Origin of the sequence: Serratia sp. JKS000199 (genome assembly GCF_900215455.1) — a bacterium.
Classification (GTDB): Bacteria; Pseudomonadota; Gammaproteobacteria; order Enterobacterales; family Enterobacteriaceae; genus Serratia; species Serratia ureilytica.
Genome location: NZ_LT907843.1, coordinates 454,490 through 509,431 on the forward strand (window position 1 = coordinate 454,490; position 54,942 = coordinate 509,431).

At 60.6% G+C, this 54,942-nt stretch carries 53 protein-coding genes, 1 tRNA gene, 3 pseudogenes and 1 riboswitch (2 of these 58 only partly in view); of the genes and pseudogenes, 25 read left to right on the forward strand and 32 right to left on the reverse strand.

The window, feature by feature from the left end; all coding sequences use genetic code 11:
• Positions 1-610, reverse strand: the 5' end (the start) of a protein-coding gene (gene allC / locus CPH57_RS02205) for an allantoate deiminase (RefSeq protein ID WP_096241986.1). Its footprint begins 638 nt before the window's first position; only the first 610 of its 1,248 coding nucleotides appear in the window; its start codon is at positions 608-610; its stop codon lies off the left edge, out of view.
• Positions 611-781: 171 nt separating this feature from the next.
• Entirely contained in the window at positions 782-1,831 is a 1,050-nt protein-coding gene (gene allD, locus CPH57_RS02210) for an ureidoglycolate dehydrogenase (RefSeq protein WP_060420327.1), read from the reverse strand.
• Between the two features lie 358 nt (positions 1,832-2,189).
• Between allD and fdrA the strand changes: the two genes are divergently transcribed.
• From fdrA to cfa, 5 genes are all read left to right on the forward strand, one after another.
• The gene (gene fdrA / locus CPH57_RS02215; protein WP_096241987.1) at positions 2,190-3,857 is read left to right on the forward strand and encodes an acyl-CoA synthetase FdrA; all 1,668 of its coding nucleotides are present in this window, start codon (positions 2,190-2,192) and stop codon (positions 3,855-3,857) included.
• A gap of 9 nt (positions 3,858-3,866) precedes the next feature.
• Complete coding sequence (locus CPH57_RS02220; protein WP_096241988.1) at positions 3,867-5,132, forward strand: DUF1116 domain-containing protein; 1,266 nt, start codon at positions 3,867-3,869, stop codon at positions 5,130-5,132.
• 16 nt (positions 5,133-5,148) lie between these two features.
• Positions 5,149-6,018, forward strand: a complete 870-nt coding sequence (locus tag CPH57_RS02225; RefSeq protein WP_052764897.1) for a DUF2877 domain-containing protein — start codon at positions 5,149-5,151, stop codon at positions 6,016-6,018.
• A gap of 21 nt (positions 6,019-6,039) precedes the next feature.
• Positions 6,040-6,942 carry a carbamate kinase gene (locus tag CPH57_RS02230; protein ID WP_047025725.1) on the forward strand — a complete coding sequence of 301 codons (903 nt, stop codon included), beginning with the start codon at positions 6,040-6,042 and terminating at the stop codon, positions 6,940-6,942.
• Positions 6,943-7,136: 194 nt separating this feature from the next.
• A complete protein-coding gene (gene cfa, locus CPH57_RS02235; RefSeq protein WP_033642134.1) occupies positions 7,137-8,288 on the forward strand; it encodes a cyclopropane fatty acyl phospholipid synthase in 1,152 nt (383 codons plus the stop codon).
• Positions 8,289-8,413: 125 nt separating this feature from the next.
• Here the strand turns inward: cfa and CPH57_RS02240 are convergent, their stop codons facing one another.
• The 3 genes from CPH57_RS02240 to tesA all read right to left on the reverse strand — a co-directional run bounded on the left by CPH57_RS02240 (position 8,414) and on the right by tesA (position 10,787).
• Positions 8,414-9,268, reverse strand: a complete 855-nt coding sequence (locus CPH57_RS02240) for a co-chaperone YbbN (RefSeq protein WP_025160052.1) — start codon at positions 9,266-9,268, stop codon at positions 8,414-8,416.
• Positions 9,269-9,345: 77 nt separating this feature from the next.
• The gene (locus tag CPH57_RS02245; protein ID WP_096241989.1) at positions 9,346-10,122 is read right to left on the reverse strand and encodes an SDR family oxidoreductase; all 777 of its coding nucleotides are present in this window, start codon (positions 10,120-10,122) and stop codon (positions 9,346-9,348) included.
• Between the two features lie 26 nt (positions 10,123-10,148).
• Positions 10,149-10,787, reverse strand: coding sequence for a multifunctional acyl-CoA thioesterase I/protease I/lysophospholipase L1 (gene tesA / locus CPH57_RS02250; RefSeq protein WP_162997219.1), 639 nt, complete (start codon positions 10,785-10,787; stop codon positions 10,149-10,151).
• On the opposite strand from tesA, the gene ybbA reads away from it, so the two are divergent.
• From ybbA to CPH57_RS02265, 3 genes are all read left to right on the forward strand, one after another.
• A complete protein-coding gene (gene ybbA, locus CPH57_RS02255) occupies positions 10,758-11,444 on the forward strand; it encodes a putative ABC transporter ATP-binding protein YbbA (protein ID WP_004940192.1) in 687 nt (228 codons plus the stop codon). The genes tesA and ybbA overlap by 30 nt on opposite strands.
• Complete coding sequence (gene ybbP / locus CPH57_RS02260; protein ID WP_060659844.1) at positions 11,441-13,873, forward strand: putative ABC transporter permease subunit YbbP; 2,433 nt, start codon at positions 11,441-11,443, stop codon at positions 13,871-13,873. The genes ybbA and ybbP overlap by 4 nt, the downstream gene beginning before the upstream one ends.
• 357 nt (positions 13,874-14,230) lie before the next feature.
• Positions 14,231-15,637, forward strand: a complete 1,407-nt coding sequence (locus tag CPH57_RS02265) for a sugar porter family MFS transporter (protein ID WP_033642138.1) — start codon at positions 14,231-14,233, stop codon at positions 15,635-15,637.
• 64 nt (positions 15,638-15,701) lie between these two features.
• Here the strand turns inward: CPH57_RS02265 and purK are convergent, their stop codons facing one another.
• The 4 genes from purK to ppiB form a co-directional block, all read right to left on the reverse strand.
• Positions 15,702-16,769 (reverse strand): 5-(carboxyamino)imidazole ribonucleotide synthase, encoded by a 1,068-nt coding sequence (purK, locus tag CPH57_RS02270; protein ID WP_069100256.1) that lies wholly within the window; start codon positions 16,767-16,769, stop codon positions 15,702-15,704.
• Entirely contained in the window at positions 16,766-17,290 is a 525-nt protein-coding gene (gene purE / locus CPH57_RS02275; protein ID WP_004940188.1) for a 5-(carboxyamino)imidazole ribonucleotide mutase, read from the reverse strand. The genes purK and purE overlap by 4 nt, the downstream gene beginning before the upstream one ends.
• A gap of 149 nt (positions 17,291-17,439) precedes the next feature.
• A complete protein-coding gene (locus CPH57_RS02280; protein WP_033642139.1) occupies positions 17,440-18,162 on the reverse strand; it encodes a UDP-2,3-diacylglucosamine diphosphatase in 723 nt (240 codons plus the stop codon).
• A 10-nt stretch (positions 18,163-18,172) separates the two neighbouring features.
• On the reverse strand, positions 18,173-18,667 hold the full coding sequence (gene ppiB / locus CPH57_RS02285) for a peptidylprolyl isomerase B (protein ID WP_016928800.1): 495 nt from the start codon (positions 18,665-18,667) through the stop codon (positions 18,173-18,175).
• Between the two features lie 309 nt (positions 18,668-18,976).
• Between ppiB and cysS the strand changes: the two genes are divergently transcribed.
• On the forward strand, positions 18,977-20,362 hold the full coding sequence (gene cysS, locus CPH57_RS02290) for a cysteine--tRNA ligase (RefSeq protein ID WP_072628243.1): 1,386 nt from the start codon (positions 18,977-18,979) through the stop codon (positions 20,360-20,362).
• A gap of 58 nt (positions 20,363-20,420) precedes the next feature.
• On the opposite strand, the gene ybcJ is transcribed toward cysS, so the two are convergent.
• Both ybcJ and folD read right to left on the reverse strand, forming a co-directional pair.
• On the reverse strand, positions 20,421-20,633 hold the full coding sequence (gene ybcJ / locus CPH57_RS02295; protein ID WP_033642141.1) for a ribosome-associated protein YbcJ: 213 nt from the start codon (positions 20,631-20,633) through the stop codon (positions 20,421-20,423).
• 10 nt (positions 20,634-20,643) lie between these two features.
• The gene (gene folD / locus CPH57_RS02300; RefSeq protein WP_004940177.1) at positions 20,644-21,510 is read right to left on the reverse strand and encodes a bifunctional methylenetetrahydrofolate dehydrogenase/methenyltetrahydrofolate cyclohydrolase FolD; all 867 of its coding nucleotides are present in this window, start codon (positions 21,508-21,510) and stop codon (positions 20,644-20,646) included.
• Between the two features lie 205 nt (positions 21,511-21,715).
• On the opposite strand from folD, the gene CPH57_RS02305 reads away from it, so the two are divergent.
• The 3 genes from CPH57_RS02305 to CPH57_RS02315 all read left to right on the forward strand — a co-directional run bounded on the left by CPH57_RS02305 (position 21,716) and on the right by CPH57_RS02315 (position 22,403).
• A complete protein-coding gene (locus tag CPH57_RS02305; protein WP_172427998.1) occupies positions 21,716-21,925 on the forward strand; it encodes a hypothetical protein in 210 nt (69 codons plus the stop codon).
• Positions 21,922-22,230 (forward strand): hypothetical protein, encoded by a 309-nt coding sequence (locus CPH57_RS02310; protein ID WP_096241992.1) that lies wholly within the window; start codon positions 21,922-21,924, stop codon positions 22,228-22,230. The genes CPH57_RS02305 and CPH57_RS02310 overlap by 4 nt, the downstream gene beginning before the upstream one ends.
• Before the next feature lie 96 nt (positions 22,231-22,326).
• A tRNA-Arg gene (locus CPH57_RS02315) sits at positions 22,327-22,403 on the forward strand.
• 24 nt (positions 22,404-22,427) lie between these two features.
• Here the strand turns inward: CPH57_RS02315 and CPH57_RS02320 are convergent.
• Positions 22,428-22,568: pseudogene (locus CPH57_RS02320) on the reverse strand (integrase); the annotation flags it as partial.
• 639 nt (positions 22,569-23,207) lie between these two features.
• On the opposite strand from CPH57_RS02320, the gene rfaQ reads away from it, so the two are divergent.
• Both rfaQ and CPH57_RS02330 read left to right on the forward strand, forming a co-directional pair.
• Entirely contained in the window at positions 23,208-24,368 is a 1,161-nt protein-coding gene (gene rfaQ / locus CPH57_RS02325) for a putative lipopolysaccharide heptosyltransferase III (RefSeq protein WP_096241993.1), read from the forward strand.
• 51 nt (positions 24,369-24,419) lie between these two features.
• Positions 24,420-25,667 (forward strand): O-antigen ligase, encoded by a 1,248-nt coding sequence (locus CPH57_RS02330; protein WP_096241994.1) that lies wholly within the window; start codon positions 24,420-24,422, stop codon positions 25,665-25,667.
• 177 nt (positions 25,668-25,844) lie between these two features.
• Here the strand turns inward: CPH57_RS02330 and CPH57_RS02335 are convergent, their stop codons facing one another.
• Entirely contained in the window at positions 25,845-27,341 is a 1,497-nt protein-coding gene (locus tag CPH57_RS02335; RefSeq protein ID WP_042783826.1) for an NCS1 family nucleobase:cation symporter-1, read from the reverse strand.
• Positions 27,342-27,474: 133 nt separating this feature from the next.
• On the opposite strand from CPH57_RS02335, the gene CPH57_RS02340 reads away from it, so the two are divergent.
• The 7 genes and pseudogenes from CPH57_RS02340 (at position 27,475) to CPH57_RS02365 (ending at position 34,805) form a co-directional block, all read left to right on the forward strand.
• The gene (locus CPH57_RS02340; protein WP_096241995.1) at positions 27,475-28,191 is read left to right on the forward strand and encodes a GntR family transcriptional regulator; all 717 of its coding nucleotides are present in this window, start codon (positions 27,475-27,477) and stop codon (positions 28,189-28,191) included.
• Positions 28,191-29,058, forward strand: a pseudogene (locus CPH57_RS02345) (aspartate/glutamate racemase family protein); the annotation flags it as partial. The gene CPH57_RS02340 and the pseudogene CPH57_RS02345, both read left to right, overlap by 1 nt.
• Positions 29,027-29,881: pseudogene (gene puuE, locus CPH57_RS02350) on the forward strand (allantoinase PuuE); the annotation flags it as partial. The pseudogenes CPH57_RS02345 and puuE, both read left to right, overlap by 32 nt.
• A gap of 193 nt (positions 29,882-30,074) precedes the next feature.
• On the forward strand, positions 30,075-30,218 hold the full coding sequence (locus CPH57_RS24520) for a hypothetical protein (protein WP_162837200.1): 144 nt from the start codon (positions 30,075-30,077) through the stop codon (positions 30,216-30,218).
• Positions 30,219-30,343: 125 nt separating this feature from the next.
• Positions 30,344-31,876, forward strand: coding sequence for a glycosyltransferase family 39 protein (locus CPH57_RS02355; protein ID WP_047025717.1), 1,533 nt, complete (start codon positions 30,344-30,346; stop codon positions 31,874-31,876).
• A 326-nt stretch (positions 31,877-32,202) separates the two neighbouring features.
• Positions 32,203-32,754, forward strand: a complete 552-nt coding sequence (locus tag CPH57_RS02360) for a flavodoxin family protein (protein WP_033642149.1) — start codon at positions 32,203-32,205, stop codon at positions 32,752-32,754.
• 602 nt (positions 32,755-33,356) lie between these two features.
• Complete coding sequence (locus CPH57_RS02365) at positions 33,357-34,805, forward strand: GGDEF domain-containing protein (RefSeq protein ID WP_033644213.1); 1,449 nt, start codon at positions 33,357-33,359, stop codon at positions 34,803-34,805.
• A gap of 6 nt (positions 34,806-34,811) precedes the next feature.
• On the opposite strand, the gene CPH57_RS24645 is transcribed toward CPH57_RS02365, so the two are convergent.
• Both CPH57_RS24645 and CPH57_RS02370 read right to left on the reverse strand, forming a co-directional pair.
• On the reverse strand, positions 34,812-34,973 hold the full coding sequence (locus tag CPH57_RS24645; protein ID WP_015376921.1) for a YnfU family zinc-binding protein: 162 nt from the start codon (positions 34,971-34,973) through the stop codon (positions 34,812-34,814).
• 81 nt (positions 34,974-35,054) lie between these two features.
• Complete coding sequence (locus CPH57_RS02370; RefSeq protein WP_004940042.1) at positions 35,055-35,534, reverse strand: cold-shock protein; 480 nt, start codon at positions 35,532-35,534, stop codon at positions 35,055-35,057.
• A 167-nt stretch (positions 35,535-35,701) separates the two neighbouring features.
• Here CPH57_RS02370 and CPH57_RS02375 point away from each other — a divergent pair, with 167 nt between their 5' ends.
• Positions 35,702-36,211: a VOC family protein gene (locus tag CPH57_RS02375; protein WP_096241997.1), complete on the forward strand. Its 510-nt coding sequence runs from the start codon at positions 35,702-35,704 to the stop codon at positions 36,209-36,211.
• A gap of 36 nt (positions 36,212-36,247) precedes the next feature.
• Here the strand turns inward: CPH57_RS02375 and CPH57_RS02380 are convergent, their stop codons facing one another.
• The 6 genes from CPH57_RS02380 to CPH57_RS02405 form a co-directional block, all read right to left on the reverse strand.
• Positions 36,248-37,075 (reverse strand): amino acid ABC transporter ATP-binding protein, encoded by an 828-nt coding sequence (locus CPH57_RS02380; protein ID WP_015376924.1) that lies wholly within the window; start codon positions 37,073-37,075, stop codon positions 36,248-36,250.
• A gap of 9 nt (positions 37,076-37,084) precedes the next feature.
• A complete protein-coding gene (locus CPH57_RS02385) occupies positions 37,085-37,972 on the reverse strand; it encodes an amino acid ABC transporter permease (protein WP_004940038.1) in 888 nt (295 codons plus the stop codon).
• A 30-nt stretch (positions 37,973-38,002) separates the two neighbouring features.
• Entirely contained in the window at positions 38,003-38,530 is a 528-nt protein-coding gene (locus CPH57_RS02390; protein ID WP_096241998.1) for a GNAT family N-acetyltransferase, read from the reverse strand.
• 9 nt (positions 38,531-38,539) lie between these two features.
• Positions 38,540-39,460 (reverse strand): ABC transporter substrate-binding protein, encoded by a 921-nt coding sequence (locus CPH57_RS02395; protein ID WP_033642151.1) that lies wholly within the window; start codon positions 39,458-39,460, stop codon positions 38,540-38,542.
• Between the two features lie 26 nt (positions 39,461-39,486).
• Complete coding sequence (locus CPH57_RS02400; protein WP_042783837.1) at positions 39,487-40,812, reverse strand: LLM class flavin-dependent oxidoreductase; 1,326 nt, start codon at positions 40,810-40,812, stop codon at positions 39,487-39,489.
• A gap of 188 nt (positions 40,813-41,000) precedes the next feature.
• Complete coding sequence (locus CPH57_RS02405; protein WP_033642153.1) at positions 41,001-42,164, reverse strand: M20 peptidase aminoacylase family protein; 1,164 nt, start codon at positions 42,162-42,164, stop codon at positions 41,001-41,003.
• A gap of 345 nt (positions 42,165-42,509) precedes the next feature.
• On the opposite strand from CPH57_RS02405, the gene cspE reads away from it, so the two are divergent.
• Entirely contained in the window at positions 42,510-42,719 is a 210-nt protein-coding gene (gene cspE / locus CPH57_RS02410; protein ID WP_004940030.1) for a transcription antiterminator/RNA stability regulator CspE, read from the forward strand.
• A gap of 57 nt (positions 42,720-42,776) precedes the next feature.
• Here the strand turns inward: cspE and CPH57_RS02415 are convergent, their stop codons facing one another.
• The 3 genes from CPH57_RS02415 to crcB all read right to left on the reverse strand — a co-directional run bounded on the left by CPH57_RS02415 (position 42,777) and on the right by crcB (position 45,243).
• Positions 42,777-43,967, reverse strand: a complete 1,191-nt coding sequence (locus tag CPH57_RS02415; protein WP_033642154.1) for a multidrug effflux MFS transporter — start codon at positions 43,965-43,967, stop codon at positions 42,777-42,779.
• 6 nt (positions 43,968-43,973) lie between these two features.
• A complete protein-coding gene (locus CPH57_RS02420; protein ID WP_033642155.1) occupies positions 43,974-44,570 on the reverse strand; it encodes a TetR/AcrR family transcriptional regulator in 597 nt (198 codons plus the stop codon).
• A gap of 289 nt (positions 44,571-44,859) precedes the next feature.
• Positions 44,860-45,243, reverse strand: a complete 384-nt coding sequence (crcB, locus tag CPH57_RS02425; RefSeq protein ID WP_004940022.1) for a fluoride efflux transporter CrcB — start codon at positions 45,241-45,243, stop codon at positions 44,860-44,862.
• Positions 45,244-45,321: 78 nt separating this feature from the next.
• Positions 45,322-45,384, reverse strand: a riboswitch (Fluoride riboswitch).
• A gap of 83 nt (positions 45,385-45,467) precedes the next feature.
• On the opposite strand from crcB, the gene CPH57_RS02430 reads away from it, so the two are divergent.
• The gene (locus CPH57_RS02430; RefSeq protein ID WP_033642156.1) at positions 45,468-45,896 is read left to right on the forward strand and encodes a GNAT family N-acetyltransferase; all 429 of its coding nucleotides are present in this window, start codon (positions 45,468-45,470) and stop codon (positions 45,894-45,896) included.
• Position 45,897: 1 nt separating this feature from the next.
• Here CPH57_RS02430 and CPH57_RS02435 read toward each other — a convergent pair whose 3' ends face one another.
• A complete protein-coding gene (locus tag CPH57_RS02435; protein ID WP_046686563.1) occupies positions 45,898-46,965 on the reverse strand; it encodes a diguanylate cyclase in 1,068 nt (355 codons plus the stop codon).
• Between the two features lie 218 nt (positions 46,966-47,183).
• Here CPH57_RS02435 and tatA point away from each other — a divergent pair, with 218 nt between their 5' ends.
• Positions 47,184-47,399 carry a Sec-independent protein translocase subunit TatA gene (gene tatA, locus CPH57_RS02440; protein WP_004940019.1) on the forward strand — a complete coding sequence of 72 codons (216 nt, stop codon included), beginning with the start codon at positions 47,184-47,186 and terminating at the stop codon, positions 47,397-47,399.
• Between the two features lie 93 nt (positions 47,400-47,492).
• On the opposite strand, the gene lipA is transcribed toward tatA, so the two are convergent.
• The 7 genes from lipA to mrdA form a co-directional block, all read right to left on the reverse strand.
• The gene (lipA, locus tag CPH57_RS02445; RefSeq protein WP_004940018.1) at positions 47,493-48,458 is read right to left on the reverse strand and encodes a lipoyl synthase; all 966 of its coding nucleotides are present in this window, start codon (positions 48,456-48,458) and stop codon (positions 47,493-47,495) included.
• Positions 48,451-49,119 carry a lipoyl(octanoyl) transferase LipB gene (gene lipB, locus CPH57_RS02450; protein WP_015376934.1) on the reverse strand — a complete coding sequence of 223 codons (669 nt, stop codon included), beginning with the start codon at positions 49,117-49,119 and terminating at the stop codon, positions 48,451-48,453. The genes lipA and lipB overlap by 8 nt, the downstream gene beginning before the upstream one ends.
• 134 nt (positions 49,120-49,253) lie before the next feature.
• On the reverse strand, positions 49,254-49,520 hold the full coding sequence (gene ybeD / locus CPH57_RS02455) for a DUF493 family protein YbeD (protein ID WP_004940012.1): 267 nt from the start codon (positions 49,518-49,520) through the stop codon (positions 49,254-49,256).
• 104 nt (positions 49,521-49,624) lie between these two features.
• Positions 49,625-50,836, reverse strand: coding sequence for a D-alanyl-D-alanine carboxypeptidase DacA (gene dacA, locus CPH57_RS02460; RefSeq protein ID WP_004940010.1), 1,212 nt, complete (start codon positions 50,834-50,836; stop codon positions 49,625-49,627).
• A gap of 180 nt (positions 50,837-51,016) precedes the next feature.
• Positions 51,017-52,102: an endolytic peptidoglycan transglycosylase RlpA gene (gene rlpA, locus CPH57_RS02465; protein ID WP_096241999.1), complete on the reverse strand. Its 1,086-nt coding sequence runs from the start codon at positions 52,100-52,102 to the stop codon at positions 51,017-51,019.
• Between the two features lie 10 nt (positions 52,103-52,112).
• A complete protein-coding gene (gene mrdB / locus CPH57_RS02470) occupies positions 52,113-53,225 on the reverse strand; it encodes a peptidoglycan glycosyltransferase MrdB (protein WP_004940006.1) in 1,113 nt (370 codons plus the stop codon).
• Positions 53,226-53,233: 8 nt separating this feature from the next.
• Positions 53,234-54,942 carry the 3' portion of a peptidoglycan DD-transpeptidase MrdA gene (mrdA, locus tag CPH57_RS02475; protein WP_033642160.1) on the reverse strand. It continues 187 nt past the right edge of the window, so 1,709 of the gene's 1,896 nt are visible here — the last part of the coding sequence; its start codon lies off the right edge, out of view; the stop codon is at positions 53,234-53,236.

Here is a 54,942-nt window from a genome sequence, read left to right on the forward strand (position 1 = left end):
CGATGGTTTTGCCTTCGGTTTCCAGCACCTTGCCCTGCTCGATGTGGATCTCGACGAAGGCCGCGATGTCGCTGCGCAGCGGCTGATGCGGCGGAGGGAAATCGAAGCCGGCGTCGCGCATGGCGTTGACGAAGCCGACGCCCTTGGCGTCCGTAATGTGCTGCACGTCTTCCCGCCGGGCCAGGCCGACGATGTTCTTGCTGCCCCAAAACACATAGGGGAAGCGGCTGCCTTCTTCTTCCGCCAGCGCGATGACTTCCAGGCTGCGCAGCGGCGGGCCGTAGGTATCCTTGAGGTGTTTGATCGCCATGAAGGCGGCTTCGATGCCGAACTGGCCGTCGAGGTTGCCGCCGTTGACCACCGTGTCGATGTGCGAACCGGAGAGAATCACCTGGTCGGGGTATTTGCTGCCCTCCAGCCGGCCGAACAGGTTGCCGACCGCATCAAAATGGGTGTTCAGCCCGGCGGTCTCGAAGGCGTTTTTCAACGCGTGCTGCGCTTCGATCCATTCCGGGGTATAAAGCAAACGCGTCATGCCGCCGCTGGGGTCGGCGCCGATTTTCGATAACCAGCCGGAAATATCACGGATTTCTTGTTGGAAGTCTTTCATGTTTACCTGCCCGCATGTTGTGTCTCAGCGGCGATGCGGCCAGGGCGGATGATATTCGCCGCCGGCCGACCTATTGCGCTGAGCGCGCTGATGAAGGTTTTCTTTTTCTCCCCGGCTCTGTCATATCAACCGCGAGCCGCGGCGCAAAAAGCCCACGATAATAAGAGTGCGTTAACTGGCGAAGGGATCTTTATGGTCGTAAGAACGCTGGTAAATAGCATTTGAAATTAAGTATTGATAAATATCGTCGACGATTTCGATACCGTTTTTCTCGCTTTCCATTTCACGCGCATGGCTATTCTGCCCCGGGTAAAGCACTTTGCTGACGCCCGGCGCCGGTTTAACGGAATTTAATTCTTTCATGACCTGACTGATATTTTTACGGAATGCGGATTCGTTGGTGAAATAACCCGGGTTCAGCACGATATGCAATTGGCCCAATTCCCGGCCGGCGCTGAGATCGTGATACATCGAGCTGACGTGTTTGCCGAACGGCAGGCCGAGCAAAATGCCCGACAGCACGTCGACCATCATCATCAGGCCGTAGCCTTTCGGCCCGGCGATCGGCAGCAGCCCGCTGACGGCGAACGGATCGGTGGTGTGCTTGCCCTCGGCGTCCACCGCCCAGGTGTCGGGAATGGCGGCGTTGCGCGAACGGGCGTCCAGCACTTTGCCCCAGGCCTGCACGGTGGTGGCCATATCGAAGGTGATCAGCTCGTCGCCTTCGCCCGGCGCGGAGAAGGCGATGGGGTTGGTGCCGTAGTAGACTTCGGCGCCGCCGTACGGCACCACCATCGGATCGGACTGGCACAGCGAAATGCCGACCATGCCGGCGCGCGCCGCCTGCTGCACGAAGTACGACAGCGCCCCGCTGTGGCCGATACGGCGCACGCCCACCACCGCCACGCCGTTCTCTTTCGCCATCTCGATGGCGCGATCCATGCTCAGCTTGGCCGCCACGTGCCCGGCGCCATTGTCGCCGTCGAAAATGGCGCTGCAGGGGCCGGTTTTTTCAAAGGTGAAATGCGGGTGATTGTTGGTGCCGCCTTTACTGATGCGTTCGGAATAGTATTCGACCCTGACCGCGCCGTGGGAGTGGATGCCGCGCGCATCGGCATGAACCAGCACATCGGCGACGATGCCGGCGTGTTCCTGGCTCAGGCCGGCAGCGTGAATTTTTTGCTGGATAAGCTGATGTAATTGTTGTTTAGAGACCTTCATATACAGTCCTTTTATCACTACGGTTTATTTAATTCGCCTCTGCGTTGTAATGTATAAATACCGGGGGGGAATAATGTGATCCAGATGCGTTTTATCCGATTGGATTAAAAATTCGTTGAATTAAATTGCCATTGTTAGAAGTTTTTTTATAAATGATTTTTCCCGTCTGGATTAATTAATATTCAGGTGATTAAGTTATTTTTTCTAACAATAGATAAAGTGTGACCGTACTCACCTCAGGGCGTGATTTTAATTTGTAGCTTGATAATTAACCTTTTCGCTGGATTCAATGCATCGCCGTGCCGCCGGTGCGGGAAATATTGCCGATATTATTAAATGCTGTCTTAAGGATATCACCATGATCCATGCTTTTATTAAAAAGGGGAGCTTTCAGGATTCCGTCAGCCTGATGTTGATCTCCCGCAAACTCAGTGAATCTCCCAAGGTCGAGGAAATATCCGTCATGATGGGGACGCCGGCCAATAAATCCTTATTGGAGGTGACCTGTTTCTGGCACCCGCAGTTTAGCGAAGCGACGCCGAACGATATTTGCGTGGCGATCAAGGCGGAGTCCGCCGACGAGACGATCGCCGAGGAGATCGGTGCGGCGCTGGAGACGGCGCTCAAGGCGATTGCGCAGGGGAGCCAGGGCGGCAAAAAACTGCTGCGGGCGCGCAGCTGGCGCACCGCCCGCCAGAAGCTGCCCGCCGCCAATCTGGCGCTGATCTCGATCGCCGGCGAATACGCGGCGGAGTTGGCGGATAGCGCGCTGGAAGACGGCTGCAACGTGATGATGTTCTCCGACAACGTCAGCCCGGCGCAGGAAGTGGCGCTGAAAACCAAGGCGCGTGAGCGTGGGCTGATCGTGATGGGGCCGGACTGCGGCACCGCCTGCATCGCCGGTGCGCCGCTGGCGTTCGCCAACGTGGCGCCCGCCGGATCCATCGGCGTGATCGGCGCTTCCGGCACCGGCATTCAGGAGCTTATTTCGCAAATTACGCTGGCAGGCCAGGGCATCTCGCACGCCATTGGCCTCGGCGGGCGGGATTTGACGGCGGAGATCGGCGGCATCAGCGCCATCAGCGCGCTGCGTATGCTGGCGGCGGATCCGCAGAGTCTTGTGCTGGCGTTCGTGTCCAAACCGCCGGCGCCCGAAGTGCGCCAGCGGGTGATCGACGAAATGAAAGCGCTCGGCAAGCCGGTGGTGGCGCTGTTCCTCGGCGCGCAGTACGCCGTGCGCCAGGATGGCAACATCACGTTCGCCGCCACGCTGGATGAAGCGGCGCGCCTGGCGGCGATGCTGGGCTGCGTGCAGCAACAGGCGGCGCAACAGCCCGCGGTGCCCGGCGGAAAAATCGCCGGACTGTACGCCGGCGGCACGCTGGCGGCCGAATGCGCGATGTTGCTGGCGGAAAAACTGCGCTTGCCGGTGGATAGCGAGCACCCGCGCGGCGCCATGCTGGTGGCCGACGGTCATCGCATCATCGACATGGGCGATGACTTTTATACCCAGGGGCGCCCCCACCCGATGATTGACCCGACCGCGCGCAATCAAGAGATCGCCCGCCTGGCGCAGCAGCCGCAGACCGCCGTGTTGCTGCTGGACGTGGTGATCGGCTTCGGCGCCCAGGACGATCCGGCGGCGTCGCTGGCGGCCGAGGTGGCCAACGTGCGCATGGCGCGCGGCGCGGCTCACCCGCTGGCGGCGATCGCCACCGTCACCGGCACCGAACAGGATCCGCAGCAGCGCTCGCGGCAAATCGCCACCCTGCAGGAGGCCGGCATCGCGGTGATGCCGTCGCTGCCGGCGGCGGTCGCGCTGGCGCATCAGCTGATTACCCCCGTCTTACCCGCACCTGAACGCGAACGGCCGGCCTTGCTGGACGGCGTCGCGGTGATCAACGCCGGGCTGCGCAGCTTCGCCGATGACCTGCAAACCAGCGATATCCCGGTGGTGCATTACCCGTGGGCGCCGGTGGCCGGTGGCGATCAACGATTAGCCAACATCTTGAAAAAATTAAAGTGAGGAACCGCTATGTACGCAACGATTGAGCAAGCAAACGCCGCCGTTATCGCCCGTATCCGCGAGGCGCGCCCGCACTGGCAGGATGTGGATCTGGCGCATCGGTTGATCCCGCAGCTGGCCGAAGGGCGCAAGCTGCTGCACGCCGGCCCGCCGGTCACCTGGCAAGAAATGAGCGGCCCGGTGCGCGGCGCCTGCATCGGTGCCTGCCTGTTTGAAGGCTGGGCGCAGGATGAGCAGCAGGCGCTGACGCTGCTGGAGCAGGGGGAAATCGAGTTTATCCCGTGCCACAGCGTGAGTGCGGTGGGGCCGATGGGCGGTATCACCTCGGCCCACATGCCGATGGTGGTGGTTAGGAACACCGTTCACGGCAATTACGCCTACTGCAACATGAACGAAGGCATCGGCAAAGTGATGCGCTTCGGCGCCTACGGTGAGGACGTGCAGCAGCGCCTGCGCTGGATGCGCGACTCGCTGGCCCCGGTGCTGAAAGCGGTGCTGGCGACGCTGGACGAAGGGATCGATCTGACCGCCTTGATGGCGCAGGCGATCAGCATGGGGGACGAATTCCACCAGCGCAATATCGCGGCCTCGGCGCTGTTGATGCGCAGGCTGGCACCGGAGATCAGCCTGCTGCCTCGCGATAAGGCGGAGCTGGCGCAGGTGATGCAATTCCTCAGCATCACCGATCAGTTCTTCCTCAATCTGGCGATGGCTTACTGCAAGGCGGCGATGGATGCGGGAGCGGAAATTGAGCAGGGCACCATCGTCACGGTAATGACCCGCAACGGCAAGAACTTCGGCATCAAGATCAGCGGCATGGGCGATCGGTGGTTCACCGCCCCCGTCAATACGCCGGAAGGGCTGTTCTTCTCCGGCTTCAGCCAGGCGGACGCCAACCCGGACATCGGCGACAGCGCGATCACCGAAACCTTCGGCATTGGCGGCGCGGCGATGGTCGCGGCCCCGGGCGTGACGCGCTTCGTCGGGGCTTCCGGCGGCATGAGCGCCGCCACCGACATCTCTGAGGAAATGGCGGAGATCTACCTCGAGCGCAACATGATGCTGCAGATCCCGACCTGGGACTTCCAGGGCGCCTGCCTGGGGCTGGATGCCCGGCGGGTGGTGGAAACCGGCATCACGCCGCTGATTAACACCGGCATCGCCCACCGCGAAGCCGGCGTCGGGCAAATTGGTGCCGGCACGGTGCGTGCACCGCTCGACTGCTTCGAGAAAGCGATCGAAGCGCTGGCCGATAAGCTCGGCATCACGGCGTAAGCGAACGGAGGCGCGTATGGACATTATCGCGTTGGCCGGCAGCCGACATGCGACGCAGGATTACGGCGCGCTGCGCTGCGTCGGCAGCTTCAACAACGCGATCAATTTCCTGACGGAAAACGCGCAGTTGCTGACGCTGCACCGCGCCGGCAGTGGCCTGAGCCCGATGGGCTGGCAGCTCGGTACGCGGGATTTCGACCGCGTGCGTGATGCGGCGCCGTCCGCGCGTCGCTGCGCTTTTTCCGCCGCAGGCATCACGTTGGATGCGCTCCTTGTCCGGCCCGACGCGGCGGCGCGGGATCTGGCACTGGCGCCGCCGGCGGTCATCGCCGATCGGCCGCTGACGACAGTATTGCAGCGCTGCACGGCGCAGTGCGGGTTGCACGGCGAGCTGGGCCGATTGGTGAAGCAGCCGTTAACGCCGGAACCGGCCGGGCTGGTGCGGGAGTTCTCCCGTTGGCTGCGGGGCGGCGTGGTCGACTGGCGCCAGGTGTTGGGCAAGGGGCCGGGGCTGACGCCGAGCAACGACGACACCTTGCTCGGCCTGCTGCTGAGCGCGCACCTCGACAGCCGAATCCGGATCGCCGGACTGGCGCCGTTTTTCGCCCAGACGCCACCGCTGGACGCGCTGACCACTCTGGTGAGCGCGCACTACCTGCGCTACGCCGAGCAGGGCGTGTTCGCCACGCCGCTGCATGCGTTGGCGCAGGGGCTGCGGGCGCCTGAAGACGTATCGGCGGCGGTGGAGGCGGTGCTGAGCCTGGGGCACTTTTCGGGAGCGGACACGCTGCTGGGCGTGTGGCTGGGGGTGACGACGATTAACGCACTGTGCGGCGCGCGGTGTGAACACGAGGGCCGGATCGCGGATCCGGCCGGGACGGTATGATTTCAACTACGGGTGCAAACCATGAAAACCTTGGTCATTGCGTTGGGCGGCAACGCCCTGTTGCAGCGCGGAGCCGTGCTCTCTGCGGAAAATCAGTATAAGAGCATCGCCCTCATCGCCGATGCCATCGGCAAGCTGGCGCAGAAATACCGCATCGCCATCGTGCACGGCAACGGCCCGCAGGTGGGGCTGCTGGCATTGCAGAACCTGGCGTACCGCGATGTGCCGCCCTATCCGCTGGATATTCTGGTGGCCGAAAGCCAGGGCATGATTGGCTATATGCTGGCGCAGCAGCTGAGCGCCAGCCATCCGCAGCAGCCGGTGTCCACGCTGCTGACGCGGGTGCTGGTGGACGCGCAGGATGCGGATTATCAGGCGCCGAGCAAGTTCATCGGGCCGGTGTATGCGCCGGAACAGCGGCAGGCGCTGGAGGCCAAATACGGCTGGACGCTGAAGGCGGACGGTAACTACATTCGCCGGGTGGTGCCTTCGCCGGCGCCGCAAAAAATCCTCGACATCGAGGCGATCACGCTGCTGCTGTCGCAGCGGCACATCGTGATCTGCAACGGCGGCGGCGGTATCCCGATGATCGCCGGCGAGCATGGGCTGACGGGCAGCGAAGCGGTGATCGACAAAGATCTGGCGGCGGCGCTGTTGGCGGAGCAGGTGGGGGCCGATCATCTGGTGATCCTCACCGATGCCGACGCGGTGTACCAGGAGTGGGGCACGCCGCGCCAGCGTGCCATTCGGCGCGCCACCACGCAGGAGCTGGCGCCGATGGCGGTGGCGGACGGCGCCATGGGGCCGAAGATCATGGCGGTCAGCCGCTTCGTCGATCGCACCGGGCGAACGGCGCATATCGGTGGCCTGCAGGATATCGACGCGGTGCTGGCGGGCCAGGCCGGCACCTCTATTTTACCTTAGCCGCCTTCGGTTTATCCGCGCCCGCGTTGGCGCGGATAAGTATGCCTAAATGGCATGATTTCAATAATTTTTATTCATTTCATGATGTTGCTCGCCTTGGCTAGAGTAAAAACACCCCCGTGTTTACCGTCAAAAATTTGTCATTTTCATTTGCGACTATGCTTTTTGAAATGACATTTCGGCCAAGGATTGTTATGGATTCGCTCAGTGTTGATGAACTCGCCCAGAAGAACGATCGCTGGTATCGCATTGTGGAGGAGATGTTGGCGGAAGCCGGCGTCGCCATCAACGGCCCGCGCGCCTGGGATATCCGGGTGCATAACCCGGCGCTGTTCAAACGCATTTTGCAGGAAGGCTCGCTCGGCTTCGGCGAAAGCTATATGGACGGCTGGTGGGAGTGCGAACGGCTGGACATGCTGTTCACCCGCATTCTGCAGGCCGGCGTCGATGAACGGCTGCCGAAAAGCCTGAGCGACATCGCGCGCATCGCCTATGCCCGGCTGTTCAATCGCCAATCGCGCAAGCGCGCCTGGCAGGTGGGCAAAGAGCACTACGACATCGGCAACGACCTGTTTCGGGCGATGCTCGATCCTTATATGCAATACTCCTGCGGCTACTGGAAAGAGGCGCAGACGCTGGAGCAGGCGCAGCAGGCCAAGCTCAGGATGATCTGCGAAAAACTGCAGTTGAAACCGGGCATGACGCTGCTGGATATCGGCTGCGGCTGGGGCGGATTGGCGCAGTTTGCGGCGCAAAACTACGGCGTCTCGGTGCACGGTGTGACCATTTCCGCCGAGCAGCAGAAGCTGGCGCAGGAACGCTGCGCTGGGCTGGACGTCGAGATCTTGCTGCAGGATTACCGCGATCTGGATCGCCAGTTCGATCGCATCGTGTCGGTCGGCATGTTCGAGCACGTCGGGCCGAAAAACTATGAGACCTATTTTAGCGTCGCGGCGCGCAACCTGAAGCCCGACGGTCTGTTCCTGCTGCACACCATCGGTTCCAATCAGACCGATCTCAACGTTGACGCCTGGATAGACAAATACATCTTCCCCAACGGCTGCCTGCCTTCGGTGCGGCATATCGCCGAGGCCAGCGAAGGGCGTTTCGTGATGGAGGATTGGCACAACTTTGGCGCTGATTACGATCGCACGCTGATGGCCTGGCTGGAGAATTTCAAACGGGCGTGGCCGGATCTGATGGGCGGTTATTCCGAGCGCTTCGAACGCATGTTCACCTATTACCTGAACGCCTGCGCCGGCGCGTTCCGTTCGCGCAACATTCAGCTGTGGCAGGTGTTGTTCAGCCCGGCGGGCGTGGAGGGCGGGGTGCGGGTCTATCGTTGATATCCCTTCGTCTTTCCCGCCGCATCGTTGTTGGCTGCACGTTCGAACCCCTGGTCACTTAGTTATCTAAGCTCCCAGGGCTTCTCACGTTTGCCGCCTGGATGCAGCTTCAGGTATGACGGATATCAGTACAGCAGGGAGTATAGCTGGCGGCGATATTTAGCGGCCAGTGCGTCGCCGGTGCCGAGTGCGGCCAGAATGTCCATCAGGGTCTTGCGCGCGTTGCCGTTGGCGGCGGCCAGATCTTTCTTCAGATGCCCCATCAGCAGTTCCAGCGCTTCTTCGTTACGCCCGACCTGATGCAGCTGCAGCGCCAGCTGCACCGCCAGTTCGACGTTGTCCGGCTGCTGTTGCACCTGTTGTTGCAGCTGCTGGATTTCCGGCGTGTCCGCCGCCTGCTTCAACAGTTCAATCTGCGCCACCAGGCCCTGATAGCGGGTATCGCGATCCTGCAGCGGGATGGTTGCCAGCACCGCTTCAGCGTCTTCGCTGCGGCTGAGCGCGATCTGGGTTTCGGCCAACGTCAGACCGATGTCGCTGCGCTGTTGGCTGCTCTGCCAGGCGTCTTTCAGCAGCGGCAGCGCTTCGGCGGCGTTGCCGGCGGCCAGCAGTTCCTGCGCCTGCGCCAGTTTCAGATCTTCTTCCTTCGGCAGGAAACGCTGCAGCAAGTCGCGGATCGCTTCTTCCGGCTGCGGGCCCTGGAAGCCGTCGACCGGCTGGCCGTCTTTGAACAGGTAGACCGTCGGAATCGAACGCAGCCCGAATTGGGAGGCGATCATCTGTTCGGCGTCGCAGTCCACCTTGGCCAGAATGAACTGACCGGCGTATTCCGCCGCCAGCTTGTCCAGCACCGGCGTGAGCTGCAGGCAGTGTTGGCTGCGCTCGGACCAGAAGTAGAACAGCACCGGAATGGACATCGATTGTTCCAGCGTCTGGTGCAGGTTAGTTTCGTTAATATCAACAACAGCTTGAGCTAGCATCTTTTTTCTCTCTGATCGTGCGGAGCCATGGGGTGTAGATGGGGGCGCGCCGCCATTCTTCAACCCCGGCGGGCGAATTAAGCGTTGCCGCGCAGCAGCCAATCCAGACAGCGGCCCGGCAAAATGCGGCGCAGCACGCTCATGGCGTGCGCCAGCAGGGTCACCGGATAGCGCAATTTGGCGCGCGGGCTTTCCAGCGCGTGGCGCAATTTGGGCAGAATGGCCTCCGGCGGCAGCGTCAGGCGCTTGGCGATGCCGGGATTGTGCACCGGCTTGTCGCTTTGCGCCTGGTTGACGTTCTGGCTAAAGTGAGTGGAAATCGGCCCCGGTTCGATCAGGCTGACCTGAATGCCGCTGCCGTGCAGTTCCATGCGCAGCGCGTCCGACCAGGCCTCCAGCGCGAACTTGCTGGCTGCGTAGGCGCCGCGCCCGGCGCTGGAGACCAGGCCCATCACCGAGCTGGTCTGAATAATGCGCCCTTCGCCGTGCGGCAACATCGCGGGCAACAACAGTTGGGTCAGTTGGTGGGTGCCGAACAGGTTGGTGGCGAACTGCCGCTCCAGCTGGCTGCGCGAAATGCGGCTGAGCGGGCCGTAAACGCCGAAACCGCCGTTGTTGAACAGGCCGTACAGGCGGCCGTCGGTCAGCGCGATCACCTCGGCGGCGGCGCGCTCGACGCTGGCGCTGTCGTCCAGATCCAGCTCGATGCCTTCCAGCCCGAGCTGGCGCATGTTTTCCACGTCCTGCGGTTTGCGGCAGGCAGCCAGCACCCGGTAGCCGCGGTTGCGCAGATCCTGCGCCGCAATCAGTCCAATCCCGCTGGAACAGCCGGTTATCAATACCGCTTTTTGCATAACTTTACCTAGTGTACGACCCTAATTTAGTGAGACTCATGTTTTACTAGGGGTTCCAGGCGCTCCGCCATCCAGGTGGCGATAAACGGCTGGGCGTCCCCATTGGGGTGCAATCCGTCATCCTGCATCCATTCCGGCTTCACCACCACCTGTTCCATATAGAACGGCAGCAGCGGAATGTTGAACTGTTTGGCCAGCGCCGGATAGACGGCGCTGAACGCCTCGGTATAGCGGCGGCCGTAGTTCGGCGGGATGCGAATTTGCATCAGCAGCGGCTGTGCGCCGGCCTGCTGCACCTGCGTGATGATCTGGCCGAGATCGCGCTGTACGTCCTGCGCCGGGAAGCCGCGCAGGCCGTCGTTGGCGCCCAGCTCAATCAGCACCCAGCGCGGCTGATGCTGTTTCAGCAGCGCGGGCAGACGCGCCAGCCCCTGCGCGGCGGTGTCGCCGCTGATGCTGGCGTTGACCAGCTGCGGCGCGCCCGGTTTTTTCTGCCACTGTTCGGCCAACAGCGTCGGCCAGGCCCGCTCGATCGGCAGGCGGTAACCGGCGCTTAAACTGTCGCCTAAAATCAACAAGGTATCGGCGGCGGCAGCGCGTAAACTGAATAATCCCAACAGCAAAAGGAAGGGAAGATGCCAGCGGAAAACGTTCTTGAAGTTCATCATCTTAGTAAACACGTTGGTCAGGGTGAGCATCAGCTCACCATCCTTACCGGAGTCGAGCTGCTTGTCAAACCCGCGCAGACGATCGCCCTGATCGGCGAATCCGGATCGGGGAAATCGACCTTGCTGGGCATTTTGGCCGGGCTGGATGACGGCAGCGAAGGCGAGGTGCGCTTGCTCGGCGAGTCGCTGACCGCGCTGGACGAAGAGGGGCGCGCCGCGCTGCGCGCCAGGAATGTCGGCTTCGTGTTTCAGTCGTTCATGCTGGTGCCGACGCTGAACGCGCTGGAGAACGTGCAACTGCCGGCGCTGTTGCGCGGCGAGAGCGACAGACAGAGCCGCGAGCAGGCGGTGCAGCTGCTCGAGCAGTTGGGGCTGGGGAAACGGCTCGATCACCTGCCGGCGCAGCTGTCCGGCGGCGAGCAGCAGCGCGTGGCGCTGGCGCGCGCCTTCAGCGGCCGACCGCGGGTGCTGTTCGCCGATGAACCGACCGGCAACCTCGATCGTCAGACCGGCGATCGCATCGCCGACCTGCTGTTTTCCCTCAACCGCGATTTTGACACCACCCTGATCCTGGTGACCCATGACGAAACCCTGGCGGCGCGCTGCCAGCGGCGGCTGCGGCTGCGCGAAGGCAAGCTGTGGGAGGAAGCATGATCTGGCGCTGGTTCTGGCGCGAATGGCGCTCGCCGTCGCTGCTGATCGTGTGGCTGGCGCTGACGCTCTCCGTCGCCTGCGTGCTGGCGCTGGGCAGCATCAGCGATCGCATGGACAAAGGGCTCAGCCAGCAGAGCCGCGATTTTATCGCCGGCGATCGGGTGCTGCGCAGCGCGCATCCAGTGCCGGAAGGCTGGCTGCTGGACGCGCAGCAACAAGGGCTGAAGGTGAGCCGTCAGCTGTCGTTCACCACCATGACCTATGCCGGCGATCGGCCGCAGCTGGCGGACGTGAAAGCCACCGATTTGGCCTATCCGCTGTACGGCAAGCTGGAAACGCGCCCGGCCAACATCCAGCCCGAACCGGGCAGCGTGCTGGTGGCGCCGCGTTTGCTGGCGCTGCTGAACGTGAAAGTGGGGGATTCGCTGGAGGTGGGCGACACCACGCTGCGCATCGCCGGTGAAATCATTCAGGAGCCGGACGCCGGTTTCAATCCATTCCAGACCGCGCCGCGCATCATGATCAACCTGGCGGACGTCGATAAGACCGGCGCAGTGCAGCCGGGCAGCCGCCTGACCTATCGTTACATGTTCGCCGGCGCCGAGCCGGATATTCAGCGTTACGAAGAACGGCTGACGCCGCAGTTGACGCCGGATCAGCGCTGGTTCGGGCTGCAGGAATCCGGCAGCGCGCTGGGCAAGTCGCTGCAGCGCTCCCAACAGTTCCTGCTGTTGTCGGCCCTGCTGACGCTGCTGTTGTCGATCGCCGCCGTGGCGGTGGCGATGAGCCACTATTGCCGCAGCCGCTACGATCTGATCGCGGTGTTGAAAACCCTTGGCGCCGGGCGCGGCGCGCTGCGCAAATTGATCGTCGGCCAGTGGCTGGCGGTGATGGCGCTGGCGGCGGTGTGCGGCGGGGCGATCGGGCTGGCGTTCGAGGCGCTGTTGATTCGCCTGCTGAAGCCGGTGTTGCCGGCCGCGTTGCCCGCCGCCGGCGTCTGGCCGTGGCTGTGGGCGCTCGGTGCGCTGGTGCTGATTTCGCTGCTGGTCGGGTTGCGGCCGTATCGCCAGTTGCTGGCCACCCAGCCGCTGCGGGTGCTGCGTCGCGATGTGGCGGCCAACGTCTGGCCGCTGCGCTACTTCCTGCCGGTGACGGCCGCGATCGTGGTCGCGTTGTTGGTATTGCTGATGGGAGCCAGCACGTTGCTGTGGGCGATCCTGGCGGGCATGGCGGTGCTGGCGCTGCTGCTGGGCGGTATAGGGTGGGGCAGCCTGCTGCTGTTGCGCCGCATCACGCTCAAGAGTCTGGCGCTGCGGCTGGCGGTCAACCGCCTGCTGCATCAGCCGTGGGTGACCATCAGCCAGTTGGCGGCGTTCTCGCTGTCGTTCATGCTGTTGGCGCTGCTGTTGGTGCTGCGCGGCGATCTGCTCGAACGCTGGCAGCAACAGCTGCCGCCGGACAGCCCGAACTATTTCCTGCTCAACATGACCGAGGCGCAGGTGCCGCAGGTGAAAACCTTCCTGCAGCAGCACCAGATCAAACCGGAAACCTATTACCCGATCGTCCGGGTGCGTCTGACCGAGATAAACCAGCAGGTGGCGACCGAACGGGTGCATGAGGACGATCCGGGCGGCGAGGCGGTGAACCGTGAGCTGAACCTGACCTGGCTGGCCGAGCTGCCGGATCACAATCCGTTGGTGGCGGGCAATTGGCCGCCGAAAAGCGGCGAAGTCTCGATAGATGAAGGCATCGCCGGGCGGCTGAAGATCAAGCTGGGCGACACGCTGACCTTCAGCGGCGATACCCAGGCGTTCAGCGCCAAAGTCACCAGCCTGCGCCAGGTGGATTGGGAAAGCCTGAAGCCGAACTTTTACTTTATCTTCCCGCCGGGCGCGCTGGACGGCCAGCCGCAGACCTGGCTCACCAGCTTCCGCTACGACGGCGATGGCCGGATGTTGACCCAGCTCAACCGCCAGTTCCCAACGCTCAGCCTGCTGGACATCGGCGCGATCCTGAAACAGGTCGGCGGCGTGCTGCAACAGGTCAGCCGCGCGCTGGAGGTGATGGTGGTGCTGGTGGTGCTGTGCGGCGGCCTGCTGCTGCTGGCGCAGGTGCAGGTCGGCATGCGTCAGCGGCGGCAGGAGCTGGTGGTCTATCGCACGCTGGGCGCCGGTAAACGGCTGCTGCGCCGCACGCTGTGGTGCGAGTTTGCCCTGCTGGGGCTGGTGGCGGGCATCGCGGCGGCGGTGGGGGCCGAGGCGGCGCTGTGGCTGCTACAAAGCCGGGTGTTCGACTTCCCGTGGACGCCGACGCCGGTGCTGTGGTGGGCGCTGCCGCTGGCCAGCGCGCTGTTGCTGTCGCTGTGCGGCGGCTGGCTGGGCGTGCGTTTGCTGCGCGGCCGGGCGCTGTTCCGCAGTTATGATGGCTGATCTGGCGATCGCAGGCCCGTTGCCGCCAAGCGTGGCCGGGCCTGCCGATTTTCTTTCGCGCGTCACTGGCGCAATTCCTCTTCATGCCCATTCATTGTGAAATCGATTACATTTATGTCATATCGATACGTTTGCCATTGGTCATCGGTGTAGCGGATAGTTGGCTGACTTCGCCTGTTTTACGCATTGATTTAGAGGGTTACGCATGTATTAAGTGAATTCATCCGCCATAAAAAACGGCCTAAAAAGATTTAATGGAATGTAACCGTTTTCACTAATGTGATCGCACTCACTTATCTCCGACGCATTGCCTCCTATCATGTCGCACACTGATGACCGTTTTCTCCTGGAGGCTGTATGAGCGATACCGTCAAAGTGACACCGGCGGAGAAAAGCCCGACTCATGTCGGCATGACTTTTTTCGTCTGTTTTTTAGCCGCCTTGGCCGGCCTGCTGTTCGGTCTTGATATCGGCGTGATCGCCGGCGCCCTGCCGTTTATTACCGATACTTTTCAGATCACCAGCTCTCAGCAGGAGTGGGTGGTCAGCTCAATGATGTTTGGCGCCGCCGTCGGCGCCATCGGCAGCGGCTGGATGAACTTCCGGCTGGGGCGCAAATACAGTTTGATGATCGGCGCAATCCTCTTCGTGGCGGGATCGCTGTGTTCTGCGTTCGCTCCCAACGTGGAGGTGTTGATCGTTTCACGTATTCTGCTGGGATTGGCGGTGGGGATCGCTTCTTATACCGCGCCGATTTATCTTTCTGAAATCGCGCCGGAGAAAATCCGCGGCAGCATGATCTCGATGTATCAATTGATGATCACCATCGGCATTCTGGCCGCTTACCTGTCTGATACGGCATTCAGCTATACCGGCGCCTGGCGCTGGATGTTGGGCGTCATCACCATCCCGGCCGGGCTGTTGTTGGTCGGCGTGTTCTTTTTGCCTGACAGCCCGCGGTGGTTGGCCTCGCGTAATCGCCATGAGCAAGCGCGTCAGGTGTTGGAGAAGCTGCGCGACAGCAGTGCCCAGGCGCAGTATGAGCTGAATGAAATTCGTGAAAGCCTCAAACTGAAGCAAAGCGGTTGGGCGTTGTTCAAAGGCAATAAAAATTTCCGCCGCGCGGTTTTCCTTGGCATTCTTCTTCAGGTGATGCAGCAGTTTACCGGGATGAACGTCACCATGTATTACGCGCCGAAGATTTTCGGTCTGGCGGGCTTCGCCAGTACGGAACAGCAGATGTGGGGCACGGTGATCGTCGGTCTGGTCAACGTGCTGGCCACCTTTATCGCTATTGGGCTGGTTGACCGCTGGGGCCGCAAGCCCACTTTGATCCTTGGGTTTATCGTGATGGCCGTCGGCATGGGGGCGCTGGGCACCATGATGAACATCGGCATGAACTCGGCGGCGGAGCAATATTTCGCCATCGTCATGCTGCTGATGTTTATCGTCGGCTTTGCCATGAGCGCCGGCCCGCTGATTTGGGTGCTGTGCTCAGAGATCCAGCCATTGAAAGGCCGCGATTTCGGCATCACCTGTTCCACCGCCACTAACTGGATAGCCAATATGATCGTGGGGGCGACGTTCCTGACCATGCTGAATTCGTTGGGCAGCGCTCACACCTTTTGGGTTTACGCGGGGCTTAACGTGCTGTTTGTTTTCATCACGCTGGCGCTGATCCCGGAAACCAAAAATATTTCACTGGAACACATTGAGCGCAATCTGATGGCCGGCAAACCGTTGCGTAATATCGGCTCGCGTTGATCTTTGCGGCAATAAAAAAGGCTCAGCCTGGGCTGAACCTTCTTCTTTTCGGCGGTGTAAACCGTTAAGCCAGCTTCTGCTGTGCCCAGGCCAGCCCGCTTTGGTATTCGCCCGGCAGCAGCGGCGCCAGCGCCTGCAGCGCCTGATGCAGATCGGCGGCGCTCGGGTCGTTCAGATTGAGGTGGCCGACCTTGCGGCCCGGGCGCACCTCTTTCTCATACCAGTGCAGATGCACCAGCGGCAGCGACAGCCACTGTTCGTTGACGGCGGTGCCGATCAGGTTGACCATCACCGACGGCGTGCTCACCACTGGCTGCGGCAGCGGCAGGCCGAGGATGGCGCGCAGGTGCAGCTCGAACTGGCTGATGGATGCGCCGTTTTGCGTCCAGTGGCCGCTGTTGTGCACGCGCGGCGCCAGTTCGTTGATCAACAGTCGATCGCCGACGATAAAGCATTCCATCGCCATCACACCGACGTAGTTCAGCTCGTTCAGGATCGCCGCCAGCATCTGCTCGGCCTGTTGCTGCAGCGCCGGATTGGGCTGCGGCAGCGCCACGCTGGCGCGCAGGATGCCGTCTTCATGCAGGTTGTGGGTCAGCGGGTAGAAGACCGAACGGCCGTCGTGGCCGCGCGCGCCCACCAGCGACACTTCGCCGGAGAAATTGATGCCTTGCTCGACGATGCACTCGCCATAGGCATCGGCCGGCAGTTCGGCTTCCTGCCCCGGACGCAGGCGCCACTGGCCGCGGCCGTCATAGCCGCCGACCCGGCGTTTGACGATCGCCAGCTCGCCCAGCGCAGCGAACACCTGCGGCCATTCGGCGGCGCTCGCCAGCAGCTGCCACGGCGCGGTCGCCAGGCCGAGCTGATCGAGCAGCTGCTTTTGCGTCAGGCGATCCGCCAAACGCGGGAAGATGTCGCGGTTGACGAAGGCGCTGTGAGTCGCCAGTTCGCGCGTCAGCGCGGTTTCCGGCCAGCGTTCAATCTCGGCGGTAATGACGCTGTTCTGATACGGCACCGCCTCAGGTTCGGCATCGATGCCGACAGGGTAGACGGCGATGCCCAGCGGTTCGCCGGCCTGGCGCAGCATGCGCCCCAGCTGACCGTTGCCCAATACGCAAACCGGCTTCATGCGTCCTCCCGCGGATCGGGGTGGTTCAAAACGTCTTCAGTCTGCGCCTGACGCCAGTCCGCCAAACGCTGCGCCAGGGCGGCGTCGTGCAGTGCCAGGATCTGCATCGCCAGCAGCCCGGCGTTGGCGGCGCCGGCTTTGCCGATCGCCAGCGTCCCCACCGGAATGCCGCGCGGCATCTGCACGATGGAGTAGAGGCTGTCCACGCCGCTCAGCGCGGCGCTTTGCACCGGAACACCCAGCACCGGCACCAGCGTTTTCGCCGCCAGCATGCCCGGCAGATGCGCGGCACCGCCGGCGCCGGCGATGATCACGTCAAAGCCGTTGGCGGCAGCCTGCTCGGCGAAGCTGAACAGCTTGTCCGGCGTGCGGTGAGCGGAAACGACTTCGACATGGAAGGGGACATCGAGCTGGGTCAGGACTTCGGCGGCGAACTGCATGGTGGCCCAGTCACTTTTCGATCCCATTACAATTGCGATTTTAGCCCCGGCATTGGCGGCTGAAGCGGCGTTGGCTCCCATGGGTGTAAGGCTCCTGTGATTTGTCTGGCGTCGGCTGAGGGCCGAATGAGGGCGTAGAGCATACCATGAGCGCACGGTAAGGAAAACGGTTGCGTCGCCGGTTTTCACCGGCGAAAGCGCGAATTTTCACCCGCGTGCCAGTGCGGAACTCAGAACGGGAATTGGATCAGCTCGACGGCGTCGGCGCTGACTTTGATCATCGATCCTTCGACGTGCCAGGCACCCAGCACCGCGCGATGGGCTTCGCCGTTGCTCAACGCCAGCCGATGCACCGCCGGGCGATGGGTATGGCCGTGGATCATCCAGTGCACATCGTGGCGCAGCATCGTTTGCTCGACCGCCTGCGGGTTGACGTCCATGATGGCGTCCGACTTGTACTGGTTGGATTGCTGGCTGCGGGCGCGCATCTTGGCGGCGATCTTCAGTCGCCAGCGCAGCGGCAGCGCGAGGAACAGTTTTTGAATCAGCGGGTTGTGCACTTTACGGCGGAATTGCTGATAGGCTTGATCGTCGGTGCACAGGGTGTCGCCGTGCAGGATCAGGATCCTGCGGCCGTACAGCTCCAGCACTTTTTCTTCCGGCAGCAGCTGCATGCCGCTGGCGCGGGCGAAGCGCTTGCCGAGCAGAAAATCGCGGTTGCCATGGATGAAATAGCAGGGCACGCCGGCCTGTTGCAGCGCTTTCAGCGCCGCGGCGATCTCCGCGTGCAGCGGCTCGGGATCGTCGTCGCCGATCCAGGCTTCAAACAGGTCGCCGAGGATGTACAGCGCGTCGGCGTGCACCGCTTCACGCCGTAAAAAACGCAGAAAACCGGCAGTGATTGCCGGTTCCTGTGCGCACAAGTGCAGATCTGCGATGAACAGCGTACTCATGCAGCCGCGATTACTCGCTGACGGTCACGCTGTTGATCACCACGTCTTCTACCGGTACGTCCTGGTGCATGCCGCTGCGGCCGGTTTTCACGCCTTTGATCTTGTTGACCACGTCCATGCCTTCAACCACTTCAGCAAACACGCAGTAGCCCCAGCCCTGCACGTTTTCGCCGCGGAAGTTCAGGAAGTCGTTGTCAGCCACGTTGATGAAGAACTGTGCGGTGGCGGAGTGCGGATCGTTGGTGCGCGCCATTGCCAGGGTGCCGATGGTGTTTTTCAAACCGTTGTTGGCTTCGTTCTTGATGGCCGCGTTGGTCGCTTTCTGGTTCATGCCCGGCTCGAAACCGCCGCCCTGGATCATGAAGCCGTTGATCACACGGTGGAAGATGGTGTTGTCGTAGAAACCGGCGCGGCAGTAGTTCAGGAAGTTTTCAACGGTAACCGGCGCTTTGTCAGCAAAGGTCTTGATAACGATATCGCCGTGATTGGTGTGGAAAGTAACCATAGTTTTAATCCTAACAAGGTGAAGTGAGACGTCACGTAAAGCGAGTGAACATTCAGACCGCCCTTATAACATATCCGCCCCAGCGAGTCAGCAGCGGGTCAACCGCGGACTGTCTGTGGTAATTGCATTTATGTTATATTATAACAATTGCGTCGGCCGGCGAATTTTGCGCTTTTTCTTCGCGTGAAGTCAGCAAAGCATGGCCTTAACCTTGCAATAGATCAGGCTTCAGGTTTCAATACGCTACCGGGCGTTAAACCTGAAGCCCGGTTATCTTTTTTGTTATCACGCACACCACGGAATCTCCCGATGCTAAAGATTTTTAATACCCTGAGTCGTCAAAAAGAGGAATTCAAACCCATTCATGCCGGGAAAGTGGGCATGTACGTGTGCGGGGTAACCATCTATGACCTGTGTCACATCGGCCACGGTCGTACCTTTGTCGCTTTCGACGTGGTGGCGCGTTACCTGCGCTATCTCGGCTATTCGCTGAACTACGTGCGCAACGTCACCGACGTGGACGACAAAATCATCCGCCGCGCGGCGGAAAATCATGAGACCTGCGACCAGCTGACCGAACGCATGCTGGCGGAAATGCATGCCGACTTCGACGCGTTGCTGATCGATCGCCCGGACAGCGAACCGCGCGCGACCCAACACATCGCCGAGATCATCGAGATCACCCAGCGCCTGATCGATCGCGATCACGCCTATGTGGCCAGCAACGGCGACGTGATGTTCTCCATCGACAGCGATCCGCAGTACGGGCTGCTGTCGCGCCAGGATCTGGAGCAGCTGCAGGCCGGCGCGCGCGTAGAGATCGACGACGTTAAGCGCAACCCGATGGACTTCGTGCTGTGGAAAATGTCCAAGCCGGGCGAGCCGAGCTGGCAGTCGCCGTGGGGGCCGGGCCGTCCGGGCTGGCACATCGAATGCTCCGCCATGAACTGCAAACAGCTGGGCACCCACTTCGACATCCACGGCGGCGGTTCCGATCTGATGTTCCCGCACCACGAGAACGAGATCGCGCAGTCGAGCTGCGCCCACGACGGCCCGTACGTCAATTACTGGATGCACTCCGGCATGGTGATGATCGACAAAGAGAAGATGTCCAAATCGCTGGATAACTTCTTTACCATTCGCGACGTGCTCGGCCATTACGATGCGGAGACGGTGCGTTACTTCCTGATGTCCGGCCATTATCGCAGCCAGCTTAACTACAGCGAAGAGAACCTCAAGCAGGCGCGCACCGCGCTGGAGCGCCTCTATACCGCGCTGCGCGGCACCGATGCCGACGCTGCACCGGCCGGCGGCGAAGCGTTCGAAGCCCGCTTCCGCGAAGCGATGGACGACGACTTCAACACCCCGGAAGCCTACTCGGCGCTGTTCGATCTGGCGCGCGAGGTTAACCGCCTCAAGGGTGAAGACATGGCGGCGGCCAACGGCATGGCGGCGGAACTGCGCAAGCTGGCGAACGTGCTTGGCCTGCTGCAGCAGGAGCCGGAGCAGTTCCTGCAAGGGGGCGCACAGGTTGACGACGGTGAAGTGGCGGAGATCGAAGCGCTGATCAAACAGCGTAACGAAGCGCGCGCCGCCAAGGACTGGGCGCTGGCGGATGCCGCGCGTGATCGCTTGAACGAGATGAACATCGTGCTGGAAGACGGCCCGCAGGGCACCACCTGGCGCCGTAAGTAATCCGGCAGAAGGAAACAAAAAAGGCGCTGAATTCAGCGCCTTTTTCTATGGCTGCGGGTTAGGGTTTAACCATGACCTTGCCGCCGCCGAACTCCACCACCTGATCGGCGACGATCTTGCAGCGCTTGCGGGTTTCGACCTTACCGTCGACTTTCACCTGCCCTTCGGCGATGACTTCTTTGGCGGCGCCGCCGCTTTCACACCAGCCCTGGAACTTCAGCAGATCGCACAGTTCGACATGGGGATGATTGTCCAGATTGAAAATTTCCATACTGCCTTACTTATTTAGGTTGAACGTCGTGATATTCCTCGCAGGCCTGCAAGGTATTTTGGATCAGTGTAGCCACGGTCATCGGGCCAACGCCACCCGGCACCGGGGTGATGTAAGCGGCGCGCTCGCTGGCGGCGTCGAAATCGACATCGCCCACCACTTTACCGCTTTCCAGGCGGTTGATGCCGACGTCCACTACGATGGCGCCCGGTTTGATCCAGTCGCCCGGAATGAAGCCCGGTTTGCCGACCGCCACCACCAGCAGATCGGCGTTCTCGACGTGATGACGCAGATTCTTGGTGAAGCGGTGGGTGACGGTGGTGGTGCAGCCGGCCAGCAGCAGCTCCATGCTCATCGGGCGGCCGACGATGTTGGACGCGCCGACCACCACGGCGTTCAGGCCGTAGGTATCGATGTTATAACGCTCCAGCAGGGTGACGATGCCGCGCGGCGTGCATGGGCGCAGCTTGGGCGCGCGCTGGCACAGGCGGCCGACGTTGTACGGGTGGAAGCCGTCGACGTCTTTGTCCGGATGGATGCGTTCCAGCACTTTGACGTTATCGATGCCGGCCGGCAACGGCAGCTGCACCAGAATGCCGTCGATTTCCTCATCGGCGTTCAGCTGGTCGATCAACGCCAGCAGCTCGGCTTCACTGGTGGCAGCGGGCAGGTCGTAGGAGCGGGAGAGGAAGCCGACTTCATCGCAGGCGCGGCGCTTGCTGGCGACGTAAATTTGCGAAGCCGGATTCTCGCCGACCAGCACAACCGCCAGCCCTGGCGCGCGCTTACCGGCCGCCAGACGTTGTTTCACTTGCTCAGCCACTTCGTTTCTAACCTGCTGCGCAATCGTTTTACCATCAATAATCTTTGCTGACATCAGTGTGGAAATCCATCAATTAAGAAAAGCGGGGATGCCGCTATTCTGTCAGAAGCTGAGCGCGCTGTCAGGCGCAGAATCACCCTCGCCGCCGTCGGCGAGGCCGATTTACGCTTTTTTTATGCCGGCTTCAGGAACCTCTACGCCATTTTTACCGGCATTTGCATACGCTGGGGCCATACACGGGGCGAAAGAGGGCAGGATCATGAGAGCGATAACCCGGCTTTATCCGTTGCATCATCAGCCTGATCAGCAACCGGCGCAGCCTAAGCACGTTGGTGAGACGGTGTTCGATTCTTCGCTGCATCCGGCGGACAGTGAGCAACTCACCGCGCTGCATCAGCTTTGTCAGCACCAGGCGACGCCGTCGTGGCGGGCGCGCCTGAGCGCCCTGTGGCGGAAGCTGCGCGCATGAACGGCAGCGCATGGGTAGGGTGCGCGCTATTGCTGGCTTGGGCGCCGTGGAGCCAGGCTTCTTTAAACAGCGCACGCCCTGACTCCGCTCCGGGGAAAAGAGGGGAGGCGACCTGCAACATGCAGGTGGTTGAGCATGCCGATTGGGGCGACATTACGGCGGTCGTTCAGTCCGTGCGCCTTTGCCTGCGGCGGGGTGATGGGCGGCAAGGGGCCGAACGCACGCCAGGCGATACCGCTGTCGGCCTGGCGCAACGCAGCATAGCGCGGGCCGCCGCACGGGCGCTGGCGGAAAAAACGCCATAAAGCACCGTCGCCGCCGTAACGTCATGAAAAGGCATTGACTCGCTAACCTCTGACCGTATAATCGCAACCCGCAACCACAGGTTGCCGCATCTCAATGCGCCCTTAGCTCAGTTGGATAGAGCAACGGCCTTCTAAGCCGTAGGTCATAGGTTCGAATCCTATAGGGCGTGCCATTAAGTATCAATGAGTTACGCCTTTCATCCCGTCTTTCCGATTTCATCATGGGACAGATTTGGGACTAAACCTCCGAAAATCGCATCAATTTGCCTCGCATGCTCAGTGAGATGGTTCGGTGTAAGGTGAGCGTATCGCTGTACCATTTCTATGCTCACCCAGCCGGTCTATTCTCCAAAGCTCAGCTTTTCGACGGTCGTGCAATTTCTGCGCTTGGCGAGTGATTAGGTATCCGGCCGCGGCGCCGCTGTTCCACCGGTGAAAACTCCTATTTCTCCCCCCCCCCACGTTTATTCGCTAACGATGGTTCACTTCCCGCACCGGGCTCTCCGGTCGGGGAGTGAGTTCAGCACGCGCCGCACGGTGCAGCAATAAAAGACATTAATAACCTCAATAGGTTAGGAATTTTCTCGGTAACCCTGCAATTTGTAAAGGATTGATCGTTTTCAACGATCGGTAAGATCTTATTGATCTGCACAACCAATTATCTTTGCTGCACGGTCGCCGTTAAGATCGGGCAGGATATTATTCGGCGGTAACTCTTTATTCATCCGGTGAATACCACGTAGCGCTCGACAATTTATCAGGATAAAACCCCCGTACTCAGCCATGACGAGAACGTCTGCTAATTGCCCGCTTTCCCGCGATAACGAGATTGACGGTTCAGGGAGCACGGCAGAGAGAACGGCGTTTTCTCCCTGCAGCCTTCTCGGGTTATCGAACCGTGGCGCAGCGCTATTTTTATCCTCACGGACTCTTTCGGCCCTGCAGCGGCCTTTTGTATTTTTCTGAGGCGACGAACCATGAATGCCCATCGCACCACCGGCAAACGCCCCGTATCCCCGCTGGCCATACTCCCCGATCGCCGGGTGCCCAATGCGCTTTTGCACCGGGATAGCGTGCAACGCATTCTCGTCATCAAGCTGCGCCACTTTGGCGACGTCCTGCTGATGACGCCGGTGCTCAGCACATTGCGCGTCAACTACCCCAATGCGCTGATCGATGTGCTGGTCTATGACGGCACCGAGGCGATGCTGGCCGGCAATCAGGATGTTTATCTGGCCTTTACCGTGGATCGAGAGCTCAAGCGCCAAGGGCTGAAAGCGCAATACCGCGGCGAATATGCGTTATGGAACAGCCTGCGGACCGGCCATTACGATCTGGTGATCAACCTCTCCGATCAGTGGCGGGCAGCGTTGTACTGCCGTTTTCTCAAACCGACCTTCAGTCTGGGGTTTCGCTACCCCAAACGCGACAATCGACTCTGGCGGGCCTGCCATTCGCTACTGGTCGACGTTGCCGGCCCGGCGCAGCACACCGTGCTGAATAATCTCAGCATTCTGGCGCCACTGGCCTTGCCCACGACAATCACGCAGGTGACGCAAGCCTGGCGGCAATCTGATGTGGATGACGTTGACCGGCTCAGTCGACGCCATCACCTGACCGATTTTGTGCTGATACAGCCGACCGCACGCTGGGCTTTCAAGACCTGGACGGTGGACGGATTCAGCGCCGTGATTAACCACCTGACCGCCCAGGGCAGAACGGTGGTGCTCACCGGCGGACGCACGCAAGATGAAGCCGCCATGATAAGCGCCATTATGGCCCGCTGCCTGTTACCGCGGCGGGTGATTAATCTGGCCGGGCGTCTGGAGCTGCCGGAGCTCGCGGTGTTGATTGACCGGGCGCGGCTGTTTATCGGGGTCGATTCGGTGCCGATGCACATGGCCGCCGCGCTGAATACGCCCTCGGTGGTGCTGTTCGGGCCCAGCGACCTCGCGCGATGGTCCCCGTGGCAGGCGCCCCACACGTTGCTGTGGGCCGGAGACTATCGTCCGCTGCCCGCCCCGGACGCCGTTGACACCAATACCCGCGAGCGTTACCTCGCGGCCATCCCGGCCGGCAATGTGATACAGGCGGTTAACAGGCAACTGGCATCCCTCGTCGGGTCTGCGCAGCGTTAACCCTGCGCGGCCTTCCACCGTGTTTTTTCTCTTATCAATGAGTACGCCACGATGCTATTCAACTCAGCAGTTTCCTCGTCGATACAGACGCCCCTTCAGCAACGGTTGTTTGCGTTTACCGCCTTTTTGCTGGGAGCCTCCCTCCCGACCTCCAATCCCCTGATGAATATCTCACTGGGGCTGGTTGTCGTCTGTCTGCTCTGGCTGCGCGATATCCGGCAGTGGGCTGCACTGGCTTGTCATCCCCTGGTCTGGTTGCCAGCGCTGATGTTTGCGCTGCTGGCGTTGTCATTGCTGACGCATGCTCACGCCTACGGCCCCAAAATGGTCGGCAAATACCAAAAATTGCTGTATGTCCTGCCGCTGGCGCTGTTCTTTCTGGCCGACTCGCGGCTGATGACGCAATTTGTCCGCGGCTTTTTGTGGGCCAATGCCGCGATATTGGCCATCAGCTTCATGAGCGGGCTTGGCCATGTCACATTGGGCGGGCTGAACCCCGACAATCCTACGGTGTTTAAGCTGCAAATCACCCAAAACGTGTTTATGGCGCTGGCGGCGCTGGTCTGGTTGTCGCGTGCTTTTGCCTGTAGCGGAAAACGGCGCTGGGGGTATGCGGGACTGGTGTTGTTGGCGACGGTTAATGTTCTGCTGATGGTGCAGGGGCGTACCGGGTATGTGGCATTGGCCGTTGGCATGGGTATCTGGTTATTGCTTACCCTCCGGCGCAAGCAGCAAGTGGCCGTGCTCGCCTGCGGCATACTGGCTGTCGTGATGCTGGTCATGATCCCCAATCGCGCCATGGAGCGCCTGACGCTGGGCGTCCAGCAAATTCAGGGGTGCGTTTTCGCCCCGGCCCAAACGGCTTATGCGGCCTGCGACAACTCCATGGGGCAACGCACCGCCTTCGCCCGCGAAGCCCTGCGACTGATAAAGCAATCCCCGCTGCTGGGCAACGGCGCCGGCAGCTTTTGGTACGGCAATCCATCCACCGGCTATGGCGTGCATAATCCGCACAATGAATACCTGTTGGAAACGGTGCAGAGCGGTTTGCTGGGATTGATGGTATTCCTCACCTGGATGTGGAGTTGCTACCGTGCAGCCTGGCGCTTGCCACCGGCGCGCCGAAATCTGTTCGTTGCGGTGCTCAGCAGCTACATGGCCTGCCATCTGTTCAATTCATTCCTGCTGGACTCGTCCGAAGGGCACCTGTTTGTCATTATCGCCGCCTTGCTGGCCGGGCTTTCCCTCAACACTCCGCCGTCTCTTCATGCAGACTTGCCTCAACCCCAGATGCGATAGGGGGTTGAAGTGCTTCGAAAATACGCGCTTGATCGCGGCGCTCAGCGCTCCTCCGCGCATCGGTGAAAAGCCAGCGGCCGCCTGGTTCGCTCACAACGGCCGCCCCGGCGTTAACGCCGGGGCGGCACGGTTGCGGATGGCTTTTTTCCCTTCCGACGCAGTTTGCTGTGGGCGGAATTACTCTTTTTGCGCCATCACCTTCGCCCGGAACGCCGGACCGGCCACGGCGGCGCGCTCATCGCGGGCCAGCCAGCGGTAGGCGGTCGCGCCGAGGAAGACGCCGATAAACCAGCTGAAGTTGGCCACTTGGTGCAGAGCCGGAATAAAGCTGATGATCAGGCCAATGGCCACCGACGGCAGCAGCGCGGCAATGGCTTTCGGGTTAAAACCGTTGCGGTACCAGTATTTGCCTTTCGGGGTGTCATCAAACAGATCGTCCACGGATACCTGGCCGCGTTTGATCAGATAAAAATCGGCGATCAGGATGCCGAACAACGGGCCAATAAAGGCGCCCAGCACGTCGAGGGTGTAGTGGATAAGCTCCGGCGAATTAAACAAATTCCACGGCGTCAGCAGAATCGACCCAACGGCGGCAATCATCCCGCCGGTGCGGAAGCTGATTTTCTGCGGCGAACAGTTCGAAAAGTCAAAGGCCGGCGAGACGAAGTTGGCCACGATATTGATGCCAATGGTGGCGGTGATCATCGTCAGCAGGCCAATGGCGACCGCCAGATCGTTTCCAATGCGGCTGACGGTTTCAATCGGGTCGGTGATCATGTGGCCAAACAGCGATTGTGTGCCGGAAACAATCACTACGGTGACGATGGAGAACAGCAGGAAGTTGAACGGCAGGCCCCAGCGGTTGCCGCGGCGGATCTCGCCCATGTTTTTGCCGTAGCGGGAGAAATCGCCGAAGTTGAGCAGCGGCCCGGAGAAGTAGGAGACCACCAGCGCGGTGGCGGTGATCATTTGCCAGGTCTGCTCCCCGGCGGTCAGCGATTTGCTGGCCAGGGTAAAGGAAATCCCGTCAAAACCGGTCTTGTATACAATCCAGCCCGCCAGCGCCAGCATCACCACATAGACTGCCGGCCCGGCGATATCGATGAAGCGCTTAATGGCGTTCATGCCGTGCCAAAAGACCATCGCCTGCAGCAGCCACATGGTGGCGAAGCATAGCCAGCCCAGGAGCGACAGGCCGAGGAAGCCGGTTCCGGTGAGCGTGGACAGCGACGGCCAGAACTTGAGCAGCACCAGCATCAGGGCGTTGGCCGCAAGGTAGGTCTGGATCCCATACCAGGCGAAAGCGATAAGCCCGCGGATCACCGCCGGGATATTGGCGCCAAAGACGCCAAACGCCTGGCGGCAGATGACCGCATAGGGCACGCCGGCCATTTGGCTTGGCTTCGCCACCAGGTTGGCGCACAGCTGTACGATGCAAATGCCGATCAGCAGGCAGAGCAGCACCTGCCAACTGGCCAACCCAAGCGTGAAGAAGCTCGCCGCGACCACATAGCCCCCCATGCTGTGCACGTCCGACATCCAGAATGAAAAAATGTTGTACCAGCTCCAGTTTTGGTCGCGCGTCGGCGCGAGATCTTCATTACACAGTCGCGGGCTGTAGCCGGCGGTCGCGTCTTTGGCCGAAACCTGATGCATGTGTGTTGAATGTGGCATGAAACCTGCTCCTCTTGTTATGTGGATTGCTGAGGCTATTGCAGGATCCAGGCCACAATGGCTGATTTTGCATACAGAAACCGAGCGTTATGTATACGATTTTGCTATCGATAGGTGAAACCGGAGTGGGTGAATGAATACTGAACATTGTCTCCAGGCCGCGCCAGCGCTGCAGGACAAAGATGAAACCATTTATCAGGCGTTGATGACGGCGATTGTCGAGCATCAGCTGCCGCCGGGCAGCAAATTGCCGGAGGAGGCGTTGTCCGACGTGTTTGCCGTGAGCCGCACCGGCATCCGTAAGGTGCTGCAACGACTCGCCGCTGTGCAAATGGTTAGCCTGAAGCCCAAACGTGGTGCATATGTCGCCAGCCCGACGGTGGAAGAGGCGCAGGCTATCTTCCGCACGCGCGCGCTGCTGGAGGTCGCCAACCTTCCCGATATTATCGCCCGCTGTCGGGCGCCCCATCTGGCGGCACTGGAGCGCATTATTCAGCTGGAACAGCAGGTGCATGAGGCTTACGACGGCCCGGCGGCGATTCGCTATTCCGCCGATTTTCATATTCAGCTGCAGGCGATCTCGGGCAATTCGGTTATCACCGACATGGTGACGCGTCTTTGCCAGCGATCTTCCCTGGTCATCGCCACCTGGGGCGCGCCGTGGCGGCAGGGGTGCCGTTGCGACGATCATCAGCAGTTGGTCGGTTTGTTGCGGGATAAAGCGCTGCAGCCTCTGAGCGACGCCCTGATGCGCCATTTTGATCATATTGTCGCCAGCCTGCGCTTTGAGCGCGATGGCGTCAGCCCGCCCGATTTTTCCCGGCTGTTCGCCGGTTACAAGGAGCCGTGATGTCTTCTGTTTGCATACAGGTTATCAACCCCAACACCAGTCAGGCGATGACCGACAGCATCGCCGCCGCCGCGCGCACCGCCGCCGCGCCAGGCACCGAGATCCTGGCGGTGTGCCCGCGCGACGGAGTGCCGTCCATTGAAGGGCACTTTGACGAAGCCATCGCGGCGATCGGCGTGCTGGAACAGGTGAGGGCGGGGCGACGGCAGGGCGTTGACGGTCATGTGATCGCCTGTTTCGGCGATCCGGGATTGCTGGCCGCGCGCGAGCTGGCGCAGGGGCCGGTGATCGGCATTGCGGAAGCGGCGATGCATATGGCGTCGATGGTGGCGACCCGTTTTTCGATCGTCACCACGTTACCGCGCACGCTGATTATCGCCCGCCACCTGCTGCATCAGTACGGTTTTCATCAGCATTGCGCGGCGCTGCACGCCATTGACTTGCCGGTGCTGGCGCTGGAGGACGGCAGCGGGCTGGCGCAGGAGAAAGTGCGCGAGCGCTGCATCCGCGCTCTGAAAGAGGATGGCTGCGGGGCAATTGTGCTCGGCTGCGGCGGAATGGCGACGCTGGCGCAGGAACTGACTCGCGAGCTGCGGGCGCCGGTGATTGATGGCGTCAGCGCGGCGGTAAAAATGGTGGAGTCGCTGGTGGCGTTGGGGTTATCGACCAGCAAACAAGGGGACTTAGCCTATCCCGAAACCAAAGCGTTAAGCGGTCAATTTCAGTCGTTAAATCTATTTTAAAGGGATGAAGAATGGTCATTGTCGATGAGAATTACCCCCGTGACCTGCGAGGCTACGCCGGAGATCCGCCGCACGCGCGCTGGCCGGGCAACGCGCGGATTGCCGTGCAGTTTGTGCTCAATTACGAGGAGGGCGCGGAGAATCATGTGCTGCATGGCGATGCGGGATCGGAACAGTTTCTCTCCGATATTATCGGCGCCGCCAGCTATCCGGCGCGTCATATGTCGATGGATTCGCTGTACGAATACGGCAGCCGGGCGGGCTTTTGGCGGATCCACCGCGAGTTCAGCCGGCGTGGCCTGCCGTTGACGGTCTTCGGCGTGGCGATGGCGCTGGCGCGCCAGCCGGAGATTGTCGCGGCGATCAAAGCGGCGAAATACGATGTGGTCAGCCATGGTTGGCGCTGGATCCATTATCAACATATGGATATCGCTGAGGAGCGCGAGCATATGCAAAAAGCGGTGCAAGTGCTGGCTGACCTGTTCGGCAAAGCGCCTACCGGCTGGTATACCGGGCGCGACAGCCCCAATACTCGGCAACTGGTCGTGGAGCAGGGCTGTTTTGATTATGACAGCGATTATTACGGCGATGATTTGCCGTTCTGGAGCGAAGTGGCGTGCGGCGACGGCGGCCGTCGGCCGCACCTGATCGTTCCTTACACGCTGGACGCCAACGACATGCGTTTCGCCACCGCTCAGGGGTTTAATACCGCCGAGCAATTTTACACCTATCTGAAAGACAGCTTCGACGTGCTGTACGCTGAGGGTGAGGAGGCGCCGAAGATGATGTCGGTGGGGATGCACTGTCGTCTGCTGGGCAGGCCGGGGCGTTTTCGCGCGCTGCAGCGTTTTCTCGACTATATCCAGCAACACGAACGGGTGTGGGTCTGTACGCGGCAGCAGATAGCGGACCATTGGCGCGAGACCCATCCGTACCCGGGAACATGACGCATGCCAGGCTGCGCTGTGTCGGTTCCACTGCGCAGCGTGTTTTCATATGGCCAATAACGCTGCCACTCAGCTCGTTCCAGTGCTTTGATGGATCGACAGAGCGGCCGTAGGGCAAACGACCCGCCGCCAATTGAACCTTCGTTTATTTTGCCGCGTTACAATAGGTGAAAATTTCCCCATGGAGCCTATCGTGCGCAAATCCAGATTCTTTCTCGTGACCTTGCTGTGCCTGTGCGGCGCCGCCGTGCTGTACGTCATGGCTTACCGGGCGTTGGGGCATTACCTCAGCGACGGGGAGAAGGCCTACCCGGACATCACCGTTGAAATCCGCTGAGGGCCGTGCGCCGCCGCGGTGATTGCGCCGATTTTTTCGCACTGATTTACCCGCCATTTACCCGCCGTCGGCAATGATGACGCTGCGTCTCCACACTGTGTGGTTCTCTTGGGCGGAATGCGGTTATGTCACTGCAACAGGTATCGAATGTTTCTTTGAGCAATAACGGCTTAAAAGGCATCGGTTACAAACATTACGCGTTGGCGATCGTGGCGTTTTCGGCGATCGTGCGGTGTATTTCCTTAACGGATCGGTATTTTTGGTGCGACGAGGCCTCCAGCGTGCTGACCAGCCGCTATGATGTGGGCGCTTTGCTGTACCATGCTTCCTTCGATGTTCACCCGCCGCTTTATTACCTGCTGCTGCATGGCTGGATGGTGCTGTTTGGCGACGGCATTATGGCGGCCCGCGCGCTGAGCCTGGTGTTCGGCGTGATGACGGTGGCGCTGGCGATGCGTTTTACCCGTTGGTTGGCCAACGAGCGGGCGGCGCTGACCGCGGGATGGCTGATGGCGATCATGCCGATGGCGGTGCGTTACAGCCAGGAGGCGCGCATGTATGCGCTGATGGGGCTGTTGGCGATCGCCGCCGCCATGGCGCTGGCGAAGTGGCTGAAAACGCCGGATAACCGCCGCTATCTGGCGCTGTATGCGCTGTTGATGACGCTGAGCTTTTATACTCACTACTTCACGATTTTCACGCTGATCGCGCACTGGCTGGTGGTGTTGGCACTGTCGTGCCGCCGCGAAGGCGAGTGTTACATCAGGCAGCCGGCGTGGTGGGTGGCCAATGCGGCGATTGGAGTGGCCTATATTCCCTGGCTGCTGGTGCTGCTCAATCTGCTGGCGCATATCGCCGAACTGCGGGTCGGCGGCGACGTCGGTTGGATCCCTCAGGTTGCCTGGGGCGATCTGCCGGCGATGTATTGGCGTTTTCTCACCGGGCATGATGGCAGCAACTATCCCACGATCATTCTCTGGCTGCTGCCGGCGATGTTTGTCGCCTTATGTTCACTGCTGCTGTGGCGGCGCCAGATGCCGAGAAAATATGCTCTGCTGCTGCTCGGCGGCATGCTGATCCCGGTGACGTTGGTATTCGCCATTTCCTGGCGTTCGCCGCTGTTTGTCGATCGCTACCTTTATTCCGCCGCGCTCGGCATTCCACTGGTATTGGGCGTGCTGATCGCCGGTACGAAAAGCCGGGTGCGCGGGATCTCTTTGCTGCTGTTCTTCAGCCTGCTGTTCGGCTGCGGCGTGCGCAACGACTATCCGGTCGAGAAAGATGAATTCAAGGTGATGGTGCACTACATCAACAGTAACTATCAGCCCAACGATGCGGTGGTGGTCAGCAACATGTTCAACTACCTGAGCTATGTGTATTACAACAAGAAGGGCTATCGCGCCTTGCTGTATACCCCCGCCAGGCCCAACGGCATTTCGGGCAAGCCCAATGCCTATGGTTTCGGCACCTTTTTCCACGATCGGGCGGCGCAGACCTACGTCGATAACCTCAGCGCGTTAGCGAAAGGCCATCGCCGGGTCTGGCTGGTCAGCGGCGGGGATTTCAATCAGGACTTCGGCCGTTCGCCGCCGGGGTGGGTCAATACCGGCACCTTCAAAAGCGGCGGTTTCGAGTCGAGGCTGTTCGTGGTGCCTTGAGCGGAATGTCATATTTCCCATTCGGCGTTACATCTGGCCGAGCAAACTTACGCGGGGATGACAGTTCTATACATTGGGATTGGTACTGTAGCTCTACCCGATGATGTTGTGTGTTATCCATTCCCTGTAGTGTATTACCCCATCCCTGTTAAGTTTATCCCGCCTTGTGCGGGATTTTTTTTATCTGCGCATACCCGGCGGCGTGTAGCGCGATTTTTTTGAATGACACCGTCAGTTTTATTCAGTATTCAGCCGTTGCGCACTTGATTAGATTGAACGCGAGATGGGCGTCGTCGGCGCCTCTGTGCAATGAGTGGAGAATTTCTATGGCGAAGACAGTAGTGGTGTTTCATTCCGGCTACGGCCATACCGAGCGTTTGGCGAAAGTGGTGGCGGAAGGCGCAGGGGCCGAACTGATCGCCATCGATCAGGAAGGCGATATCAGCGATGAAGCGTGGCAGAAGCTGGATGAGGCGGACGCCATCATCTTTGGCTCACCGACCTATATGGGCGGCCCGTCCTGGCAGTTCAAGAAATTCGCCGACGCCAGTTCCAAAGCCTGGTTCGGCCGCAAGTGGCAAGACAAAGTGTTCGGCGGCTTTACCAACAGCGCCAGCCTGAACGGCGACAAACAGGTCACGCTGATTGCGCTGCAAACGCTGGCTTCGCAACATGGCGGCCTGTGGGTCAGCCTGGGGCTGCTGCCGGCCAACACCAAATCGGCGCAGCGTACCGATGTCAACAACCTGGGCGGTTCGGTGGGGCTGTTGGTACAGACGCCGTCGGATGCCGGCGTGGACGAGATGCTGTCGGGCGATCTGGCGACCGCCAAGCTCTATGGCCAGCGCGTGGCGGGCTTTGCCGCCAAACTGGCGTAAGGCCTTGCCGCGTGCAGCGTTCATTTTCTCTGCACATTTGGCGTGTAAGCTGCGAAATGTTATTAGCCTGCTTGGGCTAACGCTGCATTTCGTACAAATATTCCCGGTTCCTAGGCCGGGTTTTTTGTTGCTAAGGTCTGCTTAAGCTTTCGCCGCTACACTGCATGGCAGCACAGGCATGCAATGAATGGCTGTGTCGTAACTGTCGATTTGCTGTTGTTCAAGCAAGCCCGCTTTAGGCGGGCTTTTTTTGGGTTGTTATTGCACGGGCGGCCCAGTTGCAGGAAAATAATCGCGTAGTTATTCAAATATCATTCAATGAGCAATAACCACAATCTTATTAATGTAATTAGCGTCGGCGGCGGCCTATTACGCTTTGCGCTATGCTGTCAGCAGAGCTGAGCATTATTTTCCGACGGTATGCGGGGGAGTCCGCCGCCGCCACATTAGGTTAAGAAAATTCTGTTAATTAATTGTTAATGTTTTTTATTATTGATTTGTCTGGCTTTTTTGGTTGAAATCCGGGTTGATTATCCCTCACTGGCCGGGCGAGAGAGTATGCACATTATTATTCTGGTTATTAGCAAAATATGGGCGAGGCGATGAACGCCAGAATAAACGCCAGGCATGGCCTGCCGCTTACGGTTCAGCTTATCAATCTTTTCATGCTGGCCTTTTTACTTTCCCTGGTGGGCATTCTTAGCCGGCCGATTGGCTCGCTTTCTTTATTTTGGCCGGTGAATGCGATTCTGCTCGGCCTGCTGCTGCGCAAACCCGCTTACGCCACGCCGCTCGGCTGGCTCACGACCTACCTGGGCATGGTTGCCGCCGATCTCAGCACCGGCGAGGGCTGGTCTTTGGCGCTGTGGCTGAACGCCTGCAACATGTCGCTGATCGTCGTCGGTTACGGCATCATGCTGATGCTGCCGCAATCTCAACGGCGCATGGGTAAACCCCAGGCGATACTCTATATGTTCAGCGCCAGCCTGGCCGGTGCGGCGGTGGCGTCGACGCTGTCCGTGCTGCGCAACGATAGCCTGTACAACAACACGGTGGTGGTCGCCTGGCTGGCCTGGTTCAGCGAACAGTTTTCGACGACCCTGCTGCTGCTGCCGGTGCTGATGGCGGCGCCGCGGTTGAAACAGCTGTTGCGCATGCAGGTGCGTTGGCGCTTGAAAGGCTGCCTGCCGCTGCTGGCGCTGCTGCTGTCGCTGGCGTTCAGCGTCTATATCGGCGGGCCGGGCGCGATCGCCTTCCCGATCCCGGCGCTGCTGTGGTGCGCGGTGCGCTACCAGCTGTTCCCCGTGACGTTGCTGACGTTGTTGACCGGTATGTCCGAGATCAGCAGCATCTCCGCCAACCTGGTGCTGTATGAAACGCCGAACAACCATAATGCCTTCCTCGACACGCTGATGTCCGCCCGATTGGGTATCGCCATGCTGGTGATGGGGCCGCTGATCCTCGCCAGTTCCATCGCGGCCAACCGTAAGCTTATGCGGCGTCTGGAGCACAGCGCCAACCACGATTTCCTGACCGGCGTGCTGGCGCGCAGCGCGATGACGCGCAAAGCGGGCGAGCTGTTGGAGCACAAGCACCGTTCCAAAGAAGCGGTGTCGTTACTGCTGATCGATATCGATCATTTCAAGCAGATCAACGATACGCACGGCCACAGCGCCGGCGATCAGGTGCTGGCGTCGTTCGCGCACATCGTGCGGCGCGAGCTGCGGCACGATCAGCTATTCGGCCGCTTGGGCGGGGAAGAGTTCGCCATCATGCTGCCGCGCGCGTTGGCGGCGCAGGGCGTGGCGCTGGGGGAGCATCTGCGCCGGCTGGTGGAGCAGACGGAGCTGCAGGCGGAAGGCAAGCAGACGTTGAAAATCACCATCAGCGTCGGCGTCGCCAGTTTGGCGATGAACGAGGTGAAATCGCTGGAGCAGTTGATGAACATGGCGGATATCGCGCTGTATCGCGCCAAATCGCAGGGGCGTAATCGGGTGGAATCGTTCAACGTGGTGAACGGCAACAGCGTCGAGCATATCCTGTTCCGCTAACCGTTTTCAGCCTTGCCTGGGCTCGAAACGGGTTTCGCAATTAGGGCAAATCAATATCACGTCTTGCAGCATTGCCGCGCATTTTTGCCGGGTAACATAGCCGCATTTAGGGCAGACGATTTGGGTGGAGCGGTTGATAAAACCTTTGACGCTGCTGGAATCGGACATATCAATAGCCTGTGTCAGGTGAAAACTCACGCTAACACAGGCGACGACAAATTTCGTTGGTTATTTTCTGTACGCAGAGGCTTACAGGCTTTTCAGCGCCTTGATGGTCTCATCCATGTCGATCTCGTGCTCGGAGAAGGTATGGGTGGTGTTCTGGAAGGTGGTGATGGTCAGCATGCGCAGCGTTTGCATGGCCTGCGCCTGGTCTTCAGACTGCGGGCGAATGCGGTTCATCAGCAGGCCGACCGACAGCACGGTGTTCTCTTTATCCACGTCGGCTTTGACCGGCACTTCCTTGGTGAAGGTATTGAAAGACTTGATGCTGGTGATCTTGATTCTTTCATTGGCGATGATGATGTATTTGCTGGGCGCCAACACTTTGACCGCATAAGCCGACGGGCCTTTGGTGTTGTTGGTCGGTTCGAAGGTCACCGCCGCGTTTTTCTTAATCAGCTCCGGGTTTTGCACTTTAATCACGTGAAAATAACGATTTTCTCCGTTCTCGTCGGTAATAAAGCCGAAGCCTTTGTCTTCAAAAAAAGTCGTTATCTTGCCGTTCATCGCTATTCTCACAAAAAGGTTCAATATAGCGCTTATGATAGCGCGGAATGCCTTGCAGCGACAGATTGCGCGGGCGGCATTTAGTCATGCGATAACGGCATTTAGCGGCTTCCCGGCGACATGCTATGTTCATGCTGACTTTATTCAATGCGCAAAAAGGAATAGCGATGGGCATCAAACGTCTCAATCACGCCGTGCTGTACGTCAGCGACGTGCGGCAGAGCGCCGACTTTTATCATCAGGTATTGGGCTTCAAGCTGAAGCCGTCCGACAGCCCCGATCGGGCGGTATTTACCCAGGCCGCCGACTCGGACAACGATCACGATTTGGCGTTGTTCAGCAAGAACCTGGGCCAGCAGCGCGCCGGGGTGTTTCGCGCCAACGGCGAGCCGCCGGCGGAGCATGAGCCGCCGGCCGGGCTGTACCATCTGGCCTGGGAAGTGGACAGCCTGGAAGAGCTGGAGCGCATTCGCCATCAGCTGGTCGAACGCGGCATTCTCGGGTTGGAAGAGGATCACGGCGTGCACAAAAGCATTTATGGTCACGATCCGGACGGGCTGCTGTTCGAGGTGACCTGGTTTATTCCCCCGGCGTTGCTGACCGAAGAGGACAAAAACCAGCAGGGGATCCGCCCGTTGGATTTCGCCGCCGAGAAGCGGCGTTTCGCCGGCCTCTAACCTGCTCCTGCGCGGGGCGCATCGGCGCCCCGACGCTCACAGTACTTTGTTGAGGAAGTTGACGGTGCGCGGGTGCTGCGGCTGAGCCAGCACCTGTCTGGCATCGCCCTGCTCGACGATCTGCCCGTCGACCATAAACACCACCCGATCCGCCGCTTCGCGCGCAAAGCCGATTTCATGCGTCACCACCACCAGCGTGACGCCCAGATCCGCCAACCCTTTAATCACGTCCAGCACTTCGCCGACCAGCTCGGGATCGAGCGCGGAGGTCGGCTCATCGAACAGGATCACCTTCGGGTTCAGAGCCAGCGCGCGCGCGATGGCGATGCGCTGCTGTTGGCCGCCGGAGAGGTGGCGCGGGTAGGCGTCCGCCTTGTGGCGCAGCCCGACCGTATCCAGCAGCTCATAGGCCACCGCTTTCGCCCGTTCGCGGGAGTGGATCTTGTGCACCACCGGCGCTTCGATGATGTTTTCCAGCACCGTCAGATGCGGGAACAGGTTGAAGTTTTGGAACACGTAGCCGACGTTGATGCGCTGCCGGAGGATGGCCTTTTCCTTCAGCTCGTACAGCCGGTTGCCCTTGCGGCGATAGCCGACGTAGTCGCCGTCAATGCGGATAAAGCCCTCGTCGACGCGCTCCAGATGGTTGATCGCCCGCAGCAGCGTCGATTTTCCGGAGCCGGAAGGCCCGAGGATCACGGTCACGGTGCCCGGCTGCAGCGTCAGGCTGACGTCGTCCAACGCCTTGTGTTTGCCGAAGAATTTGCTGACGTTGCTGATTTCGATCAGGCCGCGCGCCGGCACCGGGGTGAGGTTGCGTGCCGGCTGTTCGGGCAAGGCGTAATAATCAATGGCTTCAGACATGCGGGTCTCCTAACGTTTTAGCCAGCCGGCCAGTTTCTGCCAGGGCGTCGGCGGCAGTTCGCGCACCGCACCCCGGGCGAAATAGCGTTCGATGTAGTATTGGATCACTGACAGGGCGGTGGTGATGAACAGATACCAGACGGTGGCCACCATCAGCAGCGGTATCACCTGCTGGGTGCGGTTATAGATCACCTGGATGGTGTAAAACAGCTCCGGCAGCGCCAGCACATAAACGATTGAGGTGCCTTTCGCCAGACTGATGATCTCGTTGAATCCGGTCGGAATAATGGATCGCAGCGCCTGCGGCAGAATGATGCGGAAGGTGCGGCGATAGCCCGGCAGGCCCAGCGCCGCCGCCGCTTCGTGCTGGCCGTAATCCACGCCCAGGATGCCGCCGCGGATGATCTCGGCGGTATAGGCGGACTGCACCAGCGTCAGACCCAGCACCGCCACGGCGAACTGGCCGAGGATATCGATGGTCGGGTAGCTGGCGAACACCACCGAGGTAAAGGGAATGCCCAGCGAGATGGCATCGTACAGATAGGAAAAGTTATACAGGATGATCAGCACCAGGATCAGCGGCAGCGAGCGAAACAGCCAGATATACCCCCAGGCCAGCGACGCCAGCAGGTAAGAACGCGACAGCCGCGCCAGGGCCAGCAGGGTGCCGAACAGAATGCTGAACAGCGTGCCGAGCAGCGTCAGCAGCAGGGTCTGTCCCAGCCCCGCCAGCACCGCCGGGGCGAAGAACCACTCGGCGAACACGCCCCATTCCCAGCGCGCGTTGCCCGCCACCGATTGCACGATGGCGGCCAGAATAAACAGCGAAAACAGCGCGCCGATCAGCCGCAGCGGATAGCGGGCGGGCACCACTTTCAAGACTTCTTGTTTGGACATGTCATGTCTCCTGATACAGATAAAGGGGCCTTAGGCGATTTTCCTTTCCGACGCGCAACAACAGGCGTCTTCTGCAATCAGGCTTTTGCGGAACGGCAGGCGGCCATCGTAGGGCGGGCGGCTGTAAACCTCGCTGTCGACGGTGGGATCGAACTGCGGCTGATAACCGTTGCTCAGGTACAGGCCCACCGCTTCGGGCTGGCGAAAGCCGGTGGTCAGATAGAGCCGGCGATAACCCTGCGCCAGCGCCAGCGTTTCCAACTGCTGCAACACCCGTTGCGCCAGGCCCTGGCGGCGCAGATCGCCCCGCGTCCAGATACGCTTCAGCTCGGCGGTTTGCCCGTCATAGCGCTTGAAGGCACCCATGGCGATCGGCGCACCGGCGCGCAGCAGCACGATGAAGGCGCCCTGCGGCGGCGCGTACAGGTCCAGCGGTTCCGGTTCCTGGTCACCAAAATAGTCGCCGTAGCGCTGACGATATTCGCCGAACAGCCCCTCGATCACCGGGGCGACCAGCGGATCGGTCGGCAGCGTCTGAATGAAAGTGTCTTGCGTCATCGCGCGCTCCTAATCGCCCAGACCGGGCGGGTTGATTTCCGACTGCGCAAGGCGTTCGACGCTCTCGCCCCAGCGGTTGAGCACCTGATCGTACTGTCCGCCGCGGATCGCGCCGTTCAGCGCTTCATTCACCGCCTGCACCAGCCCGTTGCCTTTACGGGTGGTGACGGCGATGTGCGCCGCCTTGGGCCAACCGCCTTCCACCGTGCCCGCCAGCCGGGTACGGCCATTCAGCGCCGCTTTATAGGCGCCCAGCACGTTGGGCCCGAAATAGGCGTCGGCCCGGCCGGATTGGATCGCCAGCGTGGCGGCCGCATCGTCGGTCACGTAGATCGGCTGGAAGGGTTTGAGCCCCTGCTGCCGATTCTGCTTGTCCCATGCCAGCAAGATGGCTTCCTGGTTGGTGCCAGAGCCGACGATGATCTTTAATCCGGCGATATCGGCAGGCTGTTTGATCGTCGCGATCTTGCCGCCGGTTTTGACATAAAAGCCGAGCGAGTCGATGCGATAGGTGGCGAAGTCGAAGCGGGTTTTGCGCTCTTTGGTGACGGTGACGTTGGTGATGGCCGCGTCATACTTGCCGGAAACCACCCCCAGCGGCCAGTCTTCCCACGAGGTTTGCACCACGTTCAGTTCCAGGCCCAGGCTGTCGGCTACCAACTGCGCGATATCCACTTCGCTGCCGATAAGCCGCCGGTTGTCGGCGGCGAACAGCGCCAGCGGCGGCGTGTTGAGCGCGGCGATCGCGACGGTGAACCGGCCCGGCTTCACGAAGCGGAAATCGGCCGGCAGCTTGGCGATCGCCTGCGGGTTTTTCGGCGCATGGATAGGGGTTTCATTGGCCTGCAAATCGATGCCGGTGCCCGCCTGCGCGGCGCCGGTCAGGCTCAGCAAGGCCGCCACGAGAGCGGCGGTAACGGTTTTCTGCATAGCGGGTATCCCTGAAAACGATCTTATTATTGGGTGAATCTGTTCAACGGACGCTTCAGGCCCAGGTGCTCGCGCAGCGTATCGCCGTGGTACGCCTGGCGGAACAGGCCGCGCCGTTGCAGGACGGGCACCACCCGATCGACGAAGTGCCCGAAGGCGTTGGGCGTACCGCCGCTGATGATGAAGCCGTCGGCGGCTTCGCCGTCGAACCAGCGTTGCAGGCCGTCCGCCACCGCTTCCGGCGTGCCGCTGAACACCGGGCGCGGCGAGGCGGCCTCCAGCGCCACCTGGCGCAGCGTGAGGTTACGCTCGCGGGCGTTGCGCTTGATGGCGTCGGTGGTGCTGCGGAAGCTGTTTTGCCCCAGATCGCCGATGTCCGGGAAGGGCGCGTCCAACGGATGGCGGGAAAAGTCGTAATGTTCGAAGTAGCGGCCAAGGTAGTTGAGAGCGTTCTCGATGCTGACCAGACGGGCCGTCTCTTGGTACTGGCGCTCGACGTCCGCATCGTCGTCGCCGACGATCACGCTGACGCCCTGGAAGATGCGCAGGTCGTCCGGTTCGCGCCCCTGTTCCACCAGCTGCCGCTTCACGTCTTGGTAGAAATCCTGCGCCTGCTCCAGCGTGTCGTGATGGGTGAAGATCGCATCGGCGTGCTTGGCCGCCAGCCGTTTGCCGTCTTCGGAGGCGCCGGCCTGGAACAGGATCGGGCGGCCCTGCGGCGTGCGGCCAATGTTCAACGGCCCCTGCACCGAGAAGAACTCCCCCTGATGATTGAGGGTGTGCAGTTTCCCGGCGCGGAAAAATTCGCCGCTGGCCTTATTGCGCACGAAGGCATCGTCCTCCCAGGAGTCCCATAGTCCTTTGGCGACGTCGAGAAACTCGCCGGCGATGCGGTAACGCAGGCTGTGCTCCGGGTGTTCGGCGCGCGAGAAGTTTTTGGCCGAACCTTCCAGCGGCGACGTCACCACGTTCCAGCCCGCGCGGCCGTTGCTCAGGTGATCGAGGCTGGCGAACTGGCGGGCGACGGTGAACGGATCGCTGTAGGATGTGGAGAGCGTGCCCACCAGGCCAATTTTGTCGGTGGCGGCGGACAGCGCGGCCAATAAGGTCAACGGCTCGAAACGGTTAAGAAAATGCGGAATGGACTTTTCGTTGATATATAAGCCATCGGCGACAAAGACGAAATCGAATTTCCCTTGTTCGGCTTTTTTCGCCGAGGCGATATTAAATTCGAGGTTGATGCTGGCGTCGGCGGTGGCGTCCGGGTGGCGCCAGGCGGACATATTTCCCGAGGCGCCGTGCAGAATGGCGCCCAGCCGTAATTGCCGTTGATTATTCGCGTTGTCGCTCATCGTGATTATCCTGTCATGCGCCGAAAGGCGCGCGGTGTCTGATGCGTCCACTATTGATGAGCGCTGTCGGGATGTAAAACAACAAAACAGCATATTCAAATGTTGAAAACTGCAAATATCACGGCGAGCGAAAATAATAATCCCCGGCGCGGCATCAGCGGCGTCGGGGAAATACTATTTCACGTTATTCAGGCGTTGCTGAGGGCTTTTTTCGCTGCGGGGGTTAATTGCTGCAGCGTGCGCTCCGCCAGCAGCGAAAAATAGTGGGCGGCAGGAAAGAGGGCGCGCTCATCGGGATTGAAACGCGGATGGTGCAGGCCGAATTCGCTGGCGGAGCCGATGCTGACGAACACGCCCGGCACGTGATGCAGATACAGCGCGAAATCCTCGCCGCCCATCTGCAGCTCCGCCTCTTCGACCCGGTAGCCGGCCTCGGCGGCGACGGTTTTGCTGAACGCCGCCCAATGGGCGTCGTTGATCACCGCCGGCGGCCCCGGCTGCCAGTGGAGTTCGGCCTGCGCGCCGAGCGCGGCGGCAACGCCGTCGATCACCTGGCGAATTTTATCCGGCACCTGGCGGCGCACCGCATCGCTGTGGGTGCGCACCGTGCCTTCCAGCTCGACGGTTTGCGGCAGCACGTTCCAGGTATTGCCGCCTTCGATGCGCGTCACGCTCACCACCAGCGACTCCAGCGAGCTGAAGCTGCGGCTGGGCAGCGTTTGCAGCGCGCCGACGATCTGGCTGGCGGTGACGATGGTATCGACACCCTGTTCCGGTTTGGCGGCGTGGGCGCCTTTGCCGGTAATGCGGATCTGGAAGCGATCGACGTTGGCGTAGAACGGCCCGGCGCGGGTGGCGAAGGTGCCGGTGGGCAGCTCCGGCGCATTGTGCAGGCCAAATATCGCCGCGACGTTATCCAGCGCGCCGGCGTCGATCAGGTGTCGGGCGCCGTTGAAGGTCTCTTCCGCCGGCTGGAAGAAGATGCGCACCGTACCCGCCAGTTCGGCTTCACGCGCTTTGAGCAGGTGTGCGGCGCCGAGCATCACCGAGGTGTGAAAGTCGTGCCCGCAGGCGTGCATCACGCCGCTGTTTTGCGAACTGAAGGGCACGTCGGCGATTTCGTCGATCGGCAGGGCGTCGATGTCGCCGCGCAGCGCGATGATCGGCCCCTGGCCGCTGCCGATCTCCGCCACGACGCCGGTTTTCAGCGCCAACGGCAGAAGGCGAATGCCCGCCTCTTGCAGCCAGCGGGTCAGGCGGGCGGTGGTGGCGAATTCATGATTGGAAAGCTCCGGGTTTTGGTGCAGTTCACGCCGATAGGCGATGATCTTGTCTGCCAACTGGCTGGTCATAGGCTTGGCTCACAGTGGGAAATAAACCCTAACCCTAGTGCAGGGGCCGCCGAAGCAAAAAGACCATCTGGTTATATTTCATAGCGATTGTGTTTGCACGGCGCGTCAACGATGGGGGAAAGGGGCAGGTTTAGGCGTTCGCGCGTTGTTCGCCGGCGCAGGGAGAGGATTGACCTGGAACGGTAACTTACTGCAACCGGTGTCATTCATTTACACCGGACAACACGGATTTTTTCACTCTTTATCGGATTTCTGTGATCGCGGTGGTGGACAAAATCCTGCCTGCTTGCTGTACTGTAATCGACACAGGTTTTGTGTCTTTCATTCACGTTAAAGGTAAGTTTGATGTCTAAGATTAAAGGTAGCGTTAAGTGGTTTAATGAATCCAAGGGCTTCGGTTTCATTACTCCGGAAGATGGTAGCAAGGACGTTTTCGTTCACTTCTCTGCCATCGTTAGCAACGGTTTCAAAACGCTTGCTGAAGGCCAGCGTGTAGAATTTGAAATCACGAACGGTGCCAAAGGCCCATCTGCCGCTAACGTTACTGCTATCTAAGCTGCGTAGCTGAATTTCTTAAAACCCGCTCATTGAGCGGGTTTTTTATTGGGCGCGTTATGCGTCGCTGCGGCGGGCCAACAGGCTGAACAGCAGGATGGCGATGGCGTAACAGCCGACGATGGTCAGCGCCATCGACAGGCCCGAGGTGCCGCCCAGCCCGGTGAGCGGCACGGCGCAGGCGCCGAGCGCGAACATGCACACGCCGATCAAGGCCGACGCGCTGCCGGCTTTGTCCCCCTGGCTTTGCATCGCCAGCGACGAGGCGGTCGGGCCGACGATGCCGATCACCGCCACCGAGAAGAACAGCGGCACCAGCAACACGACCAGCGGCGCATGCAGCGCGGCGGCCAACAGCAGCAACAGCGATGCGACGGCCGCCAGCGTTAATCCGCCCCTCAACACCCGGCGTTCCCCCCAACGTGAACTGAGACGGCTGGCCAGCTGCGCCGCAATGATCAGCCCGACGCCGTTAATGGCGAAGCACAGGCTGAACATCTGCGGGCTGAGGCCGTAGATCTGCTGCAAGACGAAAGGCGAAGCGCCGATATAGGCGAACATGCCGGCCATTACGAAGCCCTGCGTCAGGCACAGGCCCATGAAATAGCGCTGGGTCAGCAACCCGCCGAGCGACATCAGCATCGCCAGAATGCCGCCCTGGCTGCGGCGCTCTACCGGCAGGGATTCGCGCAGCTTCAGCGCCGACAGGCTGAACAGCAGCACGGCGATGGCCGCCAGCACGCCGAAGATGCCGCGCCAGTTCATCACCTGCAGCATGACGCCGCCCAGCACCGGCGCGACGATCGGCGCCAGGCCGTTAACCAGCATCAGCAGGGCGAAGAAGCGGGTCAGCTCGTGGCCGGCGTACAGATCGCGAGCAATGGCGCGGGAAATCACCGCCCCGCCGGCGCCGGCGATGCCCTGGAGCAGGCGGGCGATCAGCAGTTGGTCAATGGTGGGCGCCAGCGCGCACCACAGCGAAGCGCCGAGCAGCAGGATCAGCGACAGCAGCAGCGGGCGCATACGGCCCAGTTTGTCGCTGTAAGGGCCAAAAATCAGCTGGCCGACGCCCAGGCCGAGAAGCCCGGCGGTCAGGCTGAGCTGCGCGGCGGCGGTGGAGGTATTCAGCTCGCCCGCCATTTCCGGCAGGGCGGGCAGATAGAGATCGGTGCACAGCGGCCCCAGCGCGGCCAACAGGCCAAGCACGACGGCGTACACCAGACGTTGTCTGGCTAAGTGTTTGGTCATGGGAGATTAAGATTTCCTGAACAGGTGAGAAATGGCCTGCTGATACAGATCGCGCAGCAGGGACGCATCGGCTTTTTGCGTGGTAAGGATACGGTAACCGGTGCCTTCGCTCATGACGGCGATAAACTCCACCCGCGCGGCGATCTCTTCCGCGCTGAAATCGGGATACAGCCGCTGCAGGTTGTGGCACACGTGGCGAAACAGCCGCGCCTCCGCATCGCTGAGCAGTTTGGCCACCACCGGGTTGCGCGTGGCCTCGGCGGTCACTTCCAGCATCAGCATGTGATCGGTTTCGCTCTCGCCCGGTTGCTGAAACAGCGTGCGCGCCGCCAGCGTGCCGGCGATCAGGTTGATGTGATCGCCAAGGTTTTCCAGGCGCTGCATCTTGCTGGTGATGATGCGATTGACGATCTCTTCGATAATCGCGTCTTTATTGGCGAAATAGCGATAGATTTGCCCGACGCTGAGCTGCGAGCCCTGGGCAATCTCCGCCATGCTGGCGGCATGGAAGCCGTGGCGGCGGAAGCTGGTTTTCGCCGCTTCGACGATCTGATCGCGGCGCGCCTGCACTTTGGCCTGTTTACTGTCGTTGGGGGAGAGCATCTGCCCGATCCTTTGCTGCGCGTGAGCCGGGTTCACAATTTTGGGTGTGAACGTTCATTCTCAATTGTAGTGTAACGGATGGGGAGGACGCAAGATGAACGCGCGTTGCGGGGAAAAGGTGTTTAGGCGAACAGGTAGGCGTTGATAAAGGCGGCGACGATCAGCACGCACAGCGCAACGGCGATCGCTTCGGCGGTGGTTTTCGGCAGGCTAAACATAGCGATTTCTCATCCAGTCAGGAGTTCTGGATGAGATTATGCGCATGCAAGATTAAGGAAACATTAAGGGCTTAGCGCCCGTTGACCCACATCACCAGCATGAAGGCCAGCAGCGTCATCGCCAGCGAGCCGGCCAGGTTAAGCAGCATGTTGGCCAATGCCCAGCCGAAGCGGCCGTCCTGCATCAGATACACCACCTCCAGCGAAAAGGTGGAGAAGGTGGTCAGGCCGCCGCAGAAGCCGGTGGTGATCAGCAGTTTCCAGGTGGGATCCAGGTGTGTCATGCGGGTGAAAATCGCCATCGCCAGACCGATGATAAAACCGCCGATCAGATTGACCATCAGCGTCCCGAGCGGAATGTGGGCGTTCAGCGGATTCATTTTCATGCTTACCGCCCAGCGCAAAACGCTGCCGACGCCGCCGCCGATAAAGACGGCCAGTAAAGAACTCAACATGGGGCAACTCCCTTTCAAACAGAGAAATTCACGGGCTCGGAAAGGGACAGGCGTAACGCTACGCGCCTCTCTCCGAGAGGTTACGTAGACATCATCAGCCTGTGAAGGCGGTTAGGGAGGAATGTCATCTCCAGCGTGCCGCACGGCCTTTTTCACCGTACCCGATGGATGTTACACCTAACGCCGTCTATTTTGTAGTATCGACCCCCTGCGAGGTAAAACCGATGGAAATCAGAGCGGCGCGTCTGGGCGACCGGCACGCTATCGCCGAATTGATGACGGTGTTGGGCTATCCCGGCACCGAGGCGTTTCTGACGCAGCGCATGCAGCAACTGTTGGCGCACCCGGACGAGGCGCTGCTGGTGGCGGCGGACGGGGCGCAAGTGCTGGGCGTGTTGTCGCTGCATTTCCTGCCGCAGCTGGCGTTGGCCGGCGACATTGGCCGCATCAGCTATTTTTGCGTCGACGATCGGGCGCGCGGCGCGGGCGTGGGGCGGCGGTTGTTGGCGGAGGGAGAGGCGTTGGCGCACCGTCGCGGCTGCGATCGGTTGGAGGTTCATTGCCACAGTCGCCGCGAGCGGGCCCATGCGTTTTACCTGCGCGAAGGCTTTGTTGAAGCGCCGAAGTATTTTGCCAAGTTATTAAGTCAGTAAGTTACTCCCCTGGCGGCACTGCCGTTTCCAGCCGGTTGCGGCCGTTTTGCTTCGCCCGATAGAGCGCGCTGTCGGCCGCTTTCAGCCAGTCCAGATAGCCGCCCAACGCGGGGTGGTAGTTGGCGATGCCGGCGCTGATCTGCAGCCGCAGTTGCGGCGCCTCCTTGAAGCTGACCGCATCCAGCCGCTGCTGGATGCGTCGCAGGACGATTTCCGCCTGCTCGGCGTTGGTGTTCGGCAGCACCGCGCCAAACTCGTCGCCGCCGTAGCGCCCGACGATATCCACGTTACGCAAGCCGATCAGCAGCTCTTCCGCCAGCGCCGCCAGGGCCTCATCCCCCAAAGCATGGCCGAAGGTGTCGTTGATGGTTTTGAAGCGGTCGATATCCATCAGGATCAGCGTGGCCTTATCCTGGTAGCGACGGCAACTGTCGAACTGACGATGCAGCAGATGCTCCCAGTGGCGACGGTTGTATAAGCCGGTCAGCCCATCGCGGGTGCTGATGCGCTGCAGCTCCTGTTTCTTTTCCGCCAGCCGCTTGGCGGTGCGGTAAGTCACCAGCCCGAGCAGCGTCGGGTAAAGGTAGATCATCGGCAGGCACAGATAGACCTGCAACGGCGTGCTGTACGGGTGAAACGGGAAGCCGAGCAGCGCGGCGGTGAACACCGCCGTGGCCAGTTGCATGGCCAATCCTTTTACAAACAGCGTTTTGCCGGCTGAAGCGATGTTATTCATGCTCATCATCGACAGGATGACGATGGCGGGCAGCGCGTTGAACGCCATCATCGCCGCCCAGAAGCCGCCGAAAGCGGAGTCGATCAACAGGTTGCGAATTTCGGCTTTGAACGGATCTTTGGCGCGGCGGGCCAGGCGGTAGGCGAGATGCGGCCAGAGAAAGCCGTGAAAGGCCAGCAATAGCCAGACCGCCGCGGGCGGAGCCAGGGGGTAGAGCGCGGCGCAGACGCAGATAAAGCCGAGCCCCAGACCGACGGCGCGGGGCAGGTAGGTGCGTTTGGCGAAGCTGAGGCCGGATTTTCGGGCATCGAAAATGGGTGGGGCAATATACATCCGGCATCTCCCTGATGAGTATCATGGCAGCGTATCATGCGGGTGATAAACTAAGAATAGTCTGGGATTCACGTCCAGAGGCCCTGTGGCATTACTGCGACCGATCTCACTCTGTTACATGTTGCGGTTGTGCGAGCCGAAGGAAAGTCGCTAAATATTCGCAGGCAAGGTCAGTTTTTCTCGCTGTTCACGCAGCGCTCTATGATAAGAAGGTGAGTATGGAAGGTATCAGCATTACCAAACTTCTGGTGATTGCGGTGTTGGTGATTTTACTGTTCGGCACCAGCAAACTGCGTACGCTCGGCGCCGATCTTGGCGCGGCGCTGAAAGGCTTTAAAAAAGCCGTGGGCGATGACAGCACGCCGCCGGCCGCCGGCAACAACGCCGCCGAAAGCCAGTCCGCTCAGCAGAGCGTCGAAAAGAAAGACGTTTAACCCCGTCTGACTGCGCGCAATAAAAAACGGATGCCTTGCGGACATCCGTTTTTTGGCGTTTCCGCCGTCTATAGCGTAACAAACTATTACGCGTTATTTCACTTCCATCCCTTTGGCCTGCAGATCGGCGTGGTAAGACGAACGCACGAACGGGCCGCAGGCGGCGTGGGTGAAGCCCATCGCCATCGCTTCTTCTTTCATCTCGTCAAACTCGGCAGGGCTGACGTAGCGCTGCACCGGCAGGTGGTGACGGCTCGGCTGCAGGTACTGACCCAGCGTCAGCATGGTCACGCCGTGGCGACGCAGATCGCGCATCACTTCAATGATTTCCGCGTTGGTTTCGCCCAGGCCGACCATCAGGCCGGATTTGGTCGGGATATCCGGGTGCGCTTCTTTAAAGCGCTCCAGCAGCTTCAGCGACCATTCGTAGTTGGCGCCCGGACGCACCTGGCGGTAGACGCGCGGCACGTTTTCCAGGTTGTGGTTGAATACGTCCGGCGGCGTGGCGGTGAGGATCTCCAGCGCGCGGTCCATACGGCCGCGGAAGTCCGGCACTAGCGTTTCAATTTTGATGTTCGGGCTTTTGGCGCGGATGGCGGAGATGCAGTCGGCAAAGTGCTGAGCGCCGCCGTCGCGCAGATCGTCGCGGTCAACCGAGGTGATCACCACGTAACGCAGCGCCATGTCGGCGATGGTTTGCGCCAGCTTTTCCGGCTCGTTGGCGTCCGGCGCGATCGGGCGGCCGTGGGCCACGTCGCAGAACGGGCAGCGGCGGGTGCAGATGGCGCCGAGGATCATAAAGGTAGCGGTACCGTGGTTGAAACACTCGGACAGGTTAGGGCACGAGGCTTCCTCACAGACGGAGTGCAGGCCGTTCTTGCGCATCGCGGCTTTGATGCCCTGAATGCGCGTTGAGTCGGCAGGCAGTTTGATCTTCATCCACTCGGGTTTACGCAACAGCTCCTGCCGTTCGGTGACCACCGTTTTGACCGGGATCAGCGCCATTTTGTCAGCATCGCGGTATTTGACGCCGCGTTCCATCTGAATTGGTTTACTCATAATCGTGCAGGTTCCAGTTACGAAGCTCGACCGTCTGGTAGCCGAGTAAATGAACAAATTCCTGTACCAGGATTGGGTGTATGTCTTCAATGCCAACGCCGGGCGCCAGCGCGCTGACCTGCGTCATCTGCATACCGGCGTAACCGCAAGGGTTGATGCGTTGGAAGGGGCTGAGATCCATTGCCACATTCAGGGCCAGGCCGTGGAATGAGCTGCCTTTGCGGATCCGCAAACCCAACGAACAGATTTTCTGCTCCCCCACGTACACGCCGGGCGCATCCGGACGGGCGCGCGATGCGAGGCGGAAGTGGGCGAGAGTGTTGATAACCGTATCTTCTATCGCCGTGACCAACTGACGTACGCCGACCTTGTTGCGTTTCAGATCGACCATCACGTACATCACCTGCTGACCCGGCCCGTGGTAGGTCACCTGGCCGCCGCGATCGCTCTGGACAACCGGGATGTCGCCGGGCATCAGCACGTGTTCGGCTTTGCCGGCCTGACCCTGGGTGAACACCGGGTGATGCTGCACCAGCCACAGCTCGTCCGGCGTGGTCTCGGTACGACTGTCGGTGAAGTTATGCATGGCTTGGGATACAGGCGCGTAGGGCTGCAACCCCAGCTGACGCAAAATGATCTTGTCTGGTTGCAAAAGAGTCATCGTCAGGTTACAGAAGTGGTAAAGCCATTATACCGGGCGCTCCGGCCTGCGACCAGCCTTTCGCTGACCAAAAATGCGCAACCCGGGAAGACGCTGCGCCATCCCGGGTTGATAAGCAGGGGTTTATGCTGGAATTACAGCACCATGCGAACAATTTCAATGTTGCCCAACTCTTCGTACAGGGTTTCGACCTGCTCGATGTGAGTGGCGTTGATGGTGATGGATACGGAGTGGTAGTTGCCTTTGCTGCTTGGCTTGACCTGCGGGTTGTAATCGCCCGGCGCATGGCGCTGCACCACTTCAACCACCTGGTCAACCAGCTCAGGCTGCGCCAGGCCCATTACCTTGTAGGTAAACGAGCAAGGGAATTCGAGCAGTTCGTTCAGTTTAGTTTTTTGCATGTGCGTGCGCTCCAGAGTGCTAGCTAATCTATAAAGTATAACTCCCGCCGGGGCGGGAGTTAGTGTTATTCACTATATGGGGACGATTTCGCCCGTTTCAACCGTTAACCGAACCAGTGGTGGAACATCAGTTTGATGTAGTCCACGATGCGGCTGAAGAAGCCGCCTTCTTTCACTTCGTTCATCACCACCAGCGGACGCTGGTCGATGGTTTTGCCGTCCAGCTGGAAGTTGATGCTGCCCACCACCTGGTTTTTCGCCAGCGGCGCGTGAATTTCCGGCGTGTTCAGCACGTAGCTGGCCTTCAGATCTTTCATGCGGCCGCGCGGAATGGTCAGGTAGACGTCTTTGTCCACGCCCAGCTCAACGCGGTCGGCATCGCCGAACCAGACCGGCTCGGAGGCGAACTCTTTACCGACTTTCAGCGGCGCCACGGTTTCGAAGAAGCGGAAGCCCCAGGTCAGCAGTTTCTTGCTTTCGGCTTCGCGGCCTTTGTAGGTGCGGCCGCCCATCACGGCGGAGATCAGGCGCATTTGGCCTTCGGTCGCCGAAGCCACCAGGTTGTAGCCCGCCGCGTCGGTATGGCCGGTTTTGATGCCGTCGACGTTCAGGCTGTTATCCCACAGCAGACCGTTGCGGTTCATCTGGCGGATATTGTTGAAGGTGAACTCTTTTTCTTTGTAGATCGCGTACTCTTCCGGCACGTCGCGGATCAGCGCCTGGCCGATCAGCGCCATGTCGCGCGCCGAGCTGTATTGGCCCTGCGCATCCAGGCCGTGCACCGTCTGGAAGTGGGTATTCTGCAGGCCCAGCTTGCTGACGTAGGTGTTCATCAGGTTGACGAAGGCGTCCTGGCTGCCGGCGACGTAGTCGGCCATCGCCACGCAGGCGTCGTTACCGGACTGCAGGTTGATGCCGCGGGTCAGTTTAGAGACCGGCACGCGATCGCCCGGCTTCAGGAACATCAGCGAGGAGCCTTTGAACACCGGGTTGCCGGTCGCCCAGGCGTCCTGGCCGACGGTCACCAGATCGTCCTGGCCGATTTTGCCCGCTTTCAGCGCCTGGCCGATGACGTAGCTGGTCATCATTTTGGTCAGGCTGGCCGGATCGCGACGCGCATCGGCGTTCATCTCGGCCAGCACCTTGCCGGAGTTGTAATCAATCAGGATGTACGCTTCCGCATCGATCTGCGGGACACCTGGGATCATGGTTTTGATGTTAACGTCATCGGCGTGCGCAACGGAGGCTGCGCTCATTGCGATAACGGTGCCGAGGGCGATGCTTTTGATTAAGCGAAAAGAAGTTACTTGTTTCATGATCGGGACTACAACATCCGTGAAAGTAAAGTTAAAAAACGAGCCACACTATAGCAGATGCGATCCCGGCAGGCATTACCCATTCATCTGACTAATTGCGGTTAGTGCCCTTTTAGCTGCAAGAAAATGTTTCAGCTAAATAACCGCTTATCGGCCGTGAATGCCCGCCGGGCTTAACGCTCAGGGTGCAGCAGTAACGAAAGACTGTTGTTGCGCTTCGCTCGCCAGGCGTTGCTGCAGCTGGGCCGCCTGTTGACGGCTGCTGAACGGGCCAAGCTGGACGCGGTAAACGTTGCCGTTAGCCGCCACTTTGCCCGGGACGCCAAACTGTTGGCTCAGGCTCTGTTGCCAGCTCTGGGCGCGTTCGGCGCTGCTCAGCGCGCCGACCTGCACCACGTAGCCGCCGGAAGAGGCGGCAGCAGCCGTGCCGACAGCCGCCGCGCCGGCCGCGACCGGTGCGGCTACCGCGGCGACTTCAGGTTCGGAACCTTCCAGCACCCCGGCCGGCACCGCGCTCGGCGCGCCGAGGAAACCGCTGCGGCCGTTGGCGGCATTGCCGCCGGCAGTTGGGGAGCTGTTGTCGTCGGTGCGCAGGGTGCTGTTATCGATCGGGCGCACCGCCGCGCCGCTGGCGATCGGCGCCTCCTGTTGAATAGGGGTGCCCATGCCGCTGGAGCCGAGATCCGGGCGCGCCGGCAGGGCGTAGCTCTGTTTCGCCACGATGGTGCCGATGGTGCCGGGGCCGCTCAGCGTGCCGTCCGGCGCCACGTTGATGAAATCTACCTTGACCTTGGTGTTGTTGGACAGGTTGAGGCGGTCGGCGGCGGCTTTCGACAGATCGATGATGCGGCCCTTGGTGTATGGCCCGCGATCGTTGACGCGCACCACCAGCTGACGGCCGTTGGCCAGGTTAGTGACGCGCACATAGCTTGGGATTGGCAGGGTCGGATGCGCCGCCGTCAGGCCGTTGGGGTCAAACTGCTCGCCCAGCGCCGTGGTGTTGCCGTTGGCCTCTTCGCCATACCAGGCCGCCAGGCCGGTCTGCGAGAAGTTCTGCGGATCTTTTACGATGCGGTAAGTATCGCCATTAACCTTATAATCCTGCATGTTATTAGGGTTATAGGGTTCATATTGAGGCTCGACGCCGCCGATTTCCACCACCGGGCCGTTGTACGGCTGCGGAGGGGCTTGCTGTTCCGTGGTCGGGGCGGTACAGGCGGAGAGCAACACCGCCGCGACGCCGATCCAAAGCCATTCCTTACGCATTACTCACCTCTTATAAACTTTTAGACAGCATTTTCCGATGCGTGTGGATCGACATGATGATGCCGAAACCGGCCATCAACACTATCAGCGCCGAACCCCCGTAACTGACCAGAGGCAAAGGTACGCCAACTACCGGCAAAATGCCACTGACCATACCGATGTTAACAAAGACATAAACGAACAAAATCAGCATCAAGCCGCCGACCATGACGCGGCCAAAGGTGGTTTGCGCCTTGGCGGCGATCATCAGCCCGCGGATGATCACCAGCAGGTAAAGCGCCAGCAGCACCAGCACCCCGATCAGCCCCAGCTCTTCGGCCAGGACGGCGAAGATAAAGTCGGTATGGCGCTCCGGCAGAAACTCCAGCTGTGACTGGGTGCCGTGCAGCCAGCCCTTGCCGGACAGGCCGCCGGAGCCGATGGCGATCTTGGATTGAATGATGTGATAACCGGCGCCGAGCGGGTCGCTCTCCGGATCGAGCAGCATCATGACGCGGTCGCGCTGATAGCCGTGCATCAGGAAGAACCACAGCACCGGGATGAAGGCCGCCAGCGCGACGGCGGCGACGGCGATCAGCTTCCAGCTCATGCCGGACAGGAACAGTACGAACAGGCCGGAAGCGGCGATCAGGATAGAGGTGCCCAGATCCGGCTGCGCGGCCACCAGCAGCGTCGGCAGGAAGATCAGCACCAGCGCGATGGCGGTGTTTTTCAGCGAAGGCGGGCAGACGTCGCGGTTCATAAAGCGCGCCACCATCAGCGGCACGGCGATCTTGGCGATTTCCGACGGCTGGAAGCGCACTACGCCGAGATCCAACCAGCGCTGCGCGCCTTTACTGATCTGCCCGAAGGCGTCCACCAGGATCAGCAAAATCACGCAGAAGATATACAGATAGGGCGCCCAGCTTTCGTACACGCGCGGCGGGATCTGCGCCATGACGGCCATCACGATCAGCCCCATGACGATCTGCCCGATCTTGCGCTCCATCATGCCGATGTCCTGGCCGCTGGCGCTCCACATCACGAAGGCGCTGTAGACCAACAGGGCCAGGATCAGCAGCAGGAACGTCGGGTCGATGTGGATTTTGGTCCAGATCGAGCCTTTTTGTTGGCTTTCAGTCATGTTCTACCTTAGTCACCTTCTACGCCAGGCGGCAGCGGGGCCTCGCTTGGCAATTGCGTATTGTTGTCGCCCAGCAGAATGTGGTCGAGGATCTGGCGGGTGATGGTCCCCACCGCCGGACCGGAGCCGCCGTTTTCCAGAATGATGGCGACCGACACCGTCGGGTTGTTGAACGGTGCGAAGGCGGTCATCAGTTTGTGATCGCGCAGGTGCTCCGCCAGTTTGTGGGCGTTGTAGGTTTCATAGCCGAATACCTGTGCGGTACCCGATTTCGCCGCGGCTTTATAAGGTGCGTCCGCAAAGTATTTGCGCGCCGTCCCGTTCGGACGGTTGGCCACACCGTACATGCCGTCTTTGGCAATTTCCCAGAAGCCGGAGTGAATATCGCCGATCTGCGTGTTTTCTTCCTGTTTGAACGGCACCAGCGCGCCGTTGATGCGGGTGCTCTGCAGCAGGTGCGGCGTTTTGACGGTGCCGTCATTGATCAGGGTGTTCAGCGCCTTGGCCATCTGGATCGGCGTCGCGGTCCAGTAACCCTGGCCGATGCCTACCGGAATGGTGTCGCCCTGATACCACGGTTTTTTATAGCGTTTCTGCTTCCATTCGCGCGTCGGCATCAGGCCGGAGCGCTCTTCGGACAGATCGATGCCGGTGTACTGGCCGTAACCGAATTTGGTCAGCCAGGTCGACAGCCGATCGATCCCCATGTCATAAGCGACCTGGTAGAAATAGGTATCTGCGGACTCTTCCAGCGCCTTGGTGACGTTCAGGCGGCCGTGGCCCCATTTCTTCCAGTCGCGAAAGCGTTTTTCCGAGCCGGGCAATTGCCACCAGCCGGGATCGAACACCACGGTGTTTTTGGTGATCACCCCGGCGCTCAGCGCCGACACCGCGATATAAGGCTTCACCGTCGAGGCGGGCGGGTAGACCCCCTGGGTGGCGCGGTTGATCAGCGGGCGATTCGGATCGTTCAGCAACCCCTGATAGTCCTTGCTGGAAATGCCGTCGACGAACAGGTTCGGATCGTAGCTCGGGTTGGAGACCATCGCCAGGATGGCGCCGGTGCGCGGATCGCTCACCACCACCGCGGCGCGGCTGCCGACCAACAGCTGTTCGATATAGCGCTGCAGGTTAAGATCGAGCGTCAGGTAGACGTCCTGACCGGCGGAAGGCGGCTGTTCGTGCAATTGGCGGATCACCCGGCCGCGGTTGTTGACCTCGACCTCTTCATAGCCGGTTTTGCCGTGCAGCGTGTCTTCGTAATAGCGTTCGATGCCCAGCTTGCCGATATCGTGGGTGGCGGCGTAGTTGGCCAGTTTGCCGTCTTTGTCCAGCCGCTCGACGTCGCGATCGTTGATCTTGGACACATAGCCGGTGACGTGGGTGAGGGCGGAGCCGTAGGGATAGTAGCGGCGCTGGTAGCCTTTCACTTCCACGCCCGGGAAGCGGAACTGATTGACCGCAAAACGGGCGACTTGCACCTCGGTCAGCGCGGTTTTCACCGGAATGGAGACGAAACGGCGCGAGCGCTTGCGCTCTTTTTCGAAATTGGTGATGTCGTCATCGGTCAAGTCGACCACCGGGCGCAGCGCCTGCAGCGTGGCTTTGAGATCGTCGACCTTTTCCGGCATCAGTTCCAGCTGATAAATGGTGCGGTTGAGCGCCAGCGGAGTGCCGTTGCGATCGTAGATAATGCCGCGGCTGGGCGCGATGGGCA

What these genes read in the sequence shown, in the direction of transcription:
- ybeD (WP_004940012.1), bottom strand. Translation starts at nt 49,520, where the DNA reads ATGCAAAAAACTAAACTGAACGAACTGCTCGAATTCCCTTGCTCGTTT.
- purK (WP_069100256.1), bottom strand. Translation starts at nt 16,769, where the DNA reads ATGAAGCCGGTTTGCGTATTGGGCAACGGTCAGCTGGGGCGCATGCTG.
- rlpA (WP_096241999.1), bottom strand. Translation starts at nt 52,102, where the DNA reads ATGCGTAAGGAATGGCTTTGGATCGGCGTCGCGGCGGTGTTGCTCTCC.
- CPH57_RS02335 (WP_042783826.1), bottom strand. Translation starts at nt 27,341, where the DNA reads ATGCCACATTCAACACACATGCATCAGGTTTCGGCCAAAGACGCGACC.
- CPH57_RS02360 (WP_033642149.1), top strand. Translation starts at nt 32,203, where the DNA reads ATGGCGAAGACAGTAGTGGTGTTTCATTCCGGCTACGGCCATACCGAG.
- CPH57_RS02385 (WP_004940038.1), bottom strand. Translation starts at nt 37,972, where the DNA reads ATGTCCAAACAAGAAGTCTTGAAAGTGGTGCCCGCCCGCTATCCGCTG.
- CPH57_RS02245 (WP_096241989.1), bottom strand. Translation starts at nt 10,122, where the DNA reads ATGCAAAAAGCGGTATTGATAACCGGCTGTTCCAGCGGGATTGGACTG.
- lipB (WP_015376934.1), bottom strand. Translation starts at nt 49,119, where the DNA reads ATGACTCTTTTGCAACCAGACAAGATCATTTTGCGTCAGCTGGGGTTG.
- CPH57_RS02355 (WP_047025717.1), top strand. Translation starts at nt 30,344, where the DNA reads ATGTCACTGCAACAGGTATCGAATGTTTCTTTGAGCAATAACGGCTTA.
- CPH57_RS02220 (WP_096241988.1), top strand. Translation starts at nt 3,867, where the DNA reads ATGTACGCAACGATTGAGCAAGCAAACGCCGCCGTTATCGCCCGTATC.
- ppiB (WP_016928800.1), bottom strand. Translation starts at nt 18,667, where the DNA reads ATGGTTACTTTCCACACCAATCACGGCGATATCGTTATCAAGACCTTT.
- CPH57_RS02330 (WP_096241994.1), top strand. Translation starts at nt 24,420, where the DNA reads ATGCTATTCAACTCAGCAGTTTCCTCGTCGATACAGACGCCCCTTCAG.
- CPH57_RS02365 (WP_033644213.1), top strand. Translation starts at nt 33,357, where the DNA reads ATGAACGCCAGAATAAACGCCAGGCATGGCCTGCCGCTTACGGTTCAG.
- CPH57_RS02280 (WP_033642139.1), bottom strand. Translation starts at nt 18,162, where the DNA reads ATGAGTACGCTGTTCATCGCAGATCTGCACTTGTGCGCACAGGAACCG.
- CPH57_RS02415 (WP_033642154.1), bottom strand. Translation starts at nt 43,967, where the DNA reads ATGACCAAACACTTAGCCAGACAACGTCTGGTGTACGCCGTCGTGCTT.
- CPH57_RS02340 (WP_096241995.1), top strand. Translation starts at nt 27,475, where the DNA reads ATGAATACTGAACATTGTCTCCAGGCCGCGCCAGCGCTGCAGGACAAA.
- ybbA (WP_004940192.1), top strand. Translation starts at nt 10,758, where the DNA reads ATGCCAGCGGAAAACGTTCTTGAAGTTCATCATCTTAGTAAACACGTT.
- CPH57_RS24645 (WP_015376921.1), bottom strand. Translation starts at nt 34,973, where the DNA reads ATGTCCGATTCCAGCAGCGTCAAAGGTTTTATCAACCGCTCCACCCAA.
- fdrA (WP_096241987.1), top strand. Translation starts at nt 2,190, where the DNA reads ATGATCCATGCTTTTATTAAAAAGGGGAGCTTTCAGGATTCCGTCAGC.
- rfaQ (WP_096241993.1), top strand. Translation starts at nt 23,208, where the DNA reads ATGAATGCCCATCGCACCACCGGCAAACGCCCCGTATCCCCGCTGGCC.
- CPH57_RS02305 (WP_172427998.1), top strand. Translation starts at nt 21,716, where the DNA reads ATGAGAGCGATAACCCGGCTTTATCCGTTGCATCATCAGCCTGATCAG.
- cysS (WP_072628243.1), top strand. Translation starts at nt 18,977, where the DNA reads ATGCTAAAGATTTTTAATACCCTGAGTCGTCAAAAAGAGGAATTCAAA.
- CPH57_RS02390 (WP_096241998.1), bottom strand. Translation starts at nt 38,530, where the DNA reads ATGACGCAAGACACTTTCATTCAGACGCTGCCGACCGATCCGCTGGTC.
- CPH57_RS02420 (WP_033642155.1), bottom strand. Translation starts at nt 44,570, where the DNA reads ATGCTCTCCCCCAACGACAGTAAACAGGCCAAAGTGCAGGCGCGCCGC.
- CPH57_RS02310 (WP_096241992.1), top strand. Translation starts at nt 21,922, where the DNA reads ATGAACGGCAGCGCATGGGTAGGGTGCGCGCTATTGCTGGCTTGGGCG.
- ybbP (WP_060659844.1), top strand. Translation starts at nt 11,441, where the DNA reads ATGATCTGGCGCTGGTTCTGGCGCGAATGGCGCTCGCCGTCGCTGCTG.
- crcB (WP_004940022.1), bottom strand. Translation starts at nt 45,243, where the DNA reads ATGTTGAGTTCTTTACTGGCCGTCTTTATCGGCGGCGGCGTCGGCAGC.
- cfa (WP_033642134.1), top strand. Translation starts at nt 7,137, where the DNA reads ATGGATTCGCTCAGTGTTGATGAACTCGCCCAGAAGAACGATCGCTGG.
- CPH57_RS02400 (WP_042783837.1), bottom strand. Translation starts at nt 40,812, where the DNA reads ATGAGCGACAACGCGAATAATCAACGGCAATTACGGCTGGGCGCCATT.
- dacA (WP_004940010.1), bottom strand. Translation starts at nt 50,836, where the DNA reads ATGAAACAAGTAACTTCTTTTCGCTTAATCAAAAGCATCGCCCTCGGC.
- CPH57_RS02395 (WP_033642151.1), bottom strand. Translation starts at nt 39,460, where the DNA reads ATGCAGAAAACCGTTACCGCCGCTCTCGTGGCGGCCTTGCTGAGCCTG.
- CPH57_RS02370 (WP_004940042.1), bottom strand. Translation starts at nt 35,534, where the DNA reads ATGAACGGCAAGATAACGACTTTTTTTGAAGACAAAGGCTTCGGCTTT.
- CPH57_RS02435 (WP_046686563.1), bottom strand. Translation starts at nt 46,965, where the DNA reads ATGTATATTGCCCCACCCATTTTCGATGCCCGAAAATCCGGCCTCAGC.
- cspE (WP_004940030.1), top strand. Translation starts at nt 42,510, where the DNA reads ATGTCTAAGATTAAAGGTAGCGTTAAGTGGTTTAATGAATCCAAGGGC.
- CPH57_RS02380 (WP_015376924.1), bottom strand. Translation starts at nt 37,075, where the DNA reads ATGTCTGAAGCCATTGATTATTACGCCTTGCCCGAACAGCCGGCACGC.
- allD (WP_060420327.1), bottom strand. Translation starts at nt 1,831, where the DNA reads ATGAAGGTCTCTAAACAACAATTACATCAGCTTATCCAGCAAAAAATT.
- mrdB (WP_004940006.1), bottom strand. Translation starts at nt 53,225, where the DNA reads ATGACTGAAAGCCAACAAAAAGGCTCGATCTGGACCAAAATCCACATC.
- CPH57_RS02430 (WP_033642156.1), top strand. Translation starts at nt 45,468, where the DNA reads ATGGAAATCAGAGCGGCGCGTCTGGGCGACCGGCACGCTATCGCCGAA.
- CPH57_RS02225 (WP_052764897.1), top strand. Translation starts at nt 5,149, where the DNA reads ATGGACATTATCGCGTTGGCCGGCAGCCGACATGCGACGCAGGATTAC.
- lipA (WP_004940018.1), bottom strand. Translation starts at nt 48,458, where the DNA reads ATGAGTAAACCAATTCAGATGGAACGCGGCGTCAAATACCGCGATGCT.
- purE (WP_004940188.1), bottom strand. Translation starts at nt 17,290, where the DNA reads ATGGGAGCCAACGCCGCTTCAGCCGCCAATGCCGGGGCTAAAATCGCA.
- tesA (WP_162997219.1), bottom strand. Translation starts at nt 10,787, where the DNA reads ATGAACTTCAAGAACGTTTTCCGCTGGCATCTTCCCTTCCTTTTGCTG.
- CPH57_RS02240 (WP_025160052.1), bottom strand. Translation starts at nt 9,268, where the DNA reads ATGCTAGCTCAAGCTGTTGTTGATATTAACGAAACTAACCTGCACCAG.
- folD (WP_004940177.1), bottom strand. Translation starts at nt 21,510, where the DNA reads ATGTCAGCAAAGATTATTGATGGTAAAACGATTGCGCAGCAGGTTAGA.
- CPH57_RS02405 (WP_033642153.1), bottom strand. Translation starts at nt 42,164, where the DNA reads ATGACCAGCCAGTTGGCAGACAAGATCATCGCCTATCGGCGTGAACTG.
- tatA (WP_004940019.1), top strand. Translation starts at nt 47,184, where the DNA reads ATGGAAGGTATCAGCATTACCAAACTTCTGGTGATTGCGGTGTTGGTG.
- CPH57_RS02265 (WP_033642138.1), top strand. Translation starts at nt 14,231, where the DNA reads ATGAGCGATACCGTCAAAGTGACACCGGCGGAGAAAAGCCCGACTCAT.
- CPH57_RS02230 (WP_047025725.1), top strand. Translation starts at nt 6,040, where the DNA reads ATGAAAACCTTGGTCATTGCGTTGGGCGGCAACGCCCTGTTGCAGCGC.
- CPH57_RS02375 (WP_096241997.1), top strand. Translation starts at nt 35,702, where the DNA reads ATGGGCATCAAACGTCTCAATCACGCCGTGCTGTACGTCAGCGACGTG.
- ybcJ (WP_033642141.1), bottom strand. Translation starts at nt 20,633, where the DNA reads ATGGAAATTTTCAATCTGGACAATCATCCCCATGTCGAACTGTGCGAT.